The organism is Thiomonas intermedia (genome assembly GCF_002028405.1).
In the GTDB taxonomy this organism is placed as follows: Bacteria; Pseudomonadota; Gammaproteobacteria; order Burkholderiales; family Burkholderiaceae_C; genus Thiomonas; species Thiomonas intermedia.
The window spans coordinates 1-42,402 of sequence record NZ_CP020047.1; the positions used below are offsets into that span (position 1 = coordinate 1).

General features: G+C 60.7%; 53 protein-coding genes and 1 pseudogene. 24 read left to right on the forward strand and 30 right to left on the reverse strand.

The genetic code is table 11. The features are described from left to right. Window positions 1-681: a recombinase family protein gene (locus BVH73_RS15350; protein WP_154048551.1), complete on the forward strand. Its 681-nt coding sequence runs from the start codon at window positions 1-3 to the stop codon at window positions 679-681. Window positions 682-757: 76 nt separating this feature from the next. Here the strand turns inward: BVH73_RS15350 and BVH73_RS15355 are convergent, their stop codons facing one another. The 11 genes from BVH73_RS15355 to BVH73_RS15400 form a co-directional block, all read right to left on the reverse strand. Beyond that, window positions 758-997 (reverse strand): hypothetical protein, encoded by a 240-nt coding sequence (locus BVH73_RS15355; RefSeq protein WP_079420740.1) that lies wholly within the window; start codon window positions 995-997, stop codon window positions 758-760. 25 nt (window positions 998-1,022) lie between these two features. Next, window positions 1,023-1,400: a hypothetical protein gene (locus BVH73_RS15360; RefSeq protein WP_079420742.1), complete on the reverse strand. Its 378-nt coding sequence runs from the start codon at window positions 1,398-1,400 to the stop codon at window positions 1,023-1,025. Window positions 1,401-1,410: 10 nt separating this feature from the next. Next, window positions 1,411-1,635, reverse strand: a complete 225-nt coding sequence (locus BVH73_RS15365; protein ID WP_010991818.1) for a hypothetical protein — start codon at window positions 1,633-1,635, stop codon at window positions 1,411-1,413. A gap of 18 nt (window positions 1,636-1,653) precedes the next feature. Continuing rightward, window positions 1,654-1,917 carry a hypothetical protein gene (locus tag BVH73_RS15370; RefSeq protein WP_154048552.1) on the reverse strand — a complete coding sequence of 88 codons (264 nt, stop codon included), beginning with the start codon at window positions 1,915-1,917 and terminating at the stop codon, window positions 1,654-1,656. Window positions 1,918-1,925: 8 nt separating this feature from the next. Next, entirely contained in the window at window positions 1,926-2,192 is a 267-nt protein-coding gene (locus tag BVH73_RS15375) for a hypothetical protein (RefSeq protein WP_079420746.1), read from the reverse strand. A gap of 154 nt (window positions 2,193-2,346) precedes the next feature. Beyond that, window positions 2,347-2,775: a hypothetical protein gene (locus BVH73_RS15380; protein WP_079420748.1), complete on the reverse strand. Its 429-nt coding sequence runs from the start codon at window positions 2,773-2,775 to the stop codon at window positions 2,347-2,349. 9 nt (window positions 2,776-2,784) lie between these two features. Beyond that, window positions 2,785-3,054, reverse strand: a complete 270-nt coding sequence (locus tag BVH73_RS15385; RefSeq protein ID WP_245800523.1) for a hypothetical protein — start codon at window positions 3,052-3,054, stop codon at window positions 2,785-2,787. A gap of 23 nt (window positions 3,055-3,077) precedes the next feature. Beyond that, window positions 3,078-3,218, reverse strand: a complete 141-nt coding sequence (locus BVH73_RS15880) for a hypothetical protein (protein WP_012274961.1) — start codon at window positions 3,216-3,218, stop codon at window positions 3,078-3,080. A gap of 87 nt (window positions 3,219-3,305) precedes the next feature. Next, entirely contained in the window at window positions 3,306-3,572 is a 267-nt protein-coding gene (locus BVH73_RS15390) for a hypothetical protein (RefSeq protein ID WP_079420752.1), read from the reverse strand. Window positions 3,573-3,680: 108 nt separating this feature from the next. Further along, the gene (locus BVH73_RS15395) at window positions 3,681-4,229 is read right to left on the reverse strand and encodes a hypothetical protein (RefSeq protein WP_079420755.1); all 549 of its coding nucleotides are present in this window, start codon (window positions 4,227-4,229) and stop codon (window positions 3,681-3,683) included. A gap of 20 nt (window positions 4,230-4,249) precedes the next feature. After that, window positions 4,250-4,552 (reverse strand): hypothetical protein, encoded by a 303-nt coding sequence (locus BVH73_RS15400; protein ID WP_079420757.1) that lies wholly within the window; start codon window positions 4,550-4,552, stop codon window positions 4,250-4,252. Window positions 4,553-5,643: 1,091 nt separating this feature from the next. Here BVH73_RS15400 and BVH73_RS15405 point away from each other — a divergent pair. The 22 genes from BVH73_RS15405 (at window position 5,644) to BVH73_RS15505 (ending at window position 27,651) form a co-directional block, all read left to right on the forward strand. After that, on the forward strand, window positions 5,644-6,039 hold the full coding sequence (locus BVH73_RS15405) for a hypothetical protein (protein WP_179947983.1): 396 nt from the start codon (window positions 5,644-5,646) through the stop codon (window positions 6,037-6,039). Between the two features lie 57 nt (window positions 6,040-6,096). Then, window positions 6,097-6,858: a lytic transglycosylase domain-containing protein gene (locus tag BVH73_RS15410; RefSeq protein WP_079420761.1), complete on the forward strand. Its 762-nt coding sequence runs from the start codon at window positions 6,097-6,099 to the stop codon at window positions 6,856-6,858. A gap of 9 nt (window positions 6,859-6,867) precedes the next feature. After that, window positions 6,868-9,183, forward strand: coding sequence for a type I DNA topoisomerase (gene topA, locus BVH73_RS15415; RefSeq protein WP_079420763.1), 2,316 nt, complete (start codon window positions 6,868-6,870; stop codon window positions 9,181-9,183). 164 nt (window positions 9,184-9,347) lie between these two features. Beyond that, complete coding sequence (locus tag BVH73_RS15420) at window positions 9,348-9,656, forward strand: TrbC/VirB2 family protein (RefSeq protein ID WP_079420765.1); 309 nt, start codon at window positions 9,348-9,350, stop codon at window positions 9,654-9,656. A 21-nt stretch (window positions 9,657-9,677) separates the two neighbouring features. After that, window positions 9,678-9,989 carry a VirB3 family type IV secretion system protein gene (locus BVH73_RS15425; protein WP_238824245.1) on the forward strand — a complete coding sequence of 104 codons (312 nt, stop codon included), beginning with the start codon at window positions 9,678-9,680 and terminating at the stop codon, window positions 9,987-9,989. 6 nt (window positions 9,990-9,995) lie between these two features. Next, window positions 9,996-12,476 carry a VirB4 family type IV secretion/conjugal transfer ATPase gene (locus BVH73_RS15430; RefSeq protein WP_079420767.1) on the forward strand — a complete coding sequence of 827 codons (2,481 nt, stop codon included), beginning with the start codon at window positions 9,996-9,998 and terminating at the stop codon, window positions 12,474-12,476. Window positions 12,477-12,487: 11 nt separating this feature from the next. Then, on the forward strand, window positions 12,488-13,204 hold the full coding sequence (gene virB5, locus BVH73_RS15435) for a P-type DNA transfer protein VirB5 (RefSeq protein ID WP_079420769.1): 717 nt from the start codon (window positions 12,488-12,490) through the stop codon (window positions 13,202-13,204). Between the two features lie 103 nt (window positions 13,205-13,307). Beyond that, window positions 13,308-13,604 (forward strand): EexN family lipoprotein, encoded by a 297-nt coding sequence (locus BVH73_RS15440; protein ID WP_154048554.1) that lies wholly within the window; start codon window positions 13,308-13,310, stop codon window positions 13,602-13,604. A gap of 10 nt (window positions 13,605-13,614) precedes the next feature. Beyond that, on the forward strand, window positions 13,615-13,896 hold the full coding sequence (locus BVH73_RS15445) for a type IV secretion system protein (RefSeq protein WP_079420773.1): 282 nt from the start codon (window positions 13,615-13,617) through the stop codon (window positions 13,894-13,896). 3 nt (window positions 13,897-13,899) lie between these two features. Continuing rightward, window positions 13,900-14,982 carry a TrbL/VirB6 family protein gene (locus tag BVH73_RS15450; RefSeq protein ID WP_079420775.1) on the forward strand — a complete coding sequence of 361 codons (1,083 nt, stop codon included), beginning with the start codon at window positions 13,900-13,902 and terminating at the stop codon, window positions 14,980-14,982. 136 nt (window positions 14,983-15,118) lie between these two features. Next, window positions 15,119-15,283, forward strand: coding sequence for a conjugal transfer protein TraI (locus BVH73_RS15885; protein WP_154048555.1), 165 nt, complete (start codon window positions 15,119-15,121; stop codon window positions 15,281-15,283). Between the two features lie 5 nt (window positions 15,284-15,288). Next, the gene (locus tag BVH73_RS15455) at window positions 15,289-15,999 is read left to right on the forward strand and encodes a VirB8 family type IV secretion system protein (RefSeq protein WP_079420777.1); all 711 of its coding nucleotides are present in this window, start codon (window positions 15,289-15,291) and stop codon (window positions 15,997-15,999) included. Beyond that, window positions 15,996-16,868 (forward strand): P-type conjugative transfer protein VirB9, encoded by an 873-nt coding sequence (gene virB9 / locus BVH73_RS15460; RefSeq protein ID WP_079420779.1) that lies wholly within the window; start codon window positions 15,996-15,998, stop codon window positions 16,866-16,868. The genes BVH73_RS15455 and virB9 overlap by 4 nt, the downstream gene beginning before the upstream one ends. After that, a complete protein-coding gene (gene virB10, locus BVH73_RS15465; protein WP_079420781.1) occupies window positions 16,868-18,028 on the forward strand; it encodes a type IV secretion system protein VirB10 in 1,161 nt (386 codons plus the stop codon). Before virB9 ends, virB10 begins: the two co-directional genes overlap by 1 nt. Then, window positions 18,012-19,079 (forward strand): P-type DNA transfer ATPase VirB11, encoded by a 1,068-nt coding sequence (virB11, locus tag BVH73_RS15470; RefSeq protein ID WP_079420783.1) that lies wholly within the window; start codon window positions 18,012-18,014, stop codon window positions 19,077-19,079. Before virB10 ends, virB11 begins: the two co-directional genes overlap by 17 nt. Window positions 19,080-19,626: 547 nt before the next feature. Next, a complete protein-coding gene (locus BVH73_RS15475) occupies window positions 19,627-22,131 on the forward strand; it encodes a type IV secretory system conjugative DNA transfer family protein (protein WP_154048556.1) in 2,505 nt (834 codons plus the stop codon). A gap of 101 nt (window positions 22,132-22,232) precedes the next feature. After that, window positions 22,233-22,928 (forward strand): KfrB domain-containing protein, encoded by a 696-nt coding sequence (locus BVH73_RS15480; protein ID WP_079420785.1) that lies wholly within the window; start codon window positions 22,233-22,235, stop codon window positions 22,926-22,928. An 11-nt stretch (window positions 22,929-22,939) separates the two neighbouring features. After that, window positions 22,940-25,132, forward strand: coding sequence for an LPD7 domain-containing protein (locus BVH73_RS15485; RefSeq protein WP_079420787.1), 2,193 nt, complete (start codon window positions 22,940-22,942; stop codon window positions 25,130-25,132). Continuing rightward, the gene (locus tag BVH73_RS15490; protein ID WP_154048557.1) at window positions 25,129-25,539 is read left to right on the forward strand and encodes a KfrB domain-containing protein; all 411 of its coding nucleotides are present in this window, start codon (window positions 25,129-25,131) and stop codon (window positions 25,537-25,539) included. Before BVH73_RS15485 ends, BVH73_RS15490 begins: the two co-directional genes overlap by 4 nt. A gap of 391 nt (window positions 25,540-25,930) precedes the next feature. Next, window positions 25,931-26,491, forward strand: a complete 561-nt coding sequence (locus BVH73_RS15495) for an OmpA family protein (RefSeq protein ID WP_169836801.1) — start codon at window positions 25,931-25,933, stop codon at window positions 26,489-26,491. A gap of 13 nt (window positions 26,492-26,504) precedes the next feature. Beyond that, window positions 26,505-27,083, forward strand: a complete 579-nt coding sequence (locus BVH73_RS15500; RefSeq protein ID WP_079420793.1) for a TrbM/KikA/MpfK family conjugal transfer protein — start codon at window positions 26,505-26,507, stop codon at window positions 27,081-27,083. 88 nt (window positions 27,084-27,171) lie between these two features. After that, a complete protein-coding gene (locus tag BVH73_RS15505) occupies window positions 27,172-27,651 on the forward strand; it encodes a hypothetical protein (RefSeq protein WP_169836802.1) in 480 nt (159 codons plus the stop codon). A gap of 54 nt (window positions 27,652-27,705) precedes the next feature. Here the strand turns inward: BVH73_RS15505 and BVH73_RS15510 are convergent, their stop codons facing one another. The 7 genes from BVH73_RS15510 to BVH73_RS15540 form a co-directional block, all read right to left on the reverse strand. After that, window positions 27,706-28,800 (reverse strand): relaxase/mobilization nuclease domain-containing protein, encoded by a 1,095-nt coding sequence (locus tag BVH73_RS15510; protein WP_079420795.1) that lies wholly within the window; start codon window positions 28,798-28,800, stop codon window positions 27,706-27,708. Beyond that, window positions 28,797-29,336, reverse strand: a complete 540-nt coding sequence (locus tag BVH73_RS15515) for a plasmid mobilization relaxosome protein MobC (protein WP_012274937.1) — start codon at window positions 29,334-29,336, stop codon at window positions 28,797-28,799. The genes BVH73_RS15510 and BVH73_RS15515 overlap by 4 nt, the downstream gene beginning before the upstream one ends. 264 nt (window positions 29,337-29,600) lie before the next feature. Beyond that, window positions 29,601-30,071: a DUF192 domain-containing protein gene (locus tag BVH73_RS15520; RefSeq protein WP_169836803.1), complete on the reverse strand. Its 471-nt coding sequence runs from the start codon at window positions 30,069-30,071 to the stop codon at window positions 29,601-29,603. Window positions 30,072-30,073: 2 nt separating this feature from the next. Further along, window positions 30,074-31,219, reverse strand: a complete 1,146-nt coding sequence (locus BVH73_RS15525) for a ParB/RepB/Spo0J family partition protein (protein WP_079420799.1) — start codon at window positions 31,217-31,219, stop codon at window positions 30,074-30,076. After that, window positions 31,220-32,011, reverse strand: a complete 792-nt coding sequence (locus BVH73_RS15530) for a ParA family protein (RefSeq protein ID WP_079420801.1) — start codon at window positions 32,009-32,011, stop codon at window positions 31,220-31,222. Next, on the reverse strand, window positions 32,008-32,385 hold the full coding sequence (locus BVH73_RS15535) for a hypothetical protein (protein WP_245800520.1): 378 nt from the start codon (window positions 32,383-32,385) through the stop codon (window positions 32,008-32,010). The genes BVH73_RS15530 and BVH73_RS15535 overlap by 4 nt, the downstream gene beginning before the upstream one ends. Window positions 32,386-32,409: 24 nt before the next feature. Then, the gene (locus BVH73_RS15540; RefSeq protein WP_079420805.1) at window positions 32,410-32,769 is read right to left on the reverse strand and encodes a single-stranded DNA-binding protein; all 360 of its coding nucleotides are present in this window, start codon (window positions 32,767-32,769) and stop codon (window positions 32,410-32,412) included. A gap of 1,339 nt (window positions 32,770-34,108) precedes the next feature. Between BVH73_RS15540 and BVH73_RS15890 the strand changes: the two genes are divergently transcribed. Then, window positions 34,109-34,324 carry a hypothetical protein gene (locus BVH73_RS15890; RefSeq protein ID WP_154048558.1) on the forward strand — a complete coding sequence of 72 codons (216 nt, stop codon included), beginning with the start codon at window positions 34,109-34,111 and terminating at the stop codon, window positions 34,322-34,324. A gap of 12 nt (window positions 34,325-34,336) precedes the next feature. On the opposite strand, the gene BVH73_RS15545 is transcribed toward BVH73_RS15890, so the two are convergent. From BVH73_RS15545 to BVH73_RS15590, 12 genes and pseudogenes are all read right to left on the reverse strand, one after another. Continuing rightward, window positions 34,337-35,371: a DNA-binding protein gene (locus BVH73_RS15545; RefSeq protein WP_079420807.1), complete on the reverse strand. Its 1,035-nt coding sequence runs from the start codon at window positions 35,369-35,371 to the stop codon at window positions 34,337-34,339. Between the two features lie 102 nt (window positions 35,372-35,473). Further along, window positions 35,474-35,770 (reverse strand): hypothetical protein, encoded by a 297-nt coding sequence (locus BVH73_RS15550; RefSeq protein WP_079420809.1) that lies wholly within the window; start codon window positions 35,768-35,770, stop codon window positions 35,474-35,476. 41 nt (window positions 35,771-35,811) lie between these two features. Next, entirely contained in the window at window positions 35,812-36,204 is a 393-nt protein-coding gene (locus tag BVH73_RS15555) for a class III extradiol ring-cleavage dioxygenase family protein (protein WP_012274930.1), read from the reverse strand. A gap of 3 nt (window positions 36,205-36,207) precedes the next feature. Beyond that, complete coding sequence (locus tag BVH73_RS15560) at window positions 36,208-36,390, reverse strand: hypothetical protein (protein ID WP_012274929.1); 183 nt, start codon at window positions 36,388-36,390, stop codon at window positions 36,208-36,210. An 81-nt stretch (window positions 36,391-36,471) separates the two neighbouring features. After that, window positions 36,472-37,278 carry a DUF3560 domain-containing protein gene (locus BVH73_RS15565; protein ID WP_079420816.1) on the reverse strand — a complete coding sequence of 269 codons (807 nt, stop codon included), beginning with the start codon at window positions 37,276-37,278 and terminating at the stop codon, window positions 36,472-36,474. A 195-nt stretch (window positions 37,279-37,473) separates the two neighbouring features. Next, window positions 37,474-38,004 (reverse strand): annotated as a pseudogene (locus tag BVH73_RS16105) (ArdC-like ssDNA-binding domain-containing protein); the annotation flags it as partial. 661 nt (window positions 38,005-38,665) lie between these two features. Continuing rightward, on the reverse strand, window positions 38,666-39,130 hold the full coding sequence (locus BVH73_RS15570; protein WP_079420811.1) for a thermonuclease family protein: 465 nt from the start codon (window positions 39,128-39,130) through the stop codon (window positions 38,666-38,668). Continuing rightward, the gene (locus BVH73_RS15575; RefSeq protein WP_245800521.1) at window positions 39,130-40,530 is read right to left on the reverse strand and encodes a replication protein RepA; all 1,401 of its coding nucleotides are present in this window, start codon (window positions 40,528-40,530) and stop codon (window positions 39,130-39,132) included. The genes BVH73_RS15570 and BVH73_RS15575 overlap by 1 nt, the downstream gene beginning before the upstream one ends. Continuing rightward, window positions 40,530-41,309: a hypothetical protein gene (locus tag BVH73_RS15955; RefSeq protein WP_169836804.1), complete on the reverse strand. Its 780-nt coding sequence runs from the start codon at window positions 41,307-41,309 to the stop codon at window positions 40,530-40,532. Before BVH73_RS15955 ends, BVH73_RS15575 begins: the two co-directional genes overlap by 1 nt. After that, window positions 41,306-41,512 carry a Fic family protein gene (locus BVH73_RS15895; protein ID WP_169836805.1) on the reverse strand — a complete coding sequence of 69 codons (207 nt, stop codon included), beginning with the start codon at window positions 41,510-41,512 and terminating at the stop codon, window positions 41,306-41,308. Before BVH73_RS15895 ends, BVH73_RS15955 begins: the two co-directional genes overlap by 4 nt. Further along, the gene (locus BVH73_RS15965; RefSeq protein ID WP_179947982.1) at window positions 41,509-41,874 is read right to left on the reverse strand and encodes a hypothetical protein; all 366 of its coding nucleotides are present in this window, start codon (window positions 41,872-41,874) and stop codon (window positions 41,509-41,511) included. The genes BVH73_RS15895 and BVH73_RS15965 overlap by 4 nt, the downstream gene beginning before the upstream one ends. Continuing rightward, window positions 41,849-42,202 carry an antitoxin VbhA family protein gene (locus BVH73_RS15590; protein WP_245800522.1) on the reverse strand — a complete coding sequence of 118 codons (354 nt, stop codon included), beginning with the start codon at window positions 42,200-42,202 and terminating at the stop codon, window positions 41,849-41,851. Before BVH73_RS15590 ends, BVH73_RS15965 begins: the two co-directional genes overlap by 26 nt. Window positions 42,203-42,402: the final 200 nt, after the last annotated feature.

The following is a 42,402-nucleotide window of genomic DNA, read 5'->3' on the forward strand; positions in this document are numbered from 1 at the left end:
ATGGCGACAAAGAAAGCAGACACCCCGGCCGCGCCGGTCAAGGTGGCCCGCATCTACATGCGGGTCAGCACTGACGCGCAGGACTTGGCCCGGCAAGAGGCCATCGCCACGTCGGCCAGGGCGGCGGGCTACTACGTCGCCGGCATCTACCGCGAAAAGGCGTCGGGCGCTCGCGCGGATCGCGTCGAGCTGCTGCGCATGATTGATGATCTGCAACCCGGTGAAGCCGTGGTTGCGGAGAAAATCGACCGCATCAGCCGCTTGCCCCTGGAAGACGCCGAAAAGTTGGTGGCCTCGATCCGCGCGAAGGGCGCACGTCTGGCGGTGCCCGGCATCATCGACCTGGGCGAACTGGCGGCCGGCACGCAGGGCGTGGCCCGCATCGTCCTCGAGTCGGTGCAAGACATGCTCTTGAAGCTGGCCTTGCAAATGGCGCATGACGACTACGAAGACCGGCGCGAACGCCAGCGCCAGGGCATCGAATTGGCGAAGGCTGCGGGCCGCTACGCCGGCCGCACGCCTGACACGGCCATGCACGAACGCATCGCGGCACTGCGAGCGGGCGGCAACAGCATCGCGGAAACCGCGAAGCTGGCCGGGTGCAGTCAAAGCCAAGTCAAGCGCGTGTGCGCGCTGCTGCGGGCGCACGCTGGCGACAAAGGCGAGCTGGCCAGGACGTGAGGCTGTCACCATCGCAAGACAGCTTCAGCGCGAAAAAAAACCCGGTCGAACCGGGCAAGACATCGGCATTCTGCGGTCACTCGAAGCCGGCCGGGGCATCGAAGAACGAAGGGCCGGGCACGGCCTGGACGTACTCGAAGGCATAGCCGAAATCGTCGTCATGATCTTGCCCGGACGTGTCGCCCGCCTTGAGCCGTGCAAGCACGGTTTCAAGCTGGGCGACGATGGCGGCTTTGTCGCTGTGCCGCGTGCCCTGTAGCTTGATCGTCAGTTGCTGCAAGGGGTAGGCGTGCGCGATCCAGTTTTCATTGCTCATTGGTGGTTCTCCTGTGGTTGGTGGGTCAAAGACCGGGCGGGCAATCTGGCGACGACAGCGAGACAACGGCCTTCACCTCGCCATTGCAAAACGGGCTGTTCTTCATCTTGTAGGCGCGCGTCATCTTGACGGCGGCCGTCTTGTCGTTCTTGATGCGCTGCTCGATGTCGCGCAGCTCGGACAGCTTGGCCGGCGACGGCTCCGGGAACGCCTTTCGCCAGTCGCTGGCGAACTCGCTCACGGCGGCGTCATTCATGGCCTGTAGGCCGGTCAAGATGGCGTCCTGGCTCTCGATGCGCTGCGCTGCATAGCGGGCCTGCTCGGCGCGCTCGTCCGACCCGCCAAGGTCAACCAGCGCGGCAACCGCGACGAAGGCCAGGACAACCAAAATCAGTTTGAACATGGGCGGAACCTCACTTCTTCTTCCAATCGACGTAAGAGGGGCGAATCACGATGTTCGGATTGAACATCAGGCCGCGCGGGGTGACATTGACGCCCAGCGAACCGGACACGGGCAGGCCGCCAATGTTGTGCATGCGGTAGCCGGTGCCGCCGTAGTAGTACGGGCCGCCGTTCGTGGCGCAGCCACTGAGAACGGCCAGCAGCAGGGGCAGGGCGATCATGCGCAGGGTCTTCATGGTGTTGGCTCTCCTGAGCTAAAGCGCGCCTTGGCCGGGCTGCCAGTCCGTCATATCGACGGTGACAACCCGAAAGCCGATGTCGCGCAGCAATTTAAGGGCGGTGCCGGGGTCACTGAAAGCGCGGGCCGTGGTGTCCGAATGGCGCACCAAAACAACCCGGTCGCCGCCCTTCGTATCGGCCACGGCATGAAAGCGTTTGCCGGTCGCCACGACTCGCGCGGCGGCCAAGCCGCCCGCGTGAAACGTCGTGCGAAGCTGTTCAAGGGTCATCGACTGCATGGCGCGGTTCACTCGGTCGGGTTCACGGTTTCAACGATCAAATCCGCCAGCTCGGCGGTGAAGGTCGCGGGCTTGCCGGTGGCGCTCTCGAAGGCTCCCAGCTCCCACGACAGGGGCGCGGCGGTGCTGCCGTTCAAGTTGTCTTCCATGACGCCAAGGCATTCCATGCGGCACGCCTCGGCGTTCACGTCGGGCCGGGCCTGGGCGGCCAGGAACGCGGCGAAACGCTCCGCGCCGGTCGGGGTGAAGTCGTGTATCTGCTGATAGGTTTCCATCGTCTTGCCTCCTGAGTGGGTTAGCGGCGCGACACGGACAATTCCGCGTCGTCCGGTACGTCGTACTTGCTGAACGCGGCGAGCCGCGCCAGTGCTTCGGTTTCCTCGTTGACGGTGCCGACATAGCGGCCGTCCACGTACACATTCCATTCCTTCATTGCATTGCCCTTGCTTTGGTGACTGGTGCATCGAGGCCTGGCGGCGTTTCTGTCGCCAAGTCGAGTAGATCGAGCTGGGGCAGCTTCGCGCGGGCCTTGGCGGCCTTGCGCTCGGCCTTCTGCTGTTCCCACTTGCGCGACGACTCGCGCAGCTCGGCGGCGTACTGCTCGCGGTGCGCGCGGTCGCGTGCATCCTGCCGGGCGCGCAGCGTCGGCAAGAGCAAGCGGCGAAAACAGGGGTTCCAAGTGAACACCGACCACCACGCGCCGTTATGCGGGCGATAGGCCGGGTTCGTCTCGGCGCACTTGCGCCAGAACGCCACCAGTCGCGCCCGCTCGGCCAGAAGGTCGATGCCCTGGCCGCGCCGCAATGCCTGCCGGCGTGCCCGCACGGCCTTTGCTTCGGTGGTGTCTGCGTAGCGCATGGCGGCCCCTTAGTAGCCCTGTTTCGACAGCTCGGCCGTGACGGCCTTGCTCACGATTTCGGCCTGCGCGTCGGTGAAGGTCGAGCGGATCGCATTCAGCGCAGCAGCGGCGGCCATCGCCTTGGCGAAGTCGGCGCGCAGCTCGCGCACGGCCTTGGTTTCGCCCGTCTCGGCCAGACGGCGGTAAATGTTGGCCCACTCGCCCCACGTCGGGGTTATGTCGATGGTGTTCGGGGTCTGGCTCATGGCGGCTTCTCCGGTGTGGTTCGATTTGGTCATGGACAAATTTCGCGGCGCTGCGCTTAGGCGGCTGCGCGCTCGTCGTCTTCCAGCAGGTCAAGCAACCGGCCGAAGTCGCGCATGGTCATCAACGGCACCTTGCAGGGCTTGCCCGTCGCAAAGGCAAGTCGAATCTGTTCGGCAATCTTGTTAATATCCGGCATCGCTTCACTTCCTTAGAACTGGTGGTTGGCGGTCACTCCCCGGATGGTTGCAGCCATGCCGGGGAATCTTGTTTCTGCGTCCTGGGCTTACTCGGCGGCGGTGTCGAGCTGGCCGTCGAAGTCGTTTTCGATCAGACTTTCAAGGTCTTCAATGACCTGTTCAAGCGCGGCAATCGCGGCGTCTGCCTTCTCGCCTTTCTCGCCCTCGCCGAACGATTCCGGCATGTTGTCGCGGTACTCCTGTTCGTCGTCGCGGATCGCCTCCACGTCGGTCTTGATGTTCTCGGCTTCGGACAGCAGGACGGCAATGCGGCCCTTGATGTTCTCGATCTGCTTGCGGCGCTCGTTGTTCATGGCTGTAGCTCCTTACCAAATTGCCCGTTGTGTGATTCCATTATATACCATCCTGGTAGATGAAAACACACAAACGCGGCTTTATTTCTGCCTAAACGTGGTGGCCGGTTAGGCGTACCACGACACACTAAGCGGCCGACCATCCCACTTGCTGAGACTGCCAGGGGCCGTCTTGCCACCAGTGAGGCAGTGCAGGCCGGCCGCGCGGTGCGTGGCCTCCTTGGCGGTCGCCTGGAACTGGCCCGGCTTCGCAATGGCTCGGCCGCTCATGCTGCCCGCTCCGCTCTCGGTGACTTCCTTTTCGATCTGGCGCACGACGGCCGACCGGCCAGACGGCACGCGGACAACCTCGAAAAAATCGACGTTGGTTTGCTCGTAGCCCCAGCACGAATAAACGATGTCGCCCACGGCCAAGCCATGCCCGGTTTCACGGCGGGCGCGCTTCCAGTCTTCCGCCTCGGTTTGCTGCTTCACGAAGTCGGCAAGGTTCGCGTCCCGGCGTTCTTCGCTCGGGAAGGCATAGAACCGGGCCGGCTTGCTCTGGCGGCCCTTGTAGGCCACAAATGCCGGGCCTCGGTCGCTCTGGTAGCAGTAGGCGACGACGGCAGCGGCGGGGAATTCGCGGGTTTCGGCGTTGGCTGGAATGAAACGGGTCATGGTCTAGGCTCCTTTGGCGGTCAAACGATGTAAGAGGGCAGGGCGGCATCGGGGTCGATAGGCCCGGCCATCAGCTCGTTGGTTTCGTTGTCGTACACCTCGACCCAATAGCCCTGACGCCAGAAATTCCGCGCGTGCCCGTTGGCCTTGGTGCGATCAATGGCGACGTGGTAGTCATGCAGATTGCCGCGCTCGGCGGTGTTTTCCGGGTTCGTGACACTGGCCTCGATGCGGTAGCTCTTGAGGTTTTGGGCTTCAACACTTGCTTTGCTAGATGCTTGAGCCGGGGTGTTTTGCTTTTGAATTTGTGATTGGTGCGTCATGTCGGTATCCGCCTTTCGTTGTGTGAACTTGCTTCGCTGAGTGCCTTTCGCCGTGAAGCCCGTAGGTGGGCCGGACAGGACAGCGCGGAAAGGGAGAAACCGGAAGCCGCAGCGCAAGGGAGCGCAGCGAGTGCGAACGGGTGAGGATTTCAGGGCGCAGCCCGGCCCTTGGAGCGATGGCATGGCCGGACTACCGTTTAGGGCAGGCGAAAGGTATTCAGCGAAGCCGCACAACCCGCAGCAAGGCGGCCTGGACGTGACCACGGCCTAATTCAGCGGGAACCGCTGTAACAGGCGGGCAGCGCCCGCCTTGGGGTGTTCAAGGGCGTAAGCCCGGTGGCAGTCTCGGAACGAGTCTGCCGGTGTCCCTGGAACGCGGCGATTCATCGCGGCGTGGCCTGGAAGGGCAAAGCCCGGTGATGGTGACAACAGATCCGCCGGCGCCGGCGGGATCTGTCACCAAGGCGGCGGGCCTGGGTCTTTGGTGACAAAAAGGAGCTGGCCAGGTCGCCGCGGTGTCTCCAAGGCGGCAACGGGTGCGGGAGTCAGGGCATGTGGATTTATGGACAATCCGGCGCGGCCGGATTCCGTGCTAACCGCTGCGCGGTTCCCTGGTGACAGGGCGATGGACAACCGCGCAGCGGTTGCCCACACCCTGCCAACAGGTCGCCCGTTGCCCACAAGCTCCACAAGCCGCAACTACTATTTTTTATAGTTTTCCAAGGCAAGAAACCGAAGACCGGCGCGTCAGGCAGGTGTCAAGGAAATGGTGCCGGCTTTGGTGACAGAACTGGCTTTTTTGTCGTCTTTTGGTCGCCAAAACGCTATAATTTGGCGACAGGAAGGGGCAACCAGGGCGGTAGGGCTGTCGCCAAGGTGCCGCCCAGCGCGCGGAGTCGCGCAACCGAGAGGGATTGAAGCCCGAAGGGGTCGAGACTTGGAACAAGGCTCGATGCGCAGCACGAAAGCCCGTACCCGGCACGGCCGGGGCGAGCATGCTACTTGAGGCTTGCAACATTTTTTCGACCGGATTACTTATGAACGACTACCAAAATACATCGTTTTGGCTTTAAAATAGGATGCTTTCAGACATGACCGCACCCAACGACAGGACACACATGAATCGAACCCCATGTAGTCCCGCCAACAGCATTTTGGAGGGCGATCTAGAACTGGCCGTGCAGCAGCAGACGTTAAAAAAACTGACCATTGCTGAGACACCGGACGGCTTCTATGTCGTAGCTCAATTGAAATGGGCGGGAAACAAAGAGTGGTATCTGACTACTCGCCGCGAACGCGATCAACCCAGGCTTTTCAAGGACTTGAAGCGCCTGAACGATCATCTGAAAACGGCTTACCCAACGGATAGCGTAGAGATTTTGAGAAACCAACAGTTACCGCCAGCAGGCGAACCACCGGCCCCTGTGACCGCTGTACCACAACCGGAAAAGAAGGCCAAGAAGACTACCAAAAAAGGTGATCTATGATTACCAAGATATGCTATTATGGTTCCCGTCAAGATGTGACGAATTGGAGACGGAACCATGTTGGAATTTCTGGCACTCGCGCAAGAGTGCGCCCCGACGGTAGCGCCGCAGACTATGGCGGCCGTCGTCAACGTCGAGTCGAGCTATAACCCCTACGCAATCGGCGTTGTCGGCGGGCGGCTCGCTCGGCAACCCAAGAGCCGCGAAGAAGCCGTAGCGACGGCGCAGCAGCTCGAAAACGATGGTTGGAATTTTTCGCTGGGCGTTGCGCAGGTCAACCGCTACAACCTGCCGAAGTACCAAATCACCTATGAGCAAGCGTTCGACGCTTGCACCAGTCTTCGGGTCGGCTCGAAGATTCTCGAAGACTGCTACGTTCGCGCCTCCAAGCGCACGCCAGAGCCACAAGCCGCGTTGCACGCGGCTTTCTCCTGCTACTACTCGGGAAACTTCACTCGCGGCTTCAAGCCCGACGTGGCCGGCAAACCCAGCTACGTGCAAAAGGTGCTTGCCAGCGCCGGGGTGCAGCCGCAGGCAATCCCTGTAGTCCCGTCGATCCAGACGGGCAGCGGCCCCAAGCCGCAGTTTGACAAGGCGGCCGGCGCAGCGGCCCCGGCTGCTCTCAAAGCTCAACCCGCACAACCGGCCGCATTGCCTTCGGACAATGCGCCGGTTTTGCTGCGTCCGAAAACTGCCGACAGCGGGGCGGCGAAGCTGCAACCGTTGGCGACTGGCGCAGCTCCTGGCCAGCCCGAAGGTGTCGCCAATGAAGCACCGGCCGACAAGCCCGCGCCGGCCAGCTCGGCCATAGTTTTCTAAGGGGGATTTATGAAATTGATGGTCGTTGAAAGCCCGAACAAAATCAAAAAGCTGGAATCCATTCTCGGCAGCGATTGGAAGGTCATGGCAAGCGTGGGCCACATCCGCGACTTGCCGCGCAATGACCTGGGCATCGAGCAACCGGGCTTCACGCTGAACTATGAGTTCATCCCGCCCGCGACGGTGCAGGGCCGCACCTTTCCGGGTGGCGAAGAACGGGTTGCACGCATCCGCAAGGAAGCGCGCAATGCTGAAATGGTGTACCTCGCCAGCGACCCGGATCGTGAAGGCGAAGCCATCGCGTGGCACCTGAAAGAAACGCTCGGCCTGGACGAATCCGAGTACATGCGCGTCACCTTCGACGCCATCACGCCCGACGTGATTAAGGCGGCCTTGAACAAGGCCCGCAAGATCGACTATGACCTTGTGCATGCCCAGGAAGCGCGCCGCGCCCTGGATCGCATGTACGGCTATCTGGTGTCGCCGCTGCTCTCCGACATGCTGGGCATGTCGTTGTCGGCCGGCCGGGTGCAAAGCCCGGCCGTGCGCCTTGTGGTCGATCAGGAACGCCGCATCAAGGCGTTCAAGAAGACAAGCCATTTCGGCGCGGTCGTGGCCTTCGATGGTGAGTCCTGGCAAGCCGAATGGAACACGAAGCCGTTCGTCAGCGAAGACAAGCCCTATGTGCTCGATGAAGCCCTGGCAAACCGTGCGGCGGCTTGCCGCCAGTTCCGGGTAACGGACGCGGACAGCGGCCCGGCGAAGCAGTCGCCGCCGTCGCCGTTCTCCACGTCCTTGCTGCTGCAAGCGGCAAGCGTGAGCCTGAAACTTGACCCGGAAGTGACGGCGAAGCTCGCGCAAAAGCTGTTTGAACAGGGCGTGATTACCTACATCCGCACCGACAGCGTGAATTTCAGCGACGAAGCGAACGCGGAGATTCGCACCTTCGCCCAGGGCAAGGGCTGGGCGCTGCCGGACAAGCCGCGCAAGTTCAAGGCGAAGGGTGACGCGCAAGAGGCGCACGAAGCCATCCGGCCGACGCATATCGACGTGGAAGAAGCCGGGGAAGACGACAAGCAACGCGCCCTTTACCGGCTGATCTGGCAACGGTCGGTTGCCTCGCAACTGGCCGATGCCAGGTACAAGGTGAACACCGTCACGCTGGAAGCCACGGACGGCGCGGAAACCTTCGAGTTCAAGGCCAAGGGCCGCGTACTCGTTGAACAGGGTTGGCGCGTGCTGACCGCCAAGGACGCGGTGAAGGATGAGGAAGCCGGCGACGGCGACGAAGACGACGCCAGCGGCGGCAAGGTGCCCTTGCTCGATGTCGGATCGGCCAAGCAAGCCGATTCCGGCAAGCTGCTGCGCAAGGAGACGAAGCCGCCCGCGCGCTTCACCAAGGCCAGCTTGATTGCCAAGCTCGAAGCCGAAGGCGTAGGGCGGCCGTCCACCTACCCGGCCATCATGCAAAACATCATGGGCAAGGGCTACTTGGGCGAAGTGAAGCGGTTCCTTGAACCCACGGAAACCGGCGTGCTGCTGGTCGATCAGTTGGTGAAGGCCGAATTTGCCTTCATCGAACTGGCCTTCACGCGCGGCCTGGAAGAAGAACTTGACGTGATCGCCGATGGCAATTGCGGCTATGTCGAGGTGGTCGAACCCGCGTTCGTCCAGTTGCAGGCCGATATTGAGGCCGTAGGCAGCAGCGGGGCCATGAAGCCGCGCTTCCCTTGCCCGAAGTGCGAAAGCGGCCTACGGCGCTATTCGCCGGCCGGGAAGACGCCTTTCTGGTGCTGCACGAACGCCGAGTGCAAGACCTTCATGGACGACGTGGACAACAAGCCCGTTGAACGCAAGACCTACGCCTGCACGAAGTGCGGCACCGGCACCATGCGCCGGTTCAAGCGCAAGACGGGCGGCGGCTTCCTGTGGGCCTGCTCCACTGAGGATTGCAAGCACTTCATGGACGACGACAAGGGCAAGCCCGTCGAACCCACGGTGCATACCTGCCCGAAGTGCAAGGCGGCACCCTTGCGGCGCTACCAGAAGAAGGACAAGGAAACCGGCAAGCCGAAGGGCGGCTTCGGCTGGTTCTGCACGGGTGAGGACTGCAAGACGTTCTTGGACGACGAAAAGGGCAAGCCTGTCGCCGTGAAAACGGCACCTTGCCCGCTCTGCTCGAAGCCGATGTATCGGCGCAAAGGGCAGTACGGCTACTGGTGGGGTTGCAGCGGCTTCAAGGAAGGCTGCAAGAACATCATGGATGACGACAAGGGCAAGCCCGTCAAGCGAGCGCCCAAGAAAGCCGTCGCCAAGAAAGCCTAAATTTGCTTGCCAAGATGGTATATTTTGGCGTTGGTTATCGTATAATGTGGGGAACGCAATCAGGGGGAGCTATCGACCATGCAATGACGCGGCTACAACTTTCAAACCGGATAGGCGGGCCGGACAACCCGCCGACACTGACTAACAACTTTTGGAGTTTTCACATGCAAGCAACGATCAACAACAACAGCACCGCCAAGGCGCTTTCCATCATGGCCGTGTTCCTGGGCCTCGCTCTCATGGCCGCCGAACCTGCGTTCGCGCAAGGCGGCTTGGACAAGGTGAATACCTTCGTGGAAAACGTGCTGGTCGTCCTGCGCGGTATCTCGATTGGTGTCGTCACCATCGCCATCATGTGGGCCGGCTACAAGTTCCTGTTCAAGCACGCCGACATGGCCGAGTGCGGCAAGATTTTGGCCGGTGGTCTGCTGATTGGTGGCGCGGCCGAGCTGGCCGGCTACCTGCTGGGTTAAGGGGCGGGTATGTCGGCACCAATGGAAGAATTCGATCCGCGCGACCCGCTGTTTAAGGGTTGCACGCGGCCGGCGATGATGTTCGGCGTGCCATTGGTGCCGCTGGCCGCCGTCTCGGTCGTGGTGATCCTCCTGAGCGTTTGGACGACGGTGTTTTTCGCGGCCACGCTCGTTCCCATCATCTTGACGATGCGACAAATCGCCAAGTCGGACGATCAGCAGTTCAGGCTCTTGGGCCTGAAACTGCTGTTTCGCGGCGTCAACTACAACCACAACGCGAAGTTCTGGAAGGCATCGGCCTACAGCCCCTTCGCGTTCAAGAAACGCAAGTGAGGCGATATGTCTGCACAACCTAAATATCTCAAGCAAGTAAGCAATGAAAGGGCGGTCGCGCCCTTTGTGCCGTACAGCAGCCACGTTTCGCCGAACACCATCGTCACCAAAGACGGTGACTTCATGCGTATCTGGAAACTGAGCGGCATCAGTTTCGAGACGGCCGACGCGGAAGACATGCTTCTGCGCAAGGATCAACTGAACACGTTGTTTCGCTCCATCGGGTCGAACCACGTCGCGCTGTGGTCGCATAGCGTTCGCCGCCAGACTTCGGACAGGCTCAAATCGACGTTTGAGAACAATTTCTGCCGCGACTTCGACAAGAAGTATTTCGACAGCTTTGCCGGCTATCGCATGATGGCAAACGAGCTGTATTTGACGGTCGTTTATCGCCCCATGCCGTCGCGCATGGACAAGGCGATGGCGAAGACGGCCCGCCGCTCGCACGCTGAAATCATGAACGATCAGCGCGCGGCAATCCGCAAGCTGGACGAAGTGGCCTATCAGATCGAATCCAGCATGCGCCGCTATGGGCTGGAAGAACTGACCACCTACGAAGATGAAAACGGCGTGCTTTGCTCGCACGCTTTGACCTTCTTGAACTTCCTCATTTCTGGCGAATGGCAGAAAGTGCGCGTGCCATCGGCACCGCTGAATGAATACCTGGGCACTGCCTGGGTGTTCGTCGGCACCGAGACGATTGAAATTCGCTCGCCGACCAAAACCCGCTATGCGCAGTGTGTGGACTTCAAGGACTACACCGCGCACACGGAGCCGGGGATTCTCAATGGCTTGATGTACGAGGATTACGAGTACGTCGTCACGCAGTCCTATAGCTTCATGGCGAAGCGCCAGGGCAAAGAGTTTCTGGAAAAGCAAATGAAGCAGCTCCAGAACGCCGAAGACGGCAGCGCGACGCAGATTCAGCAGATGAAGACCGCCATCGACCAACTGATTCAGGGCGAGTTCACGATGGGCGAATATCACTATTCGCTCATGATCTTTGGCGACTCGGTGGAAAAGGTGCGCCGCAACACCACGTCGGCCATGACGATCATTCAGGATCGCGGCTTTTTGGCCGCCCTGGTCGCCACGGCCACCGATTCCGCGTTCTATGCCCAACTGCCTTGCAATTGGTCGTACCGGCCACGCATCGCGGGCCTGACCAGCAAGAATTTTGCGGGCCTCTCGTCGTTCCACAACTTCACGGCCGGCAAGCGTGACGGCAACCCTTGGGGCGATGCCGTGACGCTGTTCAAGACGCCTTCGGGCCAGCCGCTGTACTTCAATTTTCACTACTCGAAGGGCGACGAAGACGCCTACGACAAAAAGCTGCTCGGCAATACCCGCATGATCGGCCAGTCCGGCGCGGGTAAAACCGTGATGCTGAACGCGCTGCTGGTCGAGTCGCAGAAGTTCAAGACCAATGCGCCGATGGGCTTCACGACGGTTTTCTTCGACAAGGACGAAGGCGCGAAGCTGTGCATCAAGGCCATCGGCGGCAAATATCTGTCGGTCAAGAATGGCCGGCCGACTGGCTTCCAGCCGATGCAAATGGAGCCGACCGAATCCAACATCCTTTTCCTCGAAAAGCTGATTAAGGTTCTGGTGTCCGGCGAACACAACCGCGTTACCACGACGGATGAACATCGCATCAGCCATGCGGTGCGAACCGTCATGCGGATGCCTCGCCAGCTTCGCCGGCTCTCTACCGTGCTGCAAAATATGACCGAAGGCACGGACAAGGAAGACCGCGAAAACAGCGTGGCAAAGCGCCTGTCGCGGTGGTGCTACGACGACGGCCGGGGCAAGCAAGGCCCGCTCGCGTGGGTGCTGGATTGCCCGAACGATGAAATCGACTTCACCACGCATAACAACTACGGCTTCGACGGCACCGACTTTCTCGATAACGCCGACGTTCGCACGCCCATTTCGATGTACCTGCTCCATCGCATGGACACGATCATCGACGGCCGCCGCTTCATGTACTTCATGGATGAGGCGTGGAAGTGGGTCGATGACGAAGCGTTCTCGGAGTTCGCCGGCAACAAGCAATTGACCATCCGCAAGCAAAACGGCCTGGGCGTGTTTGCGACACAAATGCCCAGCAGCTTGTTGAAGTCGAAAATCGCATCGTCCCTGGTGCAACAGGTGGCGACTGAAATCTACCTTCCTAATCCGAAGGCCGACTTCATCGAATACACCGAAGGGTTCAAATGCTCGGTCGCGGAGTTTGAAATCATCCGCAGCATGGGCGAGGAAAGCCGGATGTTCCTTATCAAGCAAGGCCACACGTCCATGATTGGGCGTCTTGATCTTGGCGGCTTTGATGATGAGCTGGCTATTTTGTCGGGCAGTCTCGATAACAACGAACTGCTGGATGAAGTCATTGCCGAGGTTGGCGACAACCCCGACAACTGGCTTCCAGTGTTCCACGAGCGCCGCAAGGCTCGCGTGGCGTCTTCAAAACTCCAAGTGGTGAGGTAATCAGCATGAAAATGAAAAAGGTTCTTCTCGGCGTCACGCTGTCGGCGCTGATGTCTTCGGCAGCGTTCGCGCAAATTCCCGTCACTGACGGCGCATCCATCGCGCAAAGCATCGCCCAGCAGGTCGAAACGATTGCGAAGTGGAAGATGCAGTATGACCAAATGATGAGCCAGATCGAACAGGCCAAGCAGCAATATGAATCGCTGACTGGCTCGCGCGGCCTGGGCACGATCATGAACAATCCCGCGCTGCGGGATTACCTGCCGAACGACTGGCAGGGTGTCTATGACGCCGTGAAAAACGGCGGCTATGACGGTCTGAGCGGCACGGCCAAGGCCGTGTACGACGCGAACAAGATTTTCGATAGCTGCGAGCGCGTCAGTGCAGGCGATCAGCGCAAGGCGTGCGAAGCGCGGGCCGTGAAGGCATCGCAGGACAAGGGCTTTGCCCTGGACGCCTACGACAAGGCCAAGGGCCGGATCAACCAGATTGACCAGCTCATGGCCAAGATCAACGACACGTCCGACCCGAAGGCCATCGCCGAACTGCAAGGCCGGATCGCGGCCGAACAGGCGAACATCCAGAACGAGCAAACGAAGTTGCAGCTCTATGCGATGGTCGCGCAGGCCGAAGAAAAGGTGCAGGCCCAGCGGCAACGCGAGATTCAGGCCAAGACCTGGGCAGCAAAGAAGCCCATTCAGGTGCAACCGCTGTCGTTCAGCAACTAAGCCAGTTGGCGACAGGAGCCGCGCCACCTGGTGCGGCTTCTGTCACCATAACCCGATGACGATGGGCAGCACGCCCGCTGTCCCCAAATAGGAGATTCACCGAATGAAAAAACTGACCGTTTTGCTGGTTGTAGCGGGCACGCTGTCGATGTTGGCCGGGTGCAAGGAAGACAAGCCGGAAACGCCGGCCGAAGTCGTTCAAACCGTGGACTGGTACAAGGCCCACAAGGCCGAACGCGCCGAAGTCCTGGCGAAGTGCAAAGCGAACCCCGGCGAGCTGGCCGCCACGCCCAATTGCGTGAACGCCAGCCGCGCCGATTCGTCCTCCACATGGAGCGCGAAGGGCGGCGGCATAAGCCCGGTCAAGCCACTGACGGCTGACGACATCAACAAAAAATAGGCGGGGAATCATGGAATTTATGAGTATCCAGCCCGTCGCTCTTGAGCTGTTTTTAGCGATGAAATTCCTATTCGCTACAGGCGTCACGCTCTATATCGCATTGACGGGCTATGCGTTGTCAACGGGCGCTATCGACGCGCCCTTTTGGTCGTTCGTTCTTGCCTCCTTCAAGGCAATCTTCTTCCTGTTCTTGTGCCTTGAAGCGGTCAAGGTCATTACATCCATCGGCTGGGCGACGAAGGTTGTTCGCGCTCTATCTCGCATCCAACCACAACATAAGTCAGGGAGTTGAACTATGGACCCGATGGTTTTTCAATTCATTGGCGAGACGGTCAAGAACGCGACGGATGCCTTCGTGCAACCGGCCGCGTCCAGCCTCATGTTCGCCCTGCAAATGGTCGTGCTGACAGGGGTAACGCTCTACATCACCATGACCGGGTACGCGATTTCGACGGGTGCCGTCGAATCGCCGTTTTGGACGTTCGTAAAGCAGTGCTTGAAGATCATCATCATTGCGTTCTTCGCCTTGACCGCTGACGGCTACATCAGCGGCGTGATGAGTGCCATCAACGGCCTGGAAGGCGGCTTGTCGCAGGCGATGAACTCCAGCGGCGGCACTCCGATGAACATCTATCAAGTGCTGGATCAGTCGATGGGCAAGGGCTTCGAGCTGGTCGGCATCTGCTTCCAGCGCGCCGACGAAGCCGGCTGGAATTTCGGCTCCGTCCTGGGCTGGGCCATCGCCGGTATCGTGGTGGCGGCTGGCACGGTACTGGTCGCCATGCTCGGCGGCGCGGTCGTCATCGTGGCGAAGTTCTCGCTTGCGGTGATGTTTGCCCTTGGGCCTCTGTTCATCGTGGCTTTGATGTTCCCGGCCACGGCCCGGTTCTTCGATAGCTGGTTCTCCCAGGTCATGAACTACGTGCTGACCATCGTCATCATGGCAATCGTGATGACCTTCGCCATGAAGGCATACGACGCATTCATTGCCGGTGCTGACTTCTCCGGCGATGGTGACAGCAACCCGATGTTTGCAGCCTTGCAAATCGGCGCGCTGACGGGCGTTCTCTGCTGGATCATCCTGCAAGCGGGCGGCATGGCTTCCGGGCTGGCCGGTGGCGTCTCGATGGCCGCTATGGGCATCCGTCACTTGATGTCGCCGATTTCTGGCGGTCTGAACGCCGCGAAGACGGCGGGCAACATCGCCAACCCGATGACCACGCGGCGCGACATGCAATCGGGGATGATGGTCACGGCTCGCCGGGCAAACCATCTGGTCGCCGGGAACACGATGTGGAACCCAGCCTATCGGCAGCACGTCATGCAGAACATGGGCAAGAACTGGGGCAAAGCCACTGGCGGTTCTGTCAAGCAATAAGAGCGAAAAGGCCGTCCTGTTTTACCAAAAACAGGGCGGCTTTTTTTCGCCCGCCGATAACCAAGATAGGGCACTTTGGCCGCAAAGATAGTATAATCTGGCCTGCACCTGTCAACATCAATGAAGGACTCCGCTCATGAAGCAAGCATTTGTCGTCTTGTTGGTCGTCGCCCTCGCAGGCTGCGCGACTAACAAAGCGGTCTTGCCTTCTCTCGAAGGCAAGCCCCGCGTCAAGATCAACCAGCAAGCGCCCGTTCCTGCGGCTCCTGCACCAGTCACCAACGAAACCAAAGGGGAGTAACAAGCATGTTCGGAAAGAAACCTGGGGTGGAAACGCCCACTGACGAAAAACCTGTCTTCGAGCAGGCGATCAATTGGGAGTCCTCGCGGGTGCTCTCCGTTGAAAAATCCGAACGCCGGGCGTGGCGCGTTGCCTTCGCTTCGGTCGGTATTGCTGTCCTGGCGATTGCCGCCATCGCCATGATGATGCCGCTCAAAGAGTCGGTGCCTTACGTCATCCGCGTGGACAACACGACGGGCGTTCCTGACATCGTGACGGCCATCACCGACAAGGCGGTGACGGGCGATGAGGTCATGGATAAATACTGGCTCGCCCAATACGTGCGCGCCCGCGAAACCTACGACTGGTACACGCTGCAACGCGACTACAACACGGTCGGCCTGCTGTCCTCGGCGAACGTGGGCCAGGGCTATGCCCAGCTCTTTGAAGGCAAAGACGCCCTGGACAAGACCTATGGCAAGACGGTTCGCGCGACGGTTGAAATCCTGAGTGTGGTTCCGACCGGCAAGAACACCGGAACCGTTCGCTTCATCAAGACGACGAAGCGCGTCGATCAGGAAGGCGCACCGGGCACGGTGACGAAGTGGGTCGCCACGGTGGCCTATGAGTACCGCAGCACGGCGCTTATCAAGGAAAGCGCCCGACTGGTGAACCCCTTCGGCTTTCAAGTGCTGACCTACCGCGTTGACCCTGAAATGGTGGGGAGCGTCCAATGAAACGACTCGCCTTGATTCTTGCGCTCTCGGCGGCCTTCGGTGCCGCCCACGCGGCCGACGTGCCGCAAGGCTCGAAGTTCGACAACCGCATCCAGTACGTGAACTACAACCCCGGCGACGTGGTTGTAGTGCGTGCGGTGGCCGGCCTTGGTGCCCGCGTCGTATTCGCTCCTGGCGAAACAATTCTGGATGTCGCCTCGGGCTTTACCCAAGGCTGGGAATTCTCGGATCGCCGGAACATCCTCTACATCAAGCCGAAGTCGGTCGTCGTCGGCCAGGGCGTGCCAGCGATGGCACCGGAAGCGGGGAAGTGGGACACCAACTTGATGGTGACGACGAACCTTCGCATGTACGACATCGACCTGCACTTGCTGCCCAGCAACAACAGCGGCAAAGCGCCTGCGAACCGTGTCGCCTACCGCGTTGAATACCGCTATCCGGCCGACGAACTGGCGGCGGCAAAGGCGCTGGCTGAAAAGAATCGCGCACAAGCGAAGCTCGATGCCAAGCCCGAACCTCGGAACTGGAATTACTCGATGCAGATCGGGGACGCCTCCGAGAACATCGCGCCGACGATGGCCTACGACGACGGCCGTTTCACCTACTTGAAGTTCCCGAACAACCGGGACTTCCCTTCGGCGTTCTTGGTGGCTGCTGACAAGACGGAAAGCCTTGTGAACAGCCATATCGACCCGGCCGTGCCGGACACGTTGGTTCTGCAACGTGTGTCGAAGGAAATGGTTCTGCGCCTCGGTAACGCGGTCGTGGGTATCTACAACGACAGCTTCGACCCTGACGGCGTGCCAGCCAATCAGGGCACGACGGTTCCGGGCGTGAAGCGCGTCATCAAAGCCGGGGAGATCAACTAATGAGCAATCAAAACAATCCTGAACAGGCCGTTGATTCGCTGCCGGGCGAAGAACGCGGCATGCCCAGCGTCAACGAAACCGGGCCATCGACCGCGAAGCGCGGCTTGATCGTCATCGTCATTCTGTTGATCCTGTGCGCGGCCGGTGGCGTCGGCTACTGGAAGTACAAGAAGAACGCGGCCAAGGCCAGCGAGTCGGCGGCGCAAAAGAATTTGCAGCTCTCCAGCGCCGTACCAGCTCGCACGTTCCAAGAGCCGCCCGCGCCGAAAGAGGCACCGCCTCTGCCGGGCGCTGCGCCCGTTGTGCCGGCCCCATCGGGTGCGGCCCCTATCGGGGTAGCCCCGGCCCTTCCTGGCGCGTCTGGCGGCCCCGTAGCGTCCAATGGCAAGCCTGTTCCGCCCCTGGACAAGTCGGGTTCCTCTCTCATGGCCGTTGCAAGCAAGACGAACGCGGGCGGCAGTGAAGGCGGGCAACCGGGCGCGGGTGCAGGTGCCGGCAGCGGCGGCGACCTGGGCGCTTCGGGCGGCATGGCTGAAATGCTGACTTCGACGCGGACTGGCACGCGCAAGGCCGGCATGCTCGGCAACCGCAACTTCATCTTGGCGAAGGGCAGCTTCATCGACTGCGCCTTGCAAACGCGCCTGGATTCCACGGTGCCCGGCATGACTGCGTGCGTCATCACGCGCAACATCTACAGCGACAACGGCAAGGTGCTGTTGATCGAACGCGGTTCGACCGTGACGGGCGAATACAAGGCCAACATGCGCCAAGGCATGGCCCGCATCTTCGTGCTGTGGAGCCGCATCAAGACGCCGAACGGTGTCGTCATTCCCCTGGACTCGCCCGGCACCGACCAGCTCGGCGGCGGCGGTGTTCCCGGCTACATCGACAACCACTTTTGGCAACGCTTCGGCGGTGCGCTCATGCTGAGTTTGGTTGATGACGTGGCACGCGGTCTTACCTCCAACACCGGCAGCGGCGGCAACAGTCAGTTCAATTTCAACAGCACTGGCGATGCCACCCAAAACATGGCGGCGGAAGCGTTGAAGAACACCATCAACATTCCGCCAACCCTCTACAAAAACCAAGGCGAGCAAGTCGGTATCTACGTTGCCCGCGACTTGGACTTTTCGAGTGTTTACGATGTCGCAGCGCAATAACAGCAACGAATACATCGCTTCCGTTGACCGGGCCGCCTCGGTCAATTACCACCTTGAATTTGCCAAGGAATGGATGGAAGACCCGACCATCACGGAAATCTGCGTGAACCGGCCGTTTGAGGTTTTCTGCGAGCGGCAAAACGTATGGGAACGGCACGAAGTGCCGGGCCTGACGCAAGATCACTTGCTGTCGCTGGCTACGGCCACGGCCAAGTTTTCGAGCAACGACGTTTCGGAAAACCGGCCGATTCTCTCGGCCATCATGCCGGGCGGTGAGCGCGTGCAAATCGTGCTGCCGCCTGCTTGCGAGCATGGAACGGTATCGGTCACGATTCGTAAGCCGTCATTCAATGTTCGCACCCTGGACGACTACGACAAGCAAGGCTTTTTCAAGCACATCAAGCCGCTGACTGGCGACTTGACGGAGCAAGAAACGGAACTGGTGCGACTCAAGGAAGACGGGAACTACATCGACTTCCTGCGCCGGGCCGTCCAGCTCGAAAAGGTCATCGTGGTGGCCGGCGAAACCGGCTCGGGCAAGACCACCTTCATGAAAGCCTTGATGCAGGAAATTCCTGCTGACCAGCGCATCATCACGATTGAGGACGTGCCCGAACTGTTCTTGCCCAGCCATCCGAATCACGTCCACCTGTTCTATCCCAGCGAAGCGAAGGAAGAAGATAACGCGCCGGTCACGGCCGCCGCGCTTCTGAAAAGCTGCCTGCGGATGAAACCCACGCGCATCTTGCTTGCCGAGCTGCGCAGCGGCGAGACATTCGACTTCATCAACGTGGCCGCCTCGGGCCACGGTGGCAGCATCACAAGCTGCCATGCCGGATCGTGCGACCTGACGTTTGAACGGCTGGCCTTGATGGTCTTGCAGAACCGCCAGGGCCGCACACTGCCTTACCCGGTGATTCGCCGGCTGCTGTATCTGGTGGTGGATGTCGTGGTGCATGTCCACAACGATCTAACAGGCGGTGCAGGCCGGCACATTACCGAACTCTGGTATGACCCGATGATGAAGCGCGCACCGGCTCCGAAGGACTAAGGGGCATGCGGGCGAAGGCCATCAGCCAGGATCAGCGCGCCTTGTGCGCGCTGTTTGCGTTGGTGACAACGGATCTTCCTCGATCGCGTGATTCTGTCGCCATCGGGAACCCTCCGCGCTTCGCTTGGGCAACCGCTTCGGTTGCATCCCGCGTCGGTTCTTGCCCGACTGTCTGCGGGGGCAGGCGCTGCGGGCGTTGCCCTTGTCCTACCCCCTTGCCGATAGGCTCTATGGCCTCCATCAGCATCAAGGGTGAAGGCTTCGCCCGCCATCCTCACCCGTTCGGTGCTCGCCCTGCGGGCTGCGCTCCGCGTGCGGCCTCCGGTGTCGCCCTTGACGCCGATTCCAGCCAGGACACGGCCACGGCCCCGACGTGGACGGGAACGAAAAACCCGGCGCGCTGGCCGGGTCGGTTTGGTGACGGCCGCGAGCTGGCCAGGTCGTCGCATCGTCACCAATCAACTGACCGGCAATCCTCGCCATTGGCGACAACTCTCTGCAACCTGGTGGCGTGGCCCGTCACCAATGCGCGATAAGGACTCAACTTATGGAAATGCCAAAGTGGCTTAAATGGGTGTTGGGCGTGGTGGTGTTCATCGCCGCCACGGTCGGCGCTGTCTGGCTGGCCGGCTTCTTCTTCTTCGCTTTCAGCAAGACGAACCCGTTCGGCAAAACCGACTTCTCGACGTGGTGGACGTACTGGCAGTTTTACCAAGCTGACCCGGTGATTGCGAAGCGCCTCAAGGTGTCGGGCATCGTGGCCGCCGTGGTGGCCTACGGTGCCCCCATCGTGGCACTGATTGCCGCTATGCGCGAAGTGCGTTCGCTGCATGGTGAAGCCCGCTTCGCCAATGCCGGCGAGATTGAAAAGGCTGGGCTGTTCGGCAATACCGGCATCATCATCGGCAAGCTGAAAAACCGCTTCTTGATGTTCGCGGGCATGCAGTTCGTCTTGCTGGCCGCGCCGACTCGCTCGGGCAAGGGCGTCGGAATCGTGGTGCCGAACCTGCTCAACTACAGCGAATCGGCCGTCGTCCTCGATGTGAAGCTGGAAAACTTTCTCATCACGTCGAAGTTCCGGGCCAAGCACGGCCAGGAAGTGTTTTTGTTCAATCCGTTTTCCAAGGATGGGCAAACGCATCGCTACAACCCGCTGGGCTACATCAGCGACGATCCACGCCAGCGCGTGACGGAAATCTTGGCAATCGGCTATGCCCTGTATCCGGGCGGCGGCAAAGACACGTTCTTTGACGATGCGGCTCGAAACCTGTTCCTGGGCCTGTGCCTCTACCTTTGCGAAACGCCGGCATTGCCGCGCACCATCGGCGAGCTGCTGCGCCAGTCCTCGGGCAAGGGCCAGCCCATCAAAAAGTATCTGCAAGACCTGATTACCGCCCGGAATTTCAGGGAAGAAACCACCATTGACGACGACGGCGAAGAAGTCGTGACGCTGGTTCCGATTGAGCAATGGGACGGCGAAGGCTTGCCGCCGCTGTCGATGGAATGCGTTGACGCACTGAACCGCTTCACGTCCACGTCGGACAACACCTTGTCGAGCATCCTGGCATCGTTCAACGTGCCGTTGACCATTTGGGTTAGCCCGCTGGTCGATGCCGCTACGGCCGCGAACGACTTCGACGTTCGGGACGTGCGCAAGAAGCGCATGACGATCTACATCGGCATTCCGGCAAACAAGCTGGCCGAAGCCGAGTTGCTGATTAACCTGTTCTTCTCGCAGTTGATTAACCTCAACACCGACGATCTGCTGCACTCGAAACCTGAGCTGAAATATTCCTGCCTGCTGCTCATGGATGAGTTTGCCGCGCCCGGCCGAATCGGCATCATCGACAAGGCAAACGCCTACATGGCCGGCTACGGTCTGCGGCTGCTGACCATCATCCAGTCGCCCGGCCAGATCGAGGCCGAACCACGCAAGGGCTATGGTCGTGAAAGCGCGCGCACGCTGATAACGAACCACGCTTGCCAGATCATCTACACGCCACGCGAGCAAAAGGACGCGAACGAGTATTCGGAAATGCTCGGCACCTACACGTTCAAGGCCAAGGGTCTAAGTCGCCAGCTCGGCGGCAAGGCGGCCGGTGGTCGAAGCGAATCCGAGTCGGATCAAAAGCGGGCGTTGCTCATGCCGCAAGAACTCAAGGAAATGAGTCAGCGGCAACAGATCATCAACCTTGAAAACACCAAGCCCATCAAGTGCGAAAAGATCGCCTACTTTCAGGATCACGTCTTTATCGACCGCCTCAAGTCGGTTGCGCCGTCGCTGGCAAAGCTCGGCAAGAAACTGCCGACGAAAAAGCAGCTTGAAGACTCTTGGGGTTCCGGTGAATGCGCCGTCGATGTGCCATACCTGAACCTTGATCTGCATGAAGCGGTCGTGCAGGCCCGCACGCGCGAACTGAAGCCGGCCGACGTGGCGAAGGGCATCGACCTTCGCACGCTGGCCCTGGACTTCTCCAAGGTGCCATTGCCCGAAGGTGCAGGCATCGAGCCGGAACAGGTGGAAGCGTTCGTTGACGGCTTCTTTGACGCCCTGGACGCGACAAACAGCTACGACGACAGCGAAGCGCCGGAAGTGGATGAAGACGGGGCCAGCGAACGCCCAAGCGATGACGAACTTGCGGCGCTGGATGCGCAGGCGGCCGACGACGACGGGCAGGAAGTCGCGGTGAATAGCATTGAGCCGGCCGACGACGAACCGGCCGACGAATTGGTGACAAGTGCATCGAGGCCTGGCGGCGCTTCTGTCGCCAAGCCTGAAACGCACGCGGAACCTGAACCCGAACCGGATCACGGCCTTGGTCATGACCAAGCCGACATTGAGCCGGACGGGCCTACGGACGAAGACCTTGCCGCAATGATGGAAGACTTCACGCCACCCGATGACGGGATGATGGATGAAGCCGACATGCTGGCCGCACTGGATGAAATGGAAGCGGTGCCGGAGTATGTCGAGGAAGCCGAAAATGACGCGCCAATACTCGATTTGAGCGTGCTTGACAAGCCCCTTCCTTCAATCAAAAATGCGGAATAGGCATTGAATTTGGTCGTCGCTTTTTAAGCGGCGACTAATGCGGGCGCAGCCCAAGAGTGACTTTATCGAGAGTCACATTTTTTTATCGTTAGGAGCCAATCATGAATGAACGCACTGCCGGTTCTCCGGCTGTTCAACGTACTGCCAGCAACACCAAAGTTGTCGGCGGCTACTTGCACAAGATTGAAGAAGTGCCGAAGGAAGTTCGGGACTACGCAATCAACAAGCTGAACCCGGTTGATGCTGCCGGGGAACGCATCAAAGACGCCCAGGGCAACAACATCACCGCCCGCATTTCCACCGCAAAGGAAAACGGCAGCTACTACGGCCCCGTCATCCTGAACAATGAAAAATTCCTTGTTCAAGCGGTCGGCAAAGAACGGCTCTCGGCCGTGGTTCATCACAAAGACGACGTGGCTCTGCAAGGCGCTTCGCTTGCCCTGCTGGATGCCAAGAAGACGATGAACGGCACCAATGTTCAAGTCCACTACACCGGGGATAAGGCGAAGGCTTATCACTGGTCGGACAAGAGCAAGCAAGCGGCCGATCCTGGCAAGGACGCGCCAGAGAAAGCACCCCAGCAAGCGCCTGTGAAGGAAGCCATGAAGGCCGAAGACTTCATGAAGCAGGCCGCCGACTACGCCAAGGAAAACATCAAGAACACGAACCAGCGTGAGGCGTTCTTGAAGCACCTGGGCAACGTCACCGAACAGGCTTTCAACAAGCAGCCGGAAGCCACCAAATCCACGCCCGCGCCTGTGCAGGCTAAACAAGCCGATACCGGCATCGAACGATAAGGAGCGGGATCATGGCAGACACTTTTGATGTGGTTGTAGGCGCAAACAAAACGCGGTACGCGAGCGCCAAAGAAGCCGGCGCGGCCTTTTTCGAGGCCGACATTACGCAACGCCCTGGCGTTATTCATGGCATGCCGGCTGGCCCCGGTACTGGCCCTGGTGGTAGCGGCCGTTTCATGGCCGAAACCGCCGTGCATGGCGAGTACGAAGACGGCAGCAAGCGCTACGTGAAGGGCTTGCCCTACTCCGACAAGGAAGCCGACAAGGACTTTCGCGCGGGCTATGTCGAAGCCCTGGACAAGTCGGTCAATGAACGCCTCAAGGCGGCCGATTGGGACGCCGCGAAGCCGGCGCACCAGTCGGCAGCACCGAAGCTCGATCCCCGCCTTTATGACGATCTGGAACAGCTCTCGAAGAACGATTTCGAGAAAGCCGCCAAGGCTTGGGAAGAACACGCGCCGAAGGGCACTACCGGCCCTACCTTCGTTGATCGTGAATGGAAGCGTCAGAACGATGAAGCGAAGCAGATTGCGGCCGTGCTGGATGCGTCTGAACGCGGCCCGGCTTATGGCGTCATGACCTTGAACGACAAAACGGTTACGTCGATCCGCTTCGAGCGCAGCGAAAAGGACGGCGAACAGGCGTTCAACGTCTCGTTCCATATGGGCAACAAGACCGTGGGCAAGCTCAAGGACATTGACGCCGACACGCTGGCCGACTCGGTGGGCGACAAGAACGCCAAGGCCATCATGGAGCATGGCGAAGCCAAGGGATCGTTGAAGGGCGAAGCCCTGATGAACGAATACGGCATGACGCCGGAAGAAAGCGCCCGGCGCGCGGCCATGAAGGAAGCCCGCAAGGCCGTCGAGTTGATCCAGCTCGAACAGCTCGAACCTGACGCGGCCGACGAAAAAAACATGGTGGAGCCGGTCAAGGAAAAAGAACTTGAAGTGATCGACGGCAAGGAAGCCGTCGCCCGCGCGAACCTGCTTCGCCAACGGGAACGCGAGCAACTGGCCCGCGAACAAGAAGCCCTCGGCATCAAGGCCGAAGGCAAGCGCATCGACGTTGAAAACCTGTCCGAAAAGGCGCTGGAACAGGACGACGCGAACGACATCGCCGAACGGACTGGTGGCACCACTGACCGGGATTCGCAGCAGTTCACGGAACGCGAGAAAAACCGGCAAGTGGAATTGATGGAACAGGTTCATAGCCAATTCCGCGTTGCCGGGGCGAAGTTCTACTTCAAGGATCAGCCGGGCAAGCTCGCCATGAAGGACAAGGGCGAACGCATGGTGTCGGCCTCCAACGATGACCGAGTGGCAAAGGCTATGGCGACGATGGCCGAAGCCAAGGGCTGGAAAACCATCAAGGTTTCCGGCCATCCCGACTTTCAGCGGGAAGTCTGGATGGAAGCCAGCTTGCGCGGCATCGAGGCGCGCGGCTACAAGCCCACGGAACAGGATTTGAAGCTGCTCGAAGACAAGCGCGAACGTGCCATGCACAACACCGTTGAGCGTGACCAGACGGCCCGCGAGCGCAAGCCGGAACAGCAGCGCCAAGACGCCGGCCGCAAGACAGATTCAGCGCGCCAGGAACGCCCCGTAGCGGCCGACAAGGCCGAAGGCAAGGGGTTGGCAGGGCAGGCGGTCGAAACGGCCGCCAAGGTGGCATTGCGGGCCTACGCTGGCCGGGTTCTTGAACACGGCGCGGCGAACTTCAACCATGACCCGAAGGAAAAGCCGAACTACTTCGTGAAGCTGGCAACCGACCAGGGCGAAAAAACGGTTTGGGGCGTCGATCTGAAACGCGCCATGTCCGAAGGCAAGGTGAAGGCCGGCGACGATGTGAAGCTGGAATATCGCGGCAATACGCCTGTCACCGTGGAAGCTCTGAAACGGGACAAGGCCGGCAACGTCATCGGCAAAGAGGAAATCACGACGAACCGCAATCAGTGGGACGTGCAAAAGTCGGACAAGGCAAAGGTCGCCGAAGCCGTCGCCTCGGCTTTCATCGACTCCAAGGTGAAAGACCCTGCGCAACGTGAAGCCTTGAAAGCCGCTGTCGGCGCTCGCATGGCCGAACGTGAAAAGGCCAACAAGGTGCCAGCCGTGCCCGTGTACGACAAGGCAGCACCTGCCAAGTCGCAGCAGCCGGAACGCACCGGGCCAGTGGTCGAACGCAACGCGGAGCGCACCCGATGAGCGGCCCGACGACGGCACCAGTGGACGGCCGCAGGGAATTGAAGCCCGAAGGCCACGAACTGCTTTTGATCGCCAACGAATCGCGCTTGCTCGATAAGGTGGTGGACGGCGCTTGGCAGTCGAATTACATCGGCTCGCGCGGCGGCCTTCCCAAAGGCTTGTATGACTTGACCGGCGCGGAACGGCCGGGCAAGACAGGGGCCACAAAGTCCTTTGAAGGCAACGTGCTGCACGTTGATAAAAAGCATGTGTATCAGCTCCAATCCAACGACAAAGGCAAGTCGAACATGGTTCGGCATGATCTTGCGTTGTACAAGGCACCGCCCGCCATCGGCACGATGACGAAGGTTGACTATGTGCGCGGCGCTGGGCAGGTCGTCGGCCGGGAGCAAACGCTAGAACGCTGACGCTGAATCTGTCTTGAAAATCGAAAAGCGCCTTGTCACACAAGGCGTTTTTCTTTTGTGCGGTCTGCGTCGTGGTGACACCGCGGCAACCTGGCCAGCTCGCTTTTGTCGCCATTCCTGGCGGCCTTCTCGATGGTGACAGATCCCGCCGGCGCCGGCGGATCTGTTGTCACCAATCCGCACCGCCCGCCCTGCCCGCCTTCCTTGGTGACAAAACCCGCGCCCTGGTCGGCCCGGGTTGTCGCCAATGCTCTGTTCAAGTCATTTGCGCCGTGGCTGGGAATGCACACCACGGATGCGCAAGACAGTTTCAGCGCGCCTTATGATTACAAAGTGCTTGCCAAGATATATAATCTTGGTTCTACAACAAACCACATATCGGAGTCACACAATGCGCAAATTGGTCGTTCTTTCCAGCATCCTAGCTTTGGCCGCGTGTTCATCGCCGCCAAAGCCGCCAGTGGTGGACGGGTCAAATCGTCACGCCGTCAACACTCCCGAGACAGCCGAAACGATTGCACTTCGTGCAAAGCTCGCGCAGGCAGAAGAAAAACTTCGCGTCGAACAGGCCCGGCCGGTGATTTCACCGGCCGTTTTGCAGCCTGCCCCGCCGCCGCCTGCACGCTCTCGCACGTTCAGCGTGCATTTCCCCTACAACGGCACGAATTTCAATCTGAGCGCCGACGACAGCGCGCAACTGCTGCCGCTGCTCGCCAAAGCGCGCCGAATCGAGGTTCGCGGACGCACGGACGGCCAACGTCCCAGCACTGCGGACGAAAAAATAGCCCTGAATCGCGCCCTGGCTGCGCAACGGTTCTTGATCGGGCAAGGAGTTTCACCGGCCATCATTTCGGTCAACTACGTGTCGGCCGGTGATTACGTTGCGGATAACTTTTCAGCGGTCGGACGCTCGCTGAATCGCCGCGTGGACATCGAAGTTTTTAACCAGTAGGAGGAAGATTTTCATGAAACGTCTCGCCATCACATCCGCGCTCGCCGCGATGTTCATCACGGCAGCGCCCGCGCATGCCGATGATGGCCTTTTCACGGGTGACGTGCGGCTCGCGTGCGAAGCCGTGCTTTGCCTGTCGTCGGGAACCCGGCCCAGCGAATGCACGCCGTCGATTCAGAAGTATTTCAGCATCACGGCAAAGAAGCTGTCGGACACGATCAAGAAGCGCAAGAGCTTCTTGAACCTCTGCCCGGCCGCAACGCAAGACGCGAAAATGGTCGCCCTGGTGGACGCGATCACCAACGGCGCAGGCCGTTGCGATTACGCCTCGCTGAATTCGACTCTGCGCGTGTGGAACAGCTACGAAGACGGCGCGGGCTACATCAGCAATGCCCTGCCTTCGTACTGCACGGCCTACAACGGCAACGCCTACACCGACATCAAGGCACCGCGCTATGTCGGCGTGCCTGAGCGCGGCGGCTATTGGGTCGAGGCCGACAAGTACGACGCAGCCCTTGCGGAATACAACCAGCGCATTGCAGCCGAAGACGCAGCACGGCGCGCGAACGACTACGGCGGCGGCGGCTCCTGAACCTCCGTGACTGGCCCAGCTCGCGGGCCGACAACCCAAGGGGAAAGCGGGCAACCGCTCTCCCCTGTTTTTTTAGGATGGGCTAACTATGGAATCAGCAGATAACGAAACATCGGGCGGCATACCGTTCAATCAATATCGGCTGTCGTGGGTGGCATACGTCCGGGCCGTGGTAGTGTTCTTCTTCCTCTCGGCCCTGGCCGTCGCCCTGGGCGCGCTGAATCAGTCTTTGAGCGTCGTTGCCGTCCTGGCAGCACTGGCGATATTCGCCTATCAGGTGCTGTACCTGCGCAGCATGATCCTGTTCACCAACGATGACGGCGTTTGGCTCTTTCGCGGTGTCCTGCCCTGGAACAAAGGCATCATCGGCGTGAAATGGCGGGACATCGAGGACGCCGTTTTCTTCACCGGCTTTGTGAGCTGGGCTTTCAACTCCTATTCGATCCGCGTCGGCCATCGCTTCACGAAGGCCAGCGAACTGACAATTGCGAACGTGAGGGACGGCCGCAACGCTGTCGCCCATATCAACGAAGTCCACCGGGCCAGATTGGGCGATTCGTACCGCTGAAAAGGGAGAAACGCAAAAAAGAAACGCGGATGATCCGCGTTTTTTTTCGCCTGCTTACCGGGTCTGCTCGTCGCCCGGATTCGCCCTGCCCTGCTCCTGGCGTTGCGGCTGCTTTGGCTCCGTCTCGCGCTCGGCGGTCTGGCCGCCAGTGCCGCGCAGGCTCTGCACAAGCGCGTCATGCTTCGTCACGACTGGCGGCATGGTCTGCACCAGTCGAACGATGTTGAGGGCAATTTGCTTGTCCTCTGGCTCGCCGGTCGCCAGCGCCCGCGCGATCTGGCCGTATGCCTTCTGCGTGTCCTTCCGGGCTGCGCTGATATTGTCTTGCGCTGGGTTGGCGCGCTTTTTGCCTGTCTTCACCTCGGCTTCGGCGTCCTGCTTTCTCGCCCTGGTGACGCGGGCCGGCTCCTGGCGCTTGCCCTGCTGGAATTCGGCGTCAATGTGACGCACGGCCTGTTTCTCGGCCTTCTGCACCACACCCCGCGCCCGGCGCGGTGTCGCATTCGCTTCTATGCCCTGGTCGCGCAATTTCTCGGCGAACTGTTCTCGCCAATACTGCAAGTCGCCCTTCCTCGGGTTCAAACGGATGCCGTCATTGCCAACTGCCTTGACGGCAAGGTGAACATGCGGGTGCTTCTCGTCGTCATGGGCGGCGAAAACATACTGGTGGTTGCCGAACTCCTGCTTGGCGAACTCTCGCGCGGCGTCCTTGACGGCCTGCCGGTCGGTGCCGGGCGGCATCGACAAAACGATGTTGAAGGCTTCCTTGCGCTTCTCGCCTTCGTAGGGAATGCCAATTTTTCCCTTTGCCCATGAGTCGCGCACGTCGCGCACGGCCTCCATGCCCTGGTGGATGTCGCCGTTTTCGTCCTCTATCTCCACCTCGCCATTGCGCGATATGTAGTCCATGTGCGCTTTGATGTGCTTCATGTTCTTGCCGCCGCCCGAGATTTTCACCATGACTTCGGCCGTCTTCTTGGCCGTCCTGGCTACCTTCTCTTTCGTGGCTGGCCCGCTCGGTGGCGAAGGCTTCGCGGCCCTGGTGGTGCCACCGCTGCGGATGTTGCGGCCCTTCGACCCCTTGACCGGCGAATAGTGAAGGCGCTCGCCCCAATCCTTGATGATGCCGTCGATTACGGTCTTGCTCATTCGATGTTCCACCGTTCAAGGCTGGCACGAATGGCGGTGCTGACTTTCTCCGTATGCGCGTCGATGATCCCGCGCAGCCGTTCGATTGATTCAATCGTGACGGAATCGCGCCGCCCCTCGTTCATGGCCTTGGCTACTTGGTTGAGGTTGCGCCCGATGGCAAGCAACTGATAGTTCGACTCGCCCAGCGCGTCGATTTCCTTCATGCCGAACTGTGGTTCGCGCGTGAGGCCCGCCCGGATCGCGTCAATGATCCACCGACGTTGTGAACAACGCTCAAGGTTGGCGCGCTCCTGCACGGCCGCCTTTTCGGATTTGGTCATGAGGATTTCAAACCGCACCTTGGGTTCGTCGTCGGGCGCTTCGCCCGTCTGACGCAAGGGCGGCGGTGGATTCTTGGCCGCCTTCGCTAACTGCTGCTCGATGGCCTCTTTCAGAGCTGCGCCGGGCTTTTTCCCCAGGGCTTCGCAATAGTCCGACCACGGTTTCTTCAACGCACCCAGGTACAGGTTCAGATAAGGGTTCTCTTTCTCCATAACGGGCTTCCAAGGTCAATGACAACAAAAGTGGGGGGGAACAAAGCGCGGACTACGCGCGTACTATACCGGCGATTAGCCTATCCTGCAATAGCCCACACCCCCCACACTTTTGGTCATGACCAAGCGTTTTTTGCTCTTGGGATTGAAAACGTGGTCTTGAAAGCGCCCGGTAGAACCATCTGTGCGGGATTTCAGGCACGGATTGTTCTCGGGCAAAAAAAACCGCCAAAACTTGGCGGTGTCGGTCACGTCTAATGCGGCCTACTCCGTAGGCCGGCATTCCTCTTTCAGCAGCCGGGAACCGACTGCAAGCCCTCTACGCTGGAACTGGCCCTGTGCGAGTTCAAGCGCGTACTTGGCGGGCTTCATCGACAAATGGTATTCGTCGGAATGGGGCGTCATGTCCTCGATGGCAAACAAAGTTCCATCCTCGGACACAAACGCGATAGATAACGGAATTCGGGTGTCTCGCATCCAGAAGGCCAGCTTGCCCGGTGGGTCAAAGGCGAACAACATTCCCGGCCCGGCATCGTCGCGGTTGGAAAGTCCTTTCGCCTGCTGGGCCTTCGTTCGTGCAACGGGAACGCCGCGAAGCTGGACGTTCCCGGTAAAAGACAGGTCGCATACTTCGGCCACGTCGGCGGCTTGCGCTTGCTGCCTGCTGGCAGCAAACGCAAGCAACGCACCGGCCACGATCAAGCCGGCAGCGCCTTTCAGGATCGCCGGTTTCATGGTCATTTCTCGGCTTCGGTCAGCAGGTTGATTTTGCAAGCGCCCGCATCTACCTCTTGATCGCCGCCGCCATCCTCGAAGCGAATGTGAATCAGGCCGGCAGTGGTAGGGCGACGATTCAGCAAAACGGCCGCCGAACGCCCGTCGAACTCCACCAGCAAAAGCGGCTTGCTCATGCGGTCGGGATCGGACACGGCCCGGCCCTTGGGCCAGCTTGTCAGCTCGCCGGTATCACGCCCGCCGTCGCCTTCCTCGCCAGCGCCTACACCTTCGCCCTGGTCGTTTTCGCCGCCCTTCTTGCCGGCCGGCTTGGTCTTGCTGCCTTCGCCTTCGGCTTCACCAGCGCCGCCACCGTTGCCGCCCTGGCCTTCGCCAGCGCCGCCCGGAATTTGGTCATGACCAAATTTCGAGGCTTCGCCGTTACCCGCCTGCTCGCCGCTCTGCTGGCCTTCGCCAGCAGCGGGAGCCGGGGCGGGCTTCTTCTTGCCCTTCAACTCGTCGGCCAGATCGGCAACGGTCTTGCGCGTGATTTCCATCGCATCGGCGCACCATGCTTCGACTTGCTCGGGGAACTTCTCATGCAAGCCGCGCAGCTCGTACAGGGTTTTAGGCGACGTGCATTTGCCGTTGCTGTATGCGTCTTCGATGCACGCGGGCGGGTCGATCAAGGCAAGGTGCTGGGTGATGATCGCGCCGTCTTTGCCCAGGTTCTTTGCGATGGCCTTCTTCTGGTCGCCAGCGTCCAAACGCTTCTTGATGAAAAGCGCAAGCTCCATCGGCTTCAAGTCGTCGCGCTGGATGTTCTCAATGACTTGATCGTAGTCATCGTGCGCTTCGTCAACGAATGCCGGGATCGTCGCCCGTCCAGCCGCAAGCGAGCCACGATAGCGGCGCGCGCCAAAGTTCAACATCCACTTGCCGGGCTTGCTCGGATGGGTGCGAACCGATACCGGCGTTTTGACGCCTCGCGCCCGAACGCTGTCGGTCATTTCCTGCATGGCCTCGGGCGTGAACTCCTTGCGCGGCTGGTCGGGGTCTTCCTCGATGTCGGCAAGGGGAATGTCCAGCGGCTTGCCGGTCGGCTGGGCCGCCCCGGCCACGGCCGGGGCAGTGGGCTTTTCTTCCAGGGCGGAAAGGTCGAGTGCCATTTATTGAACCTCCATGATTGAAGCGATTTTTTCAAATACCGGCTTGATCTGCGTCCACGCATCGCGGCCGCTGGTCTTACCGAGTTTCCAAACTGGCACGCCTGCGGCCTGGGCTTCGGGCACGGCCGTAGTCTTCTTAATCGCGGCAAAACCTGCATCCATCGGGATCAGTAGCTTGGCGAAGTGCGTCGAAAGCTCGCGGAAGTTATCGCGCTGGAAGGGCGTCGGCTCCACCAGATTCGGCAGGATGCCAATCAATTCCAACTTGGGATTGATCGCGGCCTTGATCTTGCGAATGCCGATGGTGTCGTGATTGAGCAAGTCGCCGATACCGTCGATGGCCTCCTGGTTCAATTGCAGCGGCGACAGAACGTAGTCGCTGACCACCAGCGACGAAAGCTGTCGAATGTCCGGGTTCGGGTTGGTGTCGATGATGCAAACATCGAAGTCGTTATGCACGGCTTGCAGAAACGATTGCAGGTTCGACGCGAAGCTGTTGTGCCTGTCGGCCTGCTTTTCCATTTTCAGCAGCTCGGCGTTATCAGCCGCCACCAAGACAAATTCAGCGTCTTCCACGCCGCCGACCTTGTGAGTCAAAAGGCGGCTGGCCGGCATCTGCGACACGGTGGCAATGCCTCCGGTCTTGATCGCCTTCGAGCTGTTGCGTTGGTGGTCGAAGTCGATCACCAAAACGCGCTTGCCCATGATGAGGTGGAAAAAGTAGGCCAACTGGACGGCCACGGCCGACTTGCCCACGCCGCCCTTTTGGTTTGCGAGAACTGTAGTTTTCATGCCCGAATGCTCCTTAAAAAAGTCCGAACTGTTGTCGGTGAAGTGGATACGCCGTTTTCTTTGAGAAACGCCACGATCTGGTCAACCGTGTAACCCTTGTCCCGAAGGGTCTGCATCTGCGCGGAATACGGCTCAAGTGCTGAACTCGCCAATTTGGGTTTTTCCCGGCTCATGAATTCTTCAATGCGCAGGTCTTCGGCCTTGGCGAGAAAACGGCCACGAATCACGTTCGCTTGCTGCGGTGACATCGTGTGTGCCGCTGCCGCCTCGGACAGCGACACACCTTCAACGATCAACGCTTTTGCAACGCCCAAGGAACGCTCTGACCATCTTTTGCATTTGGACGCCACGCGCTCAAATTGCGCGGCATCCATCCTTGGGGCAGGGGATGTCATGAGTTATTCACCCGCCCGGCTGAACTGGTCGCGCTTCTCTTTGCCCGGCGCACCGAATGCGAAGTCTTCCACGATGAAGTTGTAGCCGTACACGGTTTCGCCGTTCTTCTCGTAGTCGTTGTTTTCGACGCGGTAATCAATGATGAGTTGATCGCCCTTCAAGGCGTTCTTTGCGATGGCCTCGGCTTTCGCGCGGAAGGCGGTGAACTGGATCGCAACGGCACGTTCGCGGGTCTGGCCGGTGTCCTTGTCCTTGCCTGCGTACTCGTTCGCAATCAAGGTGAAACGCGCCACGGCGCGGTCGCCAGTGCCGGTTACGGTGGCCGGCCGGGCAAGGTTGCCGACAAAAACATTCTTCTGCATGGTGTAGCTCCTTCGGTTCGCGCGGCCAGGATTGACCGTAAGCACATTATAACACCCATAAAACAAACGATGCAACAAGGATAAAACAGAATAAAACAAATGAGAAACCGCAAAGGGCAGGGCAAACCCTAGTAATAAGCGGCTTTTGCGGCAATCGTCAGCAGCAGGCACCACGGAAAACCGCCATGCGAACGCAAACGGCCATAGAACGCGATTTAAGCGCCTTTCGCCCTTGCCGCACCCTCGGTATCGGGACGGTCAAGAAAGGGCCGTGGCGGGCCTCCTGCGCAGGCTACGGGGCACAATCGAGGGCAGGGCAAGCCCCTTCTTCCTGATAGACGGTTTTTTGCGGCCTCTCGATCACCACGAACCTTTCCGGCATGGCGCGCACACGCGCCGGGCTGAGCGGGCGGCCGACTTGTCGGCCGGGCGTGATTTGTCCCGGTCTTAGCGCCCCGCAGGGGTGGCCGCTTGCGGCCATGCCGGCCGGCTTGCCGGTCGGGACGCTTAGACCATGCCTTACCTCGGCCGTCGAACTGCAACGCGCGGCAAGTGCCGCGCTTCGTTCTTCACGTCCTGGCCGTAGGCCAGCCGTTAGATGCCTTCTGGCTGTTTGGCTGTTGGTTTTGGATTTCCTCGGCCTGTGTGCCCAGGTGATGCCTGTTCCTGGCTGCGGCGGTGGTGCCGCACCGCGCGGCAAGTGCCGCGCTTAGATCGGCATGGCCGAAGGCCATCCATTGTTCAGGCCGGCGCGAAGCGACGGGGCGCAGGGAGCGAAGCGACCGGAGGGTAGGCGGTGATTGCCGCGCTTCGCGGCAGCTTTTTCGACGTTGTTCACAACGGCGGCGGCTCCAACTACTAGGTATATTTTTTAAAGGAAAAAAAAACCTAAAGGCAAGAACTACAGGGGGGAAGCCACACGACGGCCAGAATAGCCAATGCTGGTAAGGCTTTGCGCGCTTTTTGGGCTTCGGATCGCAAGACACTTTCAGCGTAAACGCAAGACAGTTTCAGCGTAACGCGCAAGACACTTTCAGCGTGCGTTTCTGTGGATAGCGGATTTAATGCCTTACGAATCAACGGCTTGCGTGCAAGACACTTTCAGCGTGGATAACTTTCGTCATCCACAAGGTTATGCACAAGCAAGCGCCAGAATTGGGCGTCTTGGTTGGTGACGGCGGCCTGTCCTCGATCGCGTGATTCTGTCGCCATCGGGAACCCTCCGCGCTTCGCTTGGGCAACCGCTTCGGTTGCATCCCGCGTCGGTTCTTGCCCGACTGTCTGCGGGGGCAGGCGCTGCGGGCGTTGCCCTTGTCCTACCCCCTTGCCGATAGGCTCTATGGCCTCCATCAGCATCAAGGGTGAAGGCTTCGCCCGCCATCCTCACCCGTTCGGTGCTCGCCCTGCGGGCTGCGCTCCGCGTGCGGCCTCCGGTGTCGCCCTTGACGCCGATTCCAGCCAGGACACGGCCACGGCCCCGACGTGGACGGGAACGAAAAACCCGGCGCGCTGGCCGGGTCGGTTTGGTGACGGCCGCGAGCTGGCCAGGTCGTGAAGCTGTCGCCAATCAATCCTTGGCGGTGCCGCCCTTGCCTTTCGGGGCGGGGGAGGGCTTCAACGCGGCCAACAAGCCGGCGTTTTGGGTCTTGGTGGCTTCCAGCTCGCCGCGCAGGGCTGCGGCTTCCTCGCGGGCTGTGGCGGCCTCTGAGCGGGCCTTGTCGCGCTCCGTCTCTGCCTTCGTCATGCGCTCGGCGCTGCGGTGGACTTCTTCGGCCGCGCGCTTGCGCTGGTCGGCGTGCGCCTGCTCGGCGGCCTCGGCCTTGGCCGTGACGCCGGCAAGGGCGGCTTGTGCCTTGGCCGTTTCGCCCTGGGCAGCGGCCAGACTGGCGGCCAGCTTGACGCCTTCGGCTTCGGCCAGCTCCTGGCGCTGCTGGGCCTTGTCGCGCTCGGTGCGCAGGCGATCAGCATCGGCGCGCAGGCTGTCGGCCGTCGCCTTGGCCTGGGCTGCGGCGGTTTCGGCCTCGGCGTGTGCGTGGTCGAGTTCGGCGCGCAGCTCGGCGGCCCGGCGCTCGATTTCCTCGGCCCGTTGCTTGGCAAGGGCGGCGTCCTGCTCGGCGGCCAGCCGGGCGCGGCGCGTCTCGTCTAGCTCCTGGGCGGTCGCCTGGGCTGCTGCTGCGGCGGCCGTGGCTTGGCGTTCCAGCTCGGCAATGCGCGCCTGGGCGGCGTCCAGCTCGGCGGCCTGGGCCTCGAAGGCTTCGGACTGTTCGGCCGATAGCTGGATGAGGTCGCTTTTCTCGGTTTCAAAGGCCACCTTGGCCGCGTCTAGCGATTCGTTCGCCAGTTGCTGCGCCGTCTCCCAAAGGCTTTGCCCCATGCTCTGCACCACGCCATGCAGTTCCACCGGCAACGGCTCGCGCACGGCCTGAACCTGCTTGCGCTGGTTCTGCCGCCATTCCTTCATGGCCTCCACCACGTTGTTCATGCCGGCGCGGCTCTCCTGGCGCACAGCCTCCACGCTCGGGAACTCGCCGGTTTCGCTGGCCGCGTGCAGGGCGTCGGCGGCGGCAAAGATGCGCTCTTTGATGTCTTGGGATAGGGCCATTTTGCGAACTCCTTCGGATTGGGTAGGAATAATAATAATTATACTACTACTATTACTACTACGCTACTTAAAAAAAGGGCCGGTGGTGTCCCGGCCGGGTGGTCACTGGTCGGCGCGGATGCGCTCAAACATCGGCAGCAGGCGGCCCGCTTCGGCGCGGCCTTCGGGCTGGCAAGCAAAGGCCGGCACATTCAGCAGCAGGCGGGCACGGTGCAGGATGTCGTACAGGTCGAGCGGCGAAGCGTAGCGGCCTGGGGCGGTCAGCAGCTCGACGGCCATCGTGCCGGCAATGAGGTCATCGACGGGCAGGGCGCGGCCGTCAATGACGGCACGCAAAGCCAAAGCGCCCGCGTCCAGCGATTGGCGCATCCATTCTTGGGGTTCAAGCATCTTGTGCATGGGGTCGTTCTCCCTGTGGCTGTTGCTGGTGTCTGTGGTGGTCAGTTGCCGGCCAGATAGCGGCGGGCTTCGCGCAGTGCCTCGGCGATGCGGCGCACGCGACATTCAAGGGCCGAATGCTGCGCGGCCAGTCGGTCGTATTGCTCGGCGCGCACGATGCCGGCGCGGGCCTCCTCGATCCGCTCGGAGTCGCAGCCGACGTAATCGCGGCGGCGCGGCTCGCCGTTCTTCTGCGGGTACAGCAGATAGAAGTATTTCGGCTGGCCGTCCGAACCCTTGCGCCAATGCTCCGTTGCGTAGATCAAGCCCGCCTTTTTCAGCGCGGCCATGCCGGCGACAACCTCGGCAATCTCGCCTTCCAAGGTGTCGATCAGGCCGGGCACGTCGGCCGCCAGCTTCGCCAGCTCGGCCGTGTGGTTCTTCTTCGTTGCCATTCTTTAACCTCCAAGTAAGGCGCTTTTCGCTGCCGCCAGCATCACGGCCAGCGTGACGGTTCCAGCCATCGCCACCAGAAAAGCCAGGGCGAAAAACTGGACGTACACAAGCCCGGTTCCGATTGCCATCACGGCACGAAGCACGCGAAGGGCAAGGGTCACGATCAGGTCATCTATGAATTTCATGGCTGGTTCTCCCGGTGGGTTCCTAGCCGGATTTCCCGGCTAGTTTGGTCACTTCCAACTGTCCAAATTATACCATCTTGGTTAGTGCGCGTCACCAACTTTGGCAACATTAAAACGCTCTATCACCTGCTTGGCTGCCCAGATTCCGGCGTTGTTCAACTGCCGCACCCACGCGCCCCGACTTGGCGACCATTTGAAGGCTTCACGCTTCAAGATGGCGCGGGTTGCCTCGTCCGGCTTGCCGTCGAAAATGAACATCACGCGGTTTTCGGTGGTGTCCTCGCGGTAGGTGTAGCCGTCGCCGGCCTTCTCCACGTCGGCCCGCTGGCTGCGCTTCTCCAGCTCGGCAATGCGGCCCTTGATGCGGGTCATGTTGGCGTTGTTGTTCGACAAGGCATAGGACGGGAAACCGACACGGCGGGCAAAGTCCGGCTTGATCGCCTCGGCCGCCTGGGCTTCGGTGAAGCCAAGGGCCACAAGGGCGGCGGTCTGCGTTTCCGGTGTTTTGTTCGCACGAATGGCCTTGTTCGCGGCCTTCATCATCTCTTGCGACTTCTCGGCGCTTGCCAGCTCGGCGCGCAGCTTCTTGATGGCGTCCGGGTCATCGCTGGAAATGCCACCAGTGCCCACGCTCGCGGCCTTCTGTGCGTAGTGCGCTGCCTTGTCCTGGGCGGCAAAGGCTTTGCCGAAGGTGTTGTGAATCCGGTTGCGATAGTTGCGGTCGCGGCCTTCGCTGTGGTGCCCGACAAGGATCGGTTGCCCGAAGGGGATCACCTCGGCCATACCACGCGCCCGGCTATACAGTGCCCGGCTTTCGTCCTGGGCCTTGCCTGCACGCGCTTCGTACCGTTCGCGCTTGGCCTCAATGCGTGCCTCGTAGGCGTTCAATTCGCGCGGTTCGTCGGCCGCTGCCGGCTCGGCCTGCTCGATCACGGCCACGGCTTGCGCTGCTGCCTGCTCGGCGGCCTCCGGCGCTGCTTCTGGTGCTTCGGCTTCCTCGGTCACGGCGTCGGCGCTGGCCTTCTCGTCGGTCGGTTCGCCTCCGATTTCCTCGGTCTGTGAAACGTGAAAAACGGTCGTGGTCTTAACCTTCTTCACCGGCACTTCGTCGCCTGTCTCGCGGTCTTTCTTGGTGCAAGGAATCACGGTCACAATCTTGACGCCATGCTGTCCCTTCTTCACCACGCGGCCCAGCGCCTTCCACGCATTGAAGGTAAACACGTTCACGCGCGGTTCAACGTCGGCCATGTCGATGCCCATCGCGGCGAACCCGTCGAAGATCGCTTGATAGTTCGCAAGGCTTTCACCAGACACGGCATTTTCAAGGGCTTTCTGTTGCAGCTCGGCCTTTGGTTTTTGGCTGTTGAACCTTGCTTTGCTAGATGCTTGAGCCGGGGTGTTTTGCTTTTGAATTTGTGATTGGTGCGTCATGTCGGTATCCGCCTTTCGTTGTGTGAACTTGCTTCGCTGAGTGCCTTTCGCCGTGAAGCCCGTAGGTGGGCCGGACAGGACAGCGCGGAAAGGGAGAAACCGGAAGCCGCAGCGCAAGGGAGCGCAGCGAGTGCGAACGGGTGAGGATTTCAGGGCGCAGCCCGGCCCTTGGAGCGATGGCATGGCCGGACTACCGTTTAGGGCAGGCGAAAGGTATTCAGCGAAGCCGCACAACCCGCAGCAAGGCGGCCTGGACGTGACCACGGCCTAATTCAGCGGGAACCGCTGTAACAGGCGGGCAGCGCCCGCCTTGGGGTGTTCAAGGGCGTAAGCCCGGTGGCAGTCTCGGAACGAGTCTGCCGGTGTCCCTGGAACGCGGCGATTCATCGCGGCGTGGCCTGGAAGGGCAAAGCCCGGTGATGGTGACAACAGATCCGCCGGCGCCGGCGGGATCTGTCACCAAGGCGGCGGGCCTGGGTCTTTGGTGACGCGGCCGCGTCCTCGATCGGCTGTTTCTGTCACCACGCCGGGACGGCTCTTTTTGGCGACAAAAAGGAGCTGGCCAGGTTGCCGCGGTGTCTCCAAGCGGTCGGCTTGCCGGTGGTGACAAATGTTGGCCACCTGGTGCGGCGCAGCGTCACCAAGTGGCCGCCTGAACCGCTGTCCACATATCCACGGGCGCAAAGGTCACTACTAAGACCGTCGCGGCGGTGGGTATGTGGTCAGGGGACTAGCGCCGGGACGGCGCAACGAGAGGGATTGAAGCCCGAAGGGGTCGAGACTTGGAACAAGGCTCGATGCGCAGCACGAAAGCCCGTACCCGGCACGGCCGGGGCGAGCATGGCTATTTGGTTCTGCGGAAAAGCCAGGGTTCAACCGGCGCAGGATCAGCCCAAAGGCCACGACGTGCGGCGCGGGCCTGTGCTTCCAACTGGATCAACGAACGGTCGGTGACGTACTGACGGTAGGCCCACGCCATGCCCTGGTCGATCATGGCCGCGTTCACGTTCACGCCACCGACAAAGACGGTGCCCAATGTGCGGCCGTAACGATCCGGGCCGGCCTCGGCGACGGTGACGGCCTGCCGGAAGACCATCGCGGAAAGTGCTTGCCGCGAACGGTTTCCGAAGGCTTGCTTGCGCTCCGGGGCGTCGATCTGCGCCAAGCGGACGCGAACCGGGCGGTTCTCTACCAGCACGTCGATGGTGTCGCCGTCGATCACGCCGACGACTGAGCCGGAAAAATCAGCCCACGCGGCCGAACTGACGGCCAGCAGGGCGCATGCAAAAAAGGTGCGAAGGGCGCGCATCAGAAACCAAGCCCCTTTTGAATCGGCGTCGATTTGTAGGCGACGTGGGGCGGGCTGGGATACATCACCAGTCCGTTGACGCCATCGGAAACCTTGGCCTGCGGGTAGATGACCAGAACGTGTTTCAGCTCACGCAGAAAGGCGCGCTTGAAGTCGCGCAAACCCTGCTCGGTCATGGCGTAGCCGGAACCGAACTGCCCGGCCAGGGCAACCCAGGGAATCGTTGTGCGCTTCGATAGGTAGCTCATGCGGTAGGTGAGCCAGACGTAAATATCGAGGGCAAGCGGCGACTGGCGAAGGCCGCGCACGGCCCGCATGTCGAAGGGCAAGACGTGTTCGATGCACTCTTTGAAAAACGGCTCCGACAGCATCAGCGACGATTGCCATTGCCCGGCTTCTTCCGGGTTCTGCGGCGTCCACCAATCCACCTTGTCGGCCAGCAGCACGTTTTGCAGGACGAACGAATCTTTGCCTTCGTAGTGGCATGAAATGACGGAGCTAAAAAGCGTCGTCATGGCGTGTTTCAGGCGCGTGATGTCGCCGCGCTTCCCGCCTGTGTTGTGCAAGCCCAGCTCGGCCAGATAGGACGCCAGATTGTTGCCAAGCGATAGAACGCGCTCGCGTTTCTGCGCAACCTCGGTGCAAACCCATGTCAGCAGCAGCCGGGGAAGGGTGCCGTATGGCAAGCCCTGCGGGTGCGCGGTCATCATGGTCAGCGTGAAGTCGCCGTTGCGGCGGACAAAGCGGAAATCGGCCGTCTTGCGGTGCGGCAAGGTCGCAATGGCAAGGGAGCGGGTCATGAAGCCAAGGGAGCCGGCGCTTTTCGCGTCCTGGGCCTCGATGGCAAGGTGCGTTTCGATCAGCTCGCGCACGCGCTCCGGTATCTCGCTGTTTCGGTAGTCGAAGACTGCCGACATGGGAACCATCGCGCCCGACGAACCGAGTTCGTCGCGTTTGGTGCCGCGCCGGGCCGTTTTGCGGGCCGTGGCGGGCTTTTCTGGCTCGGCAGGTACTGCCGGGGCGGCGGCTGGCTTCGCCGCCTCTGGCGGCGCTGGCTGGGCTTTCATGGCGGCCTGCGCCTTCGCCTGGATCGGGCCGAAAATGTCGCCCATCGACTGGAAGCCTTCAACGCGCACGGTCGGCGGCTCTGGCTCCCGCACGATGATGTTCGGCTTGCTTGGATGCCAGCGAACATGCGCGTCAGCCATGCGCTTTGCCTTCTCGGGCTGCATGCCGCCCTTTATCAAGCTCTGCTTCATCGTTGCGCCTTCGACGGCCGCCTGCCGAATGGCGGCAGTCTTGGCCGCCAGAATGGCGGCGTCTTCGGGGTCAAGCCCCGCGCGCACTAGGTCTTCTCTATACGCGGCTTCATCGAATGTGGTAGTCTTAGCCGAAGTCATTAGGCCCGTCCCTTTAAGTGGTTTGATGGCAAAAGCCGGCAGATTCGCCCATCTGCTGGCTTTTTTCTTTTCAGCGGCCGGCCCGCTGCGATTCGTGGGTGAAGAACACCCAAAACAGGGTTCCAAGGAACCACGCCAGCGGCAAGCCGATGGCCGCATACAGCGACAGCGAAGCCCAGCGGGGCAAGAACCAATCGGCCGCGAACATGGGCACCAGCAGCAGGCCCAGCGACACCACGACGGGCAAATCCTCGGTCTTTCGGCAGTAGGCCGAAACCGCCTCGATCACCAGCATGGCGTAGGCTTTCCAGATTGCGTAAATGCGGGACATAGAACCTCCTTTGACGTTGGGAAAACTGCGTTGCTTCATCGGTCAGGCCGGCGTCAGGCGCGGGGCGCACCGGCTGCGCAACCTCTTTTTGAGTCTGAGCCGACTCGCGGCCCTGGGAAAAATTTGCCGTCTCCCCAGCGTTCAAGCGGTTCTGAACGTGGTTCATGACCGACTGAATGCCGGCCTCCTGCGCTTCGGGCTTGCCCGGCATCTTCGATGCGAAGTAGGTCGCCGCCGTGTGCATCGTCTTGTATGCCTCTTGCAGCTCGGGATGCTCTTTCAACGCTTCGCGTTCGCTCAACTGCTCGAAGGCAACGGCGCGGCTCGGCCGTACTGCATCGCGCAGCAGATCGGGCAAGGCGCGGTTGCCCTCTAGCCTGTCCTGCGTGTGCAGGATTTTCCGCATGGTGTTTTCGTGTTGAACGTGCGGCTTCGCCAGTTCGTTCACGCTGCGGTCGCGGGCGATATACAGCAGATCGCGCCGACATCGCTACGGCCGAACCGCTCCCAATCGACTTCATAGCCCGCTTCCTTGGCAAGCTGTTTGGTGAAGGTGCGAAGCGTGCGGCTGTTGCCGTCGCTGAACGGGTGAACATAGTCCAGCTCGGTGTAAATCTTGGCGAGCCGCGCCGTGAATTCCGGCGTCTTCAAGCCGCGCAGCTCGTCGGGCTTGGCCGCTTCAAGCGCCTTGTCGAGTCGGGCCGTGGCGGCATCGTCCATGCGCGAATACGCGACATAAAACGGGCCGTCCACGGTCGATAGCCGCGCTGTTTCATCCAGTCCAAGCCATCGGCAACCGGCTTGCGAAACTCGCCCGGCGTCACGTCATCGAAGCCAGCGCCCGGCAAGTCCTGGAAGATGCGGCGATTGACTTCCTTCAAGTGGGCGGCGTCGAAGTTGCCGCGCACCGGGTCTAGCTCAAGCTCGACAACCCGCCTGAACGTGTAATCGGCTTCGAGCTGCTGCCGCTGCTCGGCCGTCAACGCATTAGCGGCTGTGGGCTTGTTCTGCATCGGGCTTCACCTGAACAAAATCGGCAAGCTGGATGTCGCCATTGATGAATTGGCGTGCGCCCGTCTCGGCGGCTTTGGAAGGCTTGAAGCCTTCCAAGCCTACGGACGAACGGGCGAAGTTCACGGCGGCTTCGCGGCGGCGGCTCTCGGCCGGGGAAATCACATCGTTGGCCGGGCTGTGGCCGCGCTCACGCGATTGGTTGACATAGGCCCGCATGAATTCGCGCAGCACCTGGGCGGCGGGGCGGTCTTCCAGCAAAGCGGCGTCGGAAAACTCGGCGCGCAATTCCGGCTCAACGCGGAACGTCATTTGCACTTCTTTGGACATGGCGTGTACCTCTTTCAAAATTTGGCAAATTGGCTTATAAGCCAGCCTCTATTTTAATGTATGGGCATTGCATCGTCAATGCACATACATGGCTATTTAGGGTGGCTAACAACAGGGTAGCCAATTTAGATCGGGCTTTGCATTCTTGGCCGGGCCGCCTACAATTGGTCAAGATGGCTATACCCAAAAAGGCTAAGACG

What these genes read in the sequence shown, in the direction of transcription:
- BVH73_RS15350 (WP_154048551.1), top strand. Translation starts at nt 1, where the DNA reads ATGGCGACAAAGAAAGCAGACACCCCGGCCGCGCCGGTCAAGGTGGCC.
- BVH73_RS15355 (WP_079420740.1), bottom strand. Translation starts at nt 997, where the DNA reads ATGAGCAATGAAAACTGGATCGCGCACGCCTACCCCTTGCAGCAACTG.
- BVH73_RS15360 (WP_079420742.1), bottom strand. Translation starts at nt 1,400, where the DNA reads ATGTTCAAACTGATTTTGGTTGTCCTGGCCTTCGTCGCGGTTGCCGCG.
- BVH73_RS15365 (WP_010991818.1), bottom strand. Translation starts at nt 1,635, where the DNA reads ATGAAGACCCTGCGCATGATCGCCCTGCCCCTGCTGCTGGCCGTTCTC.
- BVH73_RS15370 (WP_154048552.1), bottom strand. Translation starts at nt 1,917, where the DNA reads ATGCAGTCGATGACCCTTGAACAGCTTCGCACGACGTTTCACGCGGGC.
- BVH73_RS15375 (WP_079420746.1), bottom strand. Translation starts at nt 2,192, where the DNA reads ATGGAAACCTATCAGCAGATACACGACTTCACCCCGACCGGCGCGGAG.
- BVH73_RS15380 (WP_079420748.1), bottom strand. Translation starts at nt 2,775, where the DNA reads ATGCGCTACGCAGACACCACCGAAGCAAAGGCCGTGCGGGCACGCCGG.
- BVH73_RS15385 (WP_245800523.1), bottom strand. Translation starts at nt 3,054, where the DNA reads ATGACCAAATCGAACCACACCGGAGAAGCCGCCATGAGCCAGACCCCG.
- BVH73_RS15880 (WP_012274961.1), bottom strand. Translation starts at nt 3,218, where the DNA reads ATGCCGGATATTAACAAGATTGCCGAACAGATTCGACTTGCCTTTGCG.
- BVH73_RS15390 (WP_079420752.1), bottom strand. Translation starts at nt 3,572, where the DNA reads ATGAACAACGAGCGCCGCAAGCAGATCGAGAACATCAAGGGCCGCATT.
- BVH73_RS15395 (WP_079420755.1), bottom strand. Translation starts at nt 4,229, where the DNA reads ATGACCCGTTTCATTCCAGCCAACGCCGAAACCCGCGAATTCCCCGCC.
- BVH73_RS15400 (WP_079420757.1), bottom strand. Translation starts at nt 4,552, where the DNA reads ATGACGCACCAATCACAAATTCAAAAGCAAAACACCCCGGCTCAAGCA.
- BVH73_RS15405 (WP_179947983.1), top strand. Translation starts at nt 5,644, where the DNA reads ATGACCGCACCCAACGACAGGACACACATGAATCGAACCCCATGTAGT.
- BVH73_RS15410 (WP_079420761.1), top strand. Translation starts at nt 6,097, where the DNA reads ATGTTGGAATTTCTGGCACTCGCGCAAGAGTGCGCCCCGACGGTAGCG.
- topA (WP_079420763.1), top strand. Translation starts at nt 6,868, where the DNA reads ATGAAATTGATGGTCGTTGAAAGCCCGAACAAAATCAAAAAGCTGGAA.
- BVH73_RS15420 (WP_079420765.1), top strand. Translation starts at nt 9,348, where the DNA reads ATGCAAGCAACGATCAACAACAACAGCACCGCCAAGGCGCTTTCCATC.
- BVH73_RS15425 (WP_238824245.1), top strand. Translation starts at nt 9,678, where the DNA reads ATGGAAGAATTCGATCCGCGCGACCCGCTGTTTAAGGGTTGCACGCGG.
- BVH73_RS15430 (WP_079420767.1), top strand. Translation starts at nt 9,996, where the DNA reads ATGTCTGCACAACCTAAATATCTCAAGCAAGTAAGCAATGAAAGGGCG.
- virB5 (WP_079420769.1), top strand. Translation starts at nt 12,488, where the DNA reads ATGAAAAAGGTTCTTCTCGGCGTCACGCTGTCGGCGCTGATGTCTTCG.
- BVH73_RS15440 (WP_154048554.1), top strand. Translation starts at nt 13,308, where the DNA reads ATGAAAAAACTGACCGTTTTGCTGGTTGTAGCGGGCACGCTGTCGATG.
- BVH73_RS15445 (WP_079420773.1), top strand. Translation starts at nt 13,615, where the DNA reads ATGGAATTTATGAGTATCCAGCCCGTCGCTCTTGAGCTGTTTTTAGCG.
- BVH73_RS15450 (WP_079420775.1), top strand. Translation starts at nt 13,900, where the DNA reads ATGGACCCGATGGTTTTTCAATTCATTGGCGAGACGGTCAAGAACGCG.
- BVH73_RS15885 (WP_154048555.1), top strand. Translation starts at nt 15,119, where the DNA reads ATGAAGCAAGCATTTGTCGTCTTGTTGGTCGTCGCCCTCGCAGGCTGC.
- BVH73_RS15455 (WP_079420777.1), top strand. Translation starts at nt 15,289, where the DNA reads ATGTTCGGAAAGAAACCTGGGGTGGAAACGCCCACTGACGAAAAACCT.
- virB9 (WP_079420779.1), top strand. Translation starts at nt 15,996, where the DNA reads ATGAAACGACTCGCCTTGATTCTTGCGCTCTCGGCGGCCTTCGGTGCC.
- virB10 (WP_079420781.1), top strand. Translation starts at nt 16,868, where the DNA reads ATGAGCAATCAAAACAATCCTGAACAGGCCGTTGATTCGCTGCCGGGC.
- virB11 (WP_079420783.1), top strand. Translation starts at nt 18,012, where the DNA reads ATGTCGCAGCGCAATAACAGCAACGAATACATCGCTTCCGTTGACCGG.
- BVH73_RS15475 (WP_154048556.1), top strand. Translation starts at nt 19,627, where the DNA reads ATGGAAATGCCAAAGTGGCTTAAATGGGTGTTGGGCGTGGTGGTGTTC.
- BVH73_RS15480 (WP_079420785.1), top strand. Translation starts at nt 22,233, where the DNA reads ATGAATGAACGCACTGCCGGTTCTCCGGCTGTTCAACGTACTGCCAGC.
- BVH73_RS15485 (WP_079420787.1), top strand. Translation starts at nt 22,940, where the DNA reads ATGGCAGACACTTTTGATGTGGTTGTAGGCGCAAACAAAACGCGGTAC.
- BVH73_RS15490 (WP_154048557.1), top strand. Translation starts at nt 25,129, where the DNA reads ATGAGCGGCCCGACGACGGCACCAGTGGACGGCCGCAGGGAATTGAAG.
- BVH73_RS15495 (WP_169836801.1), top strand. Translation starts at nt 25,931, where the DNA reads ATGCGCAAATTGGTCGTTCTTTCCAGCATCCTAGCTTTGGCCGCGTGT.
- BVH73_RS15500 (WP_079420793.1), top strand. Translation starts at nt 26,505, where the DNA reads ATGAAACGTCTCGCCATCACATCCGCGCTCGCCGCGATGTTCATCACG.
- BVH73_RS15505 (WP_169836802.1), top strand. Translation starts at nt 27,172, where the DNA reads ATGGAATCAGCAGATAACGAAACATCGGGCGGCATACCGTTCAATCAA.
- BVH73_RS15510 (WP_079420795.1), bottom strand. Translation starts at nt 28,800, where the DNA reads ATGAGCAAGACCGTAATCGACGGCATCATCAAGGATTGGGGCGAGCGC.
- BVH73_RS15515 (WP_012274937.1), bottom strand. Translation starts at nt 29,336, where the DNA reads ATGGAGAAAGAGAACCCTTATCTGAACCTGTACCTGGGTGCGTTGAAG.
- BVH73_RS15520 (WP_169836803.1), bottom strand. Translation starts at nt 30,071, where the DNA reads ATGAAACCGGCGATCCTGAAAGGCGCTGCCGGCTTGATCGTGGCCGGT.
- BVH73_RS15525 (WP_079420799.1), bottom strand. Translation starts at nt 31,219, where the DNA reads ATGGCACTCGACCTTTCCGCCCTGGAAGAAAAGCCCACTGCCCCGGCC.
- BVH73_RS15530 (WP_079420801.1), bottom strand. Translation starts at nt 32,011, where the DNA reads ATGAAAACTACAGTTCTCGCAAACCAAAAGGGCGGCGTGGGCAAGTCG.
- BVH73_RS15535 (WP_245800520.1), bottom strand. Translation starts at nt 32,385, where the DNA reads ATGGATGCCGCGCAATTTGAGCGCGTGGCGTCCAAATGCAAAAGATGG.
- BVH73_RS15540 (WP_079420805.1), bottom strand. Translation starts at nt 32,769, where the DNA reads ATGCAGAAGAATGTTTTTGTCGGCAACCTTGCCCGGCCGGCCACCGTA.
- BVH73_RS15890 (WP_154048558.1), top strand. Translation starts at nt 34,109, where the DNA reads ATGGCCTCCATCAGCATCAAGGGTGAAGGCTTCGCCCGCCATCCTCAC.
- BVH73_RS15545 (WP_079420807.1), bottom strand. Translation starts at nt 35,371, where the DNA reads ATGGCCCTATCCCAAGACATCAAAGAGCGCATCTTTGCCGCCGCCGAC.
- BVH73_RS15550 (WP_079420809.1), bottom strand. Translation starts at nt 35,770, where the DNA reads ATGCACAAGATGCTTGAACCCCAAGAATGGATGCGCCAATCGCTGGAC.
- BVH73_RS15555 (WP_012274930.1), bottom strand. Translation starts at nt 36,204, where the DNA reads ATGGCAACGAAGAAGAACCACACGGCCGAGCTGGCGAAGCTGGCGGCC.
- BVH73_RS15560 (WP_012274929.1), bottom strand. Translation starts at nt 36,390, where the DNA reads ATGAAATTCATAGATGACCTGATCGTGACCCTTGCCCTTCGCGTGCTT.
- BVH73_RS15570 (WP_079420811.1), bottom strand. Translation starts at nt 39,130, where the DNA reads ATGCGCGCCCTTCGCACCTTTTTTGCATGCGCCCTGCTGGCCGTCAGT.
- BVH73_RS15575 (WP_245800521.1), bottom strand. Translation starts at nt 40,530, where the DNA reads ATGACTTCGGCTAAGACTACCACATTCGATGAAGCCGCGTATAGAGAA.
- BVH73_RS15965 (WP_179947982.1), bottom strand. Translation starts at nt 41,874, where the DNA reads ATGCAGAACAAGCCCACAGCCGCTAATGCGTTGACGGCCGAGCAGCGG.
- BVH73_RS15590 (WP_245800522.1), bottom strand. Translation starts at nt 42,202, where the DNA reads ATGTCCAAAGAAGTGCAAATGACGTTCCGCGTTGAGCCGGAATTGCGC.